At 69.2% G+C, this 43,454-nt stretch carries 33 protein-coding genes and 1 pseudogene; 14 read left to right on the forward strand and 20 right to left on the reverse strand.

Annotation, left to right across the window (positions count from 1 at the left end; all coding sequences use genetic code 11):
- Nucleotides 1-419 (forward strand): SDR family oxidoreductase (locus FREUN1FDRAFT_RS21140; RefSeq protein ID WP_006542213.1); only part of this gene is annotated, 419 nt, incomplete at its 5' end.
- Between the two features lie 48 nt (nt 420-467).
- Here FREUN1FDRAFT_RS21140 and FREUN1FDRAFT_RS21145 read toward each other — a convergent pair.
- Entirely contained in the window at nt 468-1,550 is a 1,083-nt protein-coding gene (locus FREUN1FDRAFT_RS21145) for a hypothetical protein (protein ID WP_006542214.1), read from the reverse strand.
- A 65-nt stretch (nt 1,551-1,615) separates the two neighbouring features.
- Here FREUN1FDRAFT_RS21145 and FREUN1FDRAFT_RS21150 point away from each other — a divergent pair, with 65 nt between their 5' ends.
- Nucleotides 1,616-2,209 carry a TetR/AcrR family transcriptional regulator gene (locus FREUN1FDRAFT_RS21150; protein WP_006542215.1) on the forward strand — a complete coding sequence of 198 codons (594 nt, stop codon included), beginning with the start codon at nt 1,616-1,618 and terminating at the stop codon, nt 2,207-2,209.
- A 19-nt stretch (nt 2,210-2,228) separates the two neighbouring features.
- Here the strand turns inward: FREUN1FDRAFT_RS21150 and FREUN1FDRAFT_RS21155 are convergent, their stop codons facing one another.
- Nucleotides 2,229-3,953 (reverse strand): DUF2207 domain-containing protein, encoded by a 1,725-nt coding sequence (locus tag FREUN1FDRAFT_RS21155; RefSeq protein WP_232295321.1) that lies wholly within the window; start codon nt 3,951-3,953, stop codon nt 2,229-2,231.
- A 287-nt stretch (nt 3,954-4,240) separates the two neighbouring features.
- Here FREUN1FDRAFT_RS21155 and FREUN1FDRAFT_RS21160 point away from each other — a divergent pair, with 287 nt between their 5' ends.
- Entirely contained in the window at nt 4,241-5,215 is a 975-nt protein-coding gene (locus FREUN1FDRAFT_RS21160; RefSeq protein WP_006542217.1) for an NAD(P)H-binding protein, read from the forward strand.
- A gap of 231 nt (nt 5,216-5,446) precedes the next feature.
- Here FREUN1FDRAFT_RS21160 and FREUN1FDRAFT_RS21165 read toward each other — a convergent pair whose 3' ends face one another.
- On the reverse strand, nt 5,447-5,872 hold the full coding sequence (locus tag FREUN1FDRAFT_RS21165; protein ID WP_006542218.1) for a hypothetical protein: 426 nt from the start codon (nt 5,870-5,872) through the stop codon (nt 5,447-5,449).
- A gap of 202 nt (nt 5,873-6,074) precedes the next feature.
- Between FREUN1FDRAFT_RS21165 and FREUN1FDRAFT_RS21170 the strand changes: the two genes are divergently transcribed.
- Nucleotides 6,075-6,686, forward strand: a complete 612-nt coding sequence (locus tag FREUN1FDRAFT_RS21170; RefSeq protein WP_006542219.1) for a class I SAM-dependent methyltransferase — start codon at nt 6,075-6,077, stop codon at nt 6,684-6,686.
- A 20-nt stretch (nt 6,687-6,706) separates the two neighbouring features.
- On the opposite strand, the gene FREUN1FDRAFT_RS21175 is transcribed toward FREUN1FDRAFT_RS21170, so the two are convergent.
- Both FREUN1FDRAFT_RS21175 and FREUN1FDRAFT_RS21180 read right to left on the reverse strand, forming a co-directional pair.
- Nucleotides 6,707-8,104 carry a winged helix-turn-helix domain-containing protein gene (locus FREUN1FDRAFT_RS21175; protein WP_006542220.1) on the reverse strand — a complete coding sequence of 466 codons (1,398 nt, stop codon included), beginning with the start codon at nt 8,102-8,104 and terminating at the stop codon, nt 6,707-6,709.
- 325 nt (nt 8,105-8,429) lie between these two features.
- Nucleotides 8,430-9,914, reverse strand: a complete 1,485-nt coding sequence (locus tag FREUN1FDRAFT_RS21180; protein WP_006542221.1) for an ATP-binding protein — start codon at nt 9,912-9,914, stop codon at nt 8,430-8,432.
- A 173-nt stretch (nt 9,915-10,087) separates the two neighbouring features.
- Between FREUN1FDRAFT_RS21180 and FREUN1FDRAFT_RS47460 the strand changes: the two genes are divergently transcribed.
- Nucleotides 10,088-10,222, forward strand: coding sequence for a hypothetical protein (locus FREUN1FDRAFT_RS47460; protein WP_255348226.1), 135 nt, complete (start codon nt 10,088-10,090; stop codon nt 10,220-10,222).
- A gap of 105 nt (nt 10,223-10,327) precedes the next feature.
- Here the strand turns inward: FREUN1FDRAFT_RS47460 and FREUN1FDRAFT_RS21185 are convergent, their stop codons facing one another.
- The 4 genes from FREUN1FDRAFT_RS21185 to FREUN1FDRAFT_RS21200 all read right to left on the reverse strand — a co-directional run bounded on the left by FREUN1FDRAFT_RS21185 (nt 10,328) and on the right by FREUN1FDRAFT_RS21200 (nt 12,410).
- Entirely contained in the window at nt 10,328-10,783 is a 456-nt protein-coding gene (locus tag FREUN1FDRAFT_RS21185; protein ID WP_006542222.1) for a nitroreductase family deazaflavin-dependent oxidoreductase, read from the reverse strand.
- A 155-nt stretch (nt 10,784-10,938) separates the two neighbouring features.
- Nucleotides 10,939-11,559, reverse strand: coding sequence for a dihydrofolate reductase family protein (locus tag FREUN1FDRAFT_RS21190; RefSeq protein WP_006542223.1), 621 nt, complete (start codon nt 11,557-11,559; stop codon nt 10,939-10,941).
- Nucleotides 11,559-12,065 (reverse strand): SRPBCC family protein, encoded by a 507-nt coding sequence (locus FREUN1FDRAFT_RS21195; protein ID WP_006542224.1) that lies wholly within the window; start codon nt 12,063-12,065, stop codon nt 11,559-11,561. The genes FREUN1FDRAFT_RS21190 and FREUN1FDRAFT_RS21195 overlap by 1 nt, the downstream gene beginning before the upstream one ends.
- Nucleotides 12,066-12,068: 3 nt before the next feature.
- On the reverse strand, nt 12,069-12,410 hold the full coding sequence (locus FREUN1FDRAFT_RS21200) for a metalloregulator ArsR/SmtB family transcription factor (RefSeq protein ID WP_035952786.1): 342 nt from the start codon (nt 12,408-12,410) through the stop codon (nt 12,069-12,071).
- Between the two features lie 275 nt (nt 12,411-12,685).
- Between FREUN1FDRAFT_RS21200 and FREUN1FDRAFT_RS21205 the strand changes: the two genes are divergently transcribed.
- Nucleotides 12,686-13,114, forward strand: coding sequence for a hypothetical protein (locus tag FREUN1FDRAFT_RS21205; protein ID WP_006542226.1), 429 nt, complete (start codon nt 12,686-12,688; stop codon nt 13,112-13,114).
- A gap of 173 nt (nt 13,115-13,287) precedes the next feature.
- Here FREUN1FDRAFT_RS21205 and FREUN1FDRAFT_RS21210 read toward each other — a convergent pair whose 3' ends face one another.
- Complete coding sequence (locus tag FREUN1FDRAFT_RS21210; RefSeq protein ID WP_006542227.1) at nt 13,288-14,742, reverse strand: lamin tail domain-containing protein; 1,455 nt, start codon at nt 14,740-14,742, stop codon at nt 13,288-13,290.
- Nucleotides 14,743-15,159: 417 nt separating this feature from the next.
- Here FREUN1FDRAFT_RS21210 and FREUN1FDRAFT_RS21215 point away from each other — a divergent pair, with 417 nt between their 5' ends.
- Nucleotides 15,160-16,233 (forward strand): sulfite oxidase, encoded by a 1,074-nt coding sequence (locus FREUN1FDRAFT_RS21215; RefSeq protein WP_035952788.1) that lies wholly within the window; start codon nt 15,160-15,162, stop codon nt 16,231-16,233.
- Between the two features lie 55 nt (nt 16,234-16,288).
- On the opposite strand, the gene FREUN1FDRAFT_RS21220 is transcribed toward FREUN1FDRAFT_RS21215, so the two are convergent.
- Entirely contained in the window at nt 16,289-16,855 is a 567-nt protein-coding gene (locus tag FREUN1FDRAFT_RS21220; protein ID WP_083828764.1) for a Uma2 family endonuclease, read from the reverse strand.
- 398 nt (nt 16,856-17,253) lie between these two features.
- On the opposite strand from FREUN1FDRAFT_RS21220, the gene FREUN1FDRAFT_RS21225 reads away from it, so the two are divergent.
- From FREUN1FDRAFT_RS21225 to FREUN1FDRAFT_RS21245, 5 genes and pseudogenes are all read left to right on the forward strand, one after another.
- A complete protein-coding gene (locus tag FREUN1FDRAFT_RS21225; RefSeq protein WP_006542230.1) occupies nt 17,254-17,511 on the forward strand; it encodes a type II toxin-antitoxin system Phd/YefM family antitoxin in 258 nt (85 codons plus the stop codon).
- Nucleotides 17,496-17,897: a type II toxin-antitoxin system VapC family toxin gene (locus FREUN1FDRAFT_RS21230; protein ID WP_006542231.1), complete on the forward strand. Its 402-nt coding sequence runs from the start codon at nt 17,496-17,498 to the stop codon at nt 17,895-17,897. Before FREUN1FDRAFT_RS21225 ends, FREUN1FDRAFT_RS21230 begins: the two co-directional genes overlap by 16 nt.
- A gap of 273 nt (nt 17,898-18,170) precedes the next feature.
- Nucleotides 18,171-19,751 carry an ATP-binding protein gene (locus tag FREUN1FDRAFT_RS21235; RefSeq protein WP_006542232.1) on the forward strand — a complete coding sequence of 527 codons (1,581 nt, stop codon included), beginning with the start codon at nt 18,171-18,173 and terminating at the stop codon, nt 19,749-19,751.
- A 113-nt stretch (nt 19,752-19,864) separates the two neighbouring features.
- Nucleotides 19,865-20,125, forward strand: a pseudogene (locus tag FREUN1FDRAFT_RS46600) (IS5/IS1182 family transposase); the annotation flags it as partial.
- Between the two features lie 369 nt (nt 20,126-20,494).
- Nucleotides 20,495-21,019 carry a hypothetical protein gene (locus tag FREUN1FDRAFT_RS21245; protein WP_006542234.1) on the forward strand — a complete coding sequence of 175 codons (525 nt, stop codon included), beginning with the start codon at nt 20,495-20,497 and terminating at the stop codon, nt 21,017-21,019.
- A 109-nt stretch (nt 21,020-21,128) separates the two neighbouring features.
- Here the strand turns inward: FREUN1FDRAFT_RS21245 and FREUN1FDRAFT_RS21250 are convergent, their stop codons facing one another.
- The 6 genes from FREUN1FDRAFT_RS21250 to FREUN1FDRAFT_RS21275 all read right to left on the reverse strand — a co-directional run bounded on the left by FREUN1FDRAFT_RS21250 (nt 21,129) and on the right by FREUN1FDRAFT_RS21275 (nt 35,957).
- The gene (locus FREUN1FDRAFT_RS21250) at nt 21,129-21,509 is read right to left on the reverse strand and encodes a hypothetical protein (RefSeq protein WP_035952792.1); all 381 of its coding nucleotides are present in this window, start codon (nt 21,507-21,509) and stop codon (nt 21,129-21,131) included.
- Nucleotides 21,509-23,143 (reverse strand): RHS repeat domain-containing protein, encoded by a 1,635-nt coding sequence (locus tag FREUN1FDRAFT_RS45250; protein WP_006542235.1) that lies wholly within the window; start codon nt 23,141-23,143, stop codon nt 21,509-21,511. The genes FREUN1FDRAFT_RS21250 and FREUN1FDRAFT_RS45250 overlap by 1 nt, the downstream gene beginning before the upstream one ends.
- Before the next feature lie 256 nt (nt 23,144-23,399).
- Nucleotides 23,400-23,690 (reverse strand): hypothetical protein, encoded by a 291-nt coding sequence (locus FREUN1FDRAFT_RS21260; protein ID WP_035952795.1) that lies wholly within the window; start codon nt 23,688-23,690, stop codon nt 23,400-23,402.
- Nucleotides 23,691-24,370: 680 nt separating this feature from the next.
- On the reverse strand, nt 24,371-25,783 hold the full coding sequence (locus FREUN1FDRAFT_RS48115; RefSeq protein ID WP_035952798.1) for a Hint domain-containing protein: 1,413 nt from the start codon (nt 25,781-25,783) through the stop codon (nt 24,371-24,373).
- A complete protein-coding gene (locus FREUN1FDRAFT_RS21270) occupies nt 25,690-34,206 on the reverse strand; it encodes a DNRLRE domain-containing protein (protein WP_006542237.1) in 8,517 nt (2,838 codons plus the stop codon). The genes FREUN1FDRAFT_RS48115 and FREUN1FDRAFT_RS21270 overlap by 94 nt, the downstream gene beginning before the upstream one ends.
- Before the next feature lie 1,502 nt (nt 34,207-35,708).
- A complete protein-coding gene (locus FREUN1FDRAFT_RS21275; protein WP_006542239.1) occupies nt 35,709-35,957 on the reverse strand; it encodes a hypothetical protein in 249 nt (82 codons plus the stop codon).
- 1,212 nt (nt 35,958-37,169) lie between these two features.
- Here FREUN1FDRAFT_RS21275 and FREUN1FDRAFT_RS21280 point away from each other — a divergent pair.
- Together FREUN1FDRAFT_RS21280 and FREUN1FDRAFT_RS21285 are read left to right on the forward strand one after the other, a co-directional pair.
- Nucleotides 37,170-38,711: an alpha/beta hydrolase domain-containing protein gene (locus FREUN1FDRAFT_RS21280; RefSeq protein ID WP_006542241.1), complete on the forward strand. Its 1,542-nt coding sequence runs from the start codon at nt 37,170-37,172 to the stop codon at nt 38,709-38,711.
- 257 nt (nt 38,712-38,968) lie between these two features.
- A complete protein-coding gene (locus tag FREUN1FDRAFT_RS21285; protein WP_006542242.1) occupies nt 38,969-39,709 on the forward strand; it encodes a Mut7-C RNAse domain-containing protein in 741 nt (246 codons plus the stop codon).
- A gap of 235 nt (nt 39,710-39,944) precedes the next feature.
- On the opposite strand, the gene FREUN1FDRAFT_RS48120 is transcribed toward FREUN1FDRAFT_RS21285, so the two are convergent.
- The 3 genes from FREUN1FDRAFT_RS48120 to FREUN1FDRAFT_RS21300 form a co-directional block, all read right to left on the reverse strand.
- Nucleotides 39,945-40,526, reverse strand: coding sequence for a GIY-YIG nuclease family protein (locus tag FREUN1FDRAFT_RS48120; protein ID WP_035952802.1), 582 nt, complete (start codon nt 40,524-40,526; stop codon nt 39,945-39,947).
- A 297-nt stretch (nt 40,527-40,823) separates the two neighbouring features.
- Nucleotides 40,824-42,077 (reverse strand): phosphatidylserine decarboxylase family protein, encoded by a 1,254-nt coding sequence (locus FREUN1FDRAFT_RS21295; RefSeq protein WP_006542244.1) that lies wholly within the window; start codon nt 42,075-42,077, stop codon nt 40,824-40,826.
- Nucleotides 42,078-42,485: 408 nt separating this feature from the next.
- Nucleotides 42,486-43,454, reverse strand: a 969-nt coding sequence (locus tag FREUN1FDRAFT_RS21300) for a helicase-related protein (RefSeq protein ID WP_006542245.1), incomplete at its 5' end; no start/stop codon positions are given.

The following is a 43,454-nucleotide window of genomic DNA, read 5'->3' on the forward strand; positions in this document are numbered from 1 at the left end:
CCTACAAGCTGGCCGATGTGGACGTCGAGAGGTTCACAAGGAAGATCGTCGCGGCCGCGAGCCGAGGCCCGAAGGCGTCCCGCCCCGGCTCGGCCTACTCGCTCAGCAAGAACTTCGTCATCTGGTACTCCCAGCGGCAGGCTGCGGCGTTCGGCGCGAAGGGCGCCCGCATCCTGTCCGTCTCCCCCGGCTCGTTCGACACCGCCATGGGCCGGCTCGAGGAGGCCAGCGGCGCCGGGAAGCTCCTCGACCACGCCGCCCTCAAGCGCTTCGGTCGGGCCGACGAGATCGCCGAGCTACTCGCCTTCTGCGCCAGCGACCGACCCGGCTACCTCACCGGCACCGACATCCTCTGCGACGGCGGAACCAGGGCCGACCTCACCCTCAAGGGCATGATCGCGATGGCCCGAGGCGCCTGAACGGCCCTGGCATCGGAGCAGCCGTCCCCCGGAGTACGTCGACACTGCTCATGCGACGGCGGGGGTTTCACCGATGGCTTCCTCGATCTCGGACTCGAGGTGCTCGGACTCAAGCTGGTCGCGGTTGCGGCGCACGCCGAGCCAGAAGCACAGGCAGCCGCCCACGAGCCAGCCGAGCAGGACCAGGAATGGCTGGGTGCTGCCGTGGCCGTCGAAGAGGGCGAGGTCGCGGAGCAGCGTGCCGACTGCGCCCGGCGGAAGGAACTGGCCGACGGCACCCCAGGGCCTCGGCAGCATCTCGGGCGCGCTCGCCAGGCCCGAGAGCGGGTTGCCGAGCACGACGAGAGCGATGGCGGCGATCCCGAGACCGAGTCCGTTGAGCAGGTTGCGCAGCCCGAGGACGGTCATGGCCGTGGCGGCCAGGCCGAGCACTGCGCCCGCCGAGGTGATCAGATAGTTGGTGTCGAAGGTCCCGATTACGAACCGGATGACCGCGGTGAGCGCGAAACCGCCCGCGACCGCGAGGCTGAGAGCAGCGGCGACGCGGCGGCCCGGCGCCTGGATGAGGAGCATGATGACGACCGCGCCGATCCAGCCACCCAGCGCCATCGGCAGGGCGCCAGCCGAGAGGCCGGCTCCATGCGTGTCGCCAGCCGGGAAGGGCCGGACATCCTCGACCGTCGTGGTCGCCCCCCGCGACGAGGCTATGGCGCCGGCCGCCTGCTCAACCAACTGGGCGGCGGAGTAGCTCGATGCCGAGGCGACCTGCACCCGCACCGTGCCACCCGAGCTGAGGTCGAGGGCGCCGTAGATGTCACGGTGGAGGATCGCGGTCCGGGCCGCGGCGGCGGTGTCGTACCGGGTCACGGTGAAGCCGTGGAGCTGCTCTGCGGCCTGCTCGGCCCCGGCGGCCCCGGCGCCGTCGGCGACGACGCCGATCGGGACGCCGTGCGCCCCGGTGTTGGACGCCGGGAGCCCGAACGCGAGCAGCAGCACGGCCAGGAGGGCGGTCAACCCAAGGACAACCGTGACGATCTTGCGTACTGATACCGAGGCTGAGGCGCTCATGGCGGGGGCGGTCTCCGACCCGGGCTGGCGGTCAACGGTCGCGGCAGGTGGAGTGCTGGCCATGGGACGCCTCCCCATAAGAAACGGATCGTATCTTAATTTAGAAACGTAGCGTATCCTATAGGGCTGTGACGAAGACAACCCGACGACGTGGCGAGGCCCTGGAGCAGGCGATCCTCGAAGCGGTCACCGCCGAGCTCGCCGAGCACGGCTACGCGGGACTCACCTTCGAGGGCGTCGCGGTACGCGCCGAGACCAGCAAGCCCGTGCTCTACCGCCGCTGGCCGACCAAGGCCGAGATGGTCGCCGCGGCCACCGTGCGAGCGAACTCGACGACAATCGTGTCGCCCGACACCGGGAGTCTCGCCGGCGACCTGCTGGCGCTGCTGGATCAGGTCCGAACGGTCGTCGACGCCAGCGACCGCTCCGTGCTGCTCACTCTGATGGCCGAGCTGCCGCCCTCAGCCGCCGAGTCGTTGCGGGAGCTGCTGGTGGCCCGTGGCACCCAGCTGGTCCAGCCGATCGTCGACCACGCGCGGCAACGCGGCGAGCTCGGCGACGCGCCCCTGCCCAGCCGTCTGCTGGCACTCCCGATCGACCTCGTCCGCCACGAGATACTCGTGACGGGGACACCGTCCGACGCCGCCCTGCGGTCCATCGTCGACGTCATCCTCATGCCACTTCTCCGAGCAGCCGCCGGTCACGGCCAGCGGCCCGGCTGACCAGCGCCGGGTGAAATGGCTACGAAGGCGATGCTGCCGATGGCCGATCCTCCTCGGCGCCGGCGGGGCCGGTGAGGGCCGGCGGAGGATCGCCGACGGGAGCGCCGAGCCGGGCGGCGATGAGCCAGACCAGGGCGGCGATCGTGTCCTGTCGATCCGTCCTGTGCCGATCGATGGCCAGCACGAGAGCGGTGACGTCCCCGACGCGGACGACGGCATGGTGGCGGCCCGCGACGTCCGCCGTGCCGGGTGTGGGCTGGTGCCGGGCAGGCTCCTTCTGGCGCCGGCCGCCCAGCGCCAGAAGGAGCCTGCCCGGCGGGCGCCGACTCGCCCACAGGCTGACCCTGATCAGCACGGTCGGCGACTGAGGGTGACGGACCACCCATCGCCCCCAGCCGTTGCTCTTGGCCTTGCCCCCGGGTAGCAGGCGCTCCAGTTCGGCGATGGACAGGACGTCGCGGAGTGCCACCCAGGCCACCGGTGGTCCGGGGGCGTGTTCGAGGGTGCTCACCGCCCAGGTGGTCTGGCCGCCGTGGCGCGTCAGGCGTACCCGGGCGTGGCGTCTCGGCAGGGGGCCGACGAGGTCGCCGATCGGGCGGGCGGGTGTCCGGTCGCCGCGGCCGTCGTCAAGGGCAACCCACATTCCGGACGAGTCGGTCCACGAACGCAGCACGTGGCCGACCACGGTCTCGGAGCCAGCGATGTCGACGTCGGGGGATGTCGATGTCGCTGGCTGGTCGATGGTGACGAACCGGGGTGTGCCGCCGCGGGAGGTCCAGGATCCTGTGCTGGACGCGGCGGCGCGGGTGAAGGGAGCGACCGCGGCGGGAGCGCGGCCGAGCGCGGCGGCGTACACGAGTGCGATCCCGAATCGCTCGATCTCGTCCGCGGTGGCTGTCGCCAGCGCGGGTTCGGCGTCGATCGCTCTCGTCGTCCGCTTCAGCTGTGCGTGGTGGAGCGAGCGGCGCCACCCGCTCGTCCAGGCGTAGAAAACGCCGGTCACCACCGCGGTCAGCAGCGCACCCGAGAAGAACCCGATGAACCACGCCTGATAGGGCGAGTTCACTGTCTCCTCGGTGCGGACCTCGGGGGCGTCCCAGAAGTCCGCCTCGATCAGACCGTTGATCATCGCGTAGGTCAGCCCGAACAGCGCGGATGCCACCCAGAGCTTCGTGACCAGCCGCTGGTACTGCCGTGGCCGGCGCAGTGCGTCGGCCGTCACCCAGTCGTGCCATTTCTCCCCGTCGGGCTGAGCCTCGGTGAGCAGGACGTCGGCGGGAAGCGGGCCGGTCGCCGTCTCCGCGCTGATGAGGTCGAGCACGGTGGTCTCGTGCCTGACCAGCGGTTCTTCGACGGGCTTGGCTGTCCGCTGGACGAGCAGACCATGTCGGGCGTCCCGCGAGATGTGGAGGTAGCCCCGGTGGGCCAGGTCCAGGATGGTCGCCGCGACCGCCGGTCCCCAGAACCTGGCCCTCCATTCGGCTCTTTGCCGGGCGAGTTCCGCCTCCAGCCGCTCCTCCCGTTCGCGCGCGTCCGGGCCCTCGCCGCCATCGGTGTTCATGGAAGGCTCCGGCGGCGCGATCTGCGACGGGGGCGGCCCCCAGCGGAGGCGGAACCACAACGCGACCCGCAACCGCAGGACCATCAGTTTCAGCCCCAGGAAGAACAATGCGAGTGCGGGGCCGGCCAGCACGACATGGCTGACCACCCCGAAGGGGCTCCACGAGGAGAAAGCCTCCGACATGGCGATAACCATGACCGGCAGAAGCGAGGTGCGCAATGTCGGGAATACGTCACCGACCCGCATCCCACACCATTGATTCCGCGACTCCGAGCCGACGACAAAAAGGGATACCTGCATTGCTCCCACTGGCCCGCGCACGGTCAGGGATGGTGCCGATCCGGTCGCGGAAGGCCACACTCCAGGCGGGAGGTCGCCCCGTCCTCCTACAGCACGCGGCACGCGCCTGCCCCGGATCCTCGGTGGCCCCACGCGGACGACGGGGGCGACGAACAGGACGGGAGACGGTCGTGTCGGAGTTTCCTCGGATCCTGGTGACCGGTGCCGGCGGCGGAGTCGGCGGGGTCGGCCGGAGGGTGGTCGAGCTGCTGTCCGCCCGGCGGATGCCGGTACGCGCCCTGGTGCATCACGACGACCATCGGGCCCAGGCGCTGCGCGGGCTGCCCGGCGTGACGGTCGTCGTCGGTGATCTCACCCGCGCCCCCGACGTCGCGGCCGCCATCGACGGTTGCCGGCGGATGTACTTCGGGATGGGTGTGTCAGCCGACTACGTGGAGGCGGCGGCCACGGTGGCGGCGGTCGCACGCGAGGCGGGCCCACTCGAACTTCTGGTCAACATGTCGCAGATGACCGTCTCGCAGATGGGTCTCACCAGCACCGCCGAGTCCCGGCAGCAGCGGCTGCACTGGCTCGCCGAGCACGTCCTGGACTGGTCGGGGCTGCCGGTCACCCATGTCCGGCCGACGGTGTTCATGGAGAACCCGCTGTTCAGCATGCTCGCCGCGGCGTCGATCCGACGGGACGCAATGATCAGGCTCCCGTTCGGCGACGGGCGCACCTCTCCGGTTGCCGCGGGCGACGTGGCCGAGGTGGTCACCGAGGTGTTGATCGACCCACCGCGGCACATCGGCCGGGTCTACGAACTGACCGGCGCCGCGTCGCGGGACATGAACGCCATCGCCGCCGAGTTGTCCCACCTGCTCGGGCGCGTCGTGACCTACGTCGACGTGCCCTACGAGCAGTGGCTGACGGTGGATCTCGACCCCCTCGGCCTCTCCCCCCACCTGCGCGACCACATCGCCACCATGGCCCGGCTGCACCGGCAGAACAGGTACGACAGAGCCACCGACGACGTCGCCACCCTGCTCGGCCGCCCGCCCGCCGGCTTCGACGTCCTCGTCGACCAGGCCTCGGCCCTCCGGGCCCGAACGGGCGGCTCCCCCGGGCTCGTCGACGGACCGCCCGACCTGATTCGGTGGTCCTGAGTCTTTTTCGGGGCGCTGGCGCGGCAGTCAGGTCATGACGGACGTCGGGAGCGATGCGGCCACTGCTGGCCAGGGTCGGCGACGGCGATCTCAACGCGCTCCGGGAGTTGTACGAACGGCACGCGCCGTGCCGGAACCGGTCATCTGACAGACGCGAGCACCGGCCCGATCTCCGTGTCACCTGCCCGCCGGACATCTGTCCCGTTGGTCCGGGTATCGAATCGACCGCGACTACCCGACCCGAGCGGCTTCGGCGTCGGCACGGGCGAGGGTCGCGTCGAGCACGGCGAACTCGGCTTCCTCCACCGCCGCCATCGCGAAGTCGATCGCATAGAGAGCGTCGTCCTCGCAGATTTCCGCTCGCCGCTCGGCGCGGTCGGCGCCGATCTCAGCCTTCTTCTCCTGGGCCTCGGCGCGCATGCCGCTCACGTGGTCCTTCCAACGGCCCTGGATCTCGCTCCAACGGCCCGAGGCCTCCCGGCCAGCCTCGTCGACCTTCTCGCGAAGCCCGCTCGCGTGTCGCTCGGCATTAACACGAGCCTGATCGACTCTGGTCGCCAGCTCCGCGCGGGCCTGCTTCTCAGCCGCGTCCGCGGCATCCTCGGCTCTCTTGGCACGCATGGCCAGGTCGGCCAGCTGCTCGGACAATCGAGCCATAACACTCCCTCCTTCGCCTGGTTCTTCACAACCTAATTCGGACAGGAACAACCGTAACTCCAGGCGCGTAGGCCGCGCGCGTCGACCGCGCGCAAAGCGAGCCGTGAGGCTTTGTCCGCATATACATCCGCATATTGCCCGCCGCATGCTGTTACCACATGAACACTGATCCCGCCGACGGCGATCCGGGTAAGGAGCGGGTGTGGGACTCTACGACGATCAGGTGCTGCCGCGAATCATCGACGTGGTGCTCGGACGGATGGTCGACCCGGCACGGGCCCGGGCGGCCGCCGGGCTGAGCGGGGAGGTACTGGAGATCGGCTTCGGCTCGGGGCGCAACCTGCCACACCTGCCGGCGCAGGTCACCCGGCTGCTGGCGGTCGAGCCGGCGGCGACCGGCCGGCGGCTCGCGCAGCGGCGAATCGCCACGACGCCTGTACCGGTCGAGTTCGTCGGCCGGGATGGGCAGCGGCTGGAACTCGCCGACGCCTCGGTCGACCACGTGCTGGTCACCTGGACGCTGTGCACGATCCCCGACGTCGACCGGGCGCTGCGGGAGGTCCGTCGCGTCCTGCGGCCCCAGGGGACACTGCACTTCACCGAGCACGGCCGGTCCCCACGGGCGCGGGTCGCCCGCTGGCAGGAACGGCTCACCCCGGCCTGGGGCCGGCTGTTCGGCGGCTGCCACCTAGACCGCCCCATCGACGAGCTCGTCACGAAGGCCGGACTGACGTTGGAGAGCCTCGACAACTACCGGATCGGCCCGGAGATCATCGGCTTCGGCTACGAGGGCGTCGCGGTCCGACGCGACTGAACCAAGCCGGTCATCTCCGGTCAGACCGCCGCAGACGCAGCCAGGGCGCGGCGCAGCGGGCCGGCGAGGGTGCCCCGCGGGGCCACCTCGACCGGGCCGAGTTCCAGCCAGGCCGACATGCCGAGCAGTTCGATGGCGAGCGCCTCGGCCACCACCACCGCCGCCGGCGGCTGGCCGCCGGCCGTCGACGGCCGGGCGCTCGCCATCGCAGGGACCGACGCCGGCGCCGCCACGCCGCCGACGAGTTCGGCCGGGTCGGCCGGCTCGGTGAGTTCGCCGGGTCCGGCGGGTTCGGCGGGTTCGGCGGGGTCGGTGGGTTCGGTGGGGTCGTGCGCCCAGGCGGCGAGAACCCGCAGGACACCGGCGGCCCGGTCGGCTTTCAGGTCGACCCGTGCGACGAGCCGGTCACCCAGCAGGAACGGCAGCACGTAGTAGCCGTAGCGACGGCGCGGTGCCGGCGTGTAGACCTCGAGCTTCACGTCCATGCCGAACAGCCGCCTGGTCCGCGAACGCTCCCAGATCAGCGAGTCGAACGGTGACAGCAGTGCGGCGGCGTCGACTCGGCGCGGTATGACGAGCCCAGGGCGCAGGTAGGCCGGTGACGACCAGCCCTCCACCCGCACCGGCAGCAGGTCACCCGCCTCGACAAGCTCGGCCAGTCGAGGCCGGGCCAACCTGGCCGGGAGCCGGAAGTAGTCGGCGAGGTCACCGGCGGTGGCCACGCCCAGCCGGTCCGCCGCGTGCAGCAGCAGAGCGCGGTGTGCCTGGGCCGGCTCCGGTGTGGGCACGGCGAGGACGTCGGCGGGCAGCACCCGCTCGGGCAGGTCGTAGACACGCTCGAAGGTCGCCCGGCGCCCGGCCGCGCACACCTGCCCGGTCCAGAACAGGTATTCCAGCGCGCGTTTGCCGTCCGTCCACCCCCACCAGGAGCCGCCGCCACGGCCCGGGCCGGGCAACTCGGCCGCGCTGATCGGCCCACGTCGGGTCACCTCGGCGAGTGCCGCCGCGACGTAGTCGGCGCGTTCCCGCCCGAAGGCCGCGACGCCTCGCCACATCCCTTCGCCTGCCAGGGCCGCCTCGGCTCGCCACCGCAGCAGCGGCTGCCAGGCGACCGGCACCACGGACGCCTCGTGCGCCCAGTACTCGAAGGCGCGGCGCTCCCGGTGGACGTAGTCGTCGAGAGCGGCCCGCGAGTACGGCCCGAGGCGCGACCAGCCCGGCAGGTAGTGCGACCTGGCCAGCACGTTCACCGAATCGATCTGGAGGAGGCCGACGCGGTCCAGCAGCCCGCGCAGGTGGCGGCGCCCGGGCAGCGCGACGGGCCGGGGCCGCCCGAAGCCCTGGACGGCGAGCGCGAGCCGGCGGGCCTGCGCGGCGCTGAGCTGTTCGGGCCTCACCCGGCGCGCCCGCGGGCCCATCGCGACCACCGGACCCGGCACCTGGGCTGGCAGCGGCTTTCGCGCCCCGGGCGGTGCCGCGGCCGGACCCTGGCCCGATGCCGCTGGCGGCGGACCAGCGGGAACGGCGGGAACGGCGGAATCGCCAGCCGAGTCGCCAGCCATCGTGTAATCACCCTGACGGTCACAGCCGCACCGTACGACCAGGTACCGACAGCTTCACCCCTCCGGAGTCCGCCTGATCCCGCTGAGCTGTCGCTGAATCATGAGGTGCACGGATGCCAGTGACCTACACCGCGTTGTTACTCCCGGCAGCGCTGATAAGCACCAAGGAGACGCACATGCGTCACGCTCCGTGAGACGGCGAAGGCACCTCGTAGAGCTGGTCGAGAGTGATGGCCGCGGTGCGGTCGGCCGTGGAAGCTGTGACGGACGGGTCGAAGCCAGCGCCGCTGTAGCAGGTCAGGGTCGTGTCGCGGGTGTCGTAGCCGCGGGCGGCGAGCAGGTCGCGGGCACGGCGGAGTCGGTCGACGTGGCGGGAACCCATGACATCGCCCCATTTCGCCTCGCCGAGGGACAGGACGCGGCGCGGCTCGCCAGGCACCTGTGGGGCCAGCACGGCCACGTCGATCTGGATCTGGGTCCTGCGCTCGGGGTCGGCGACGACGCCGGCACCGACCTCGCCGGGAAGCTCACCGAACAGCTCGGGCGGGGCGAAGGCCGCGTGGTCGCGACAGAGCTGCTCGAAATGGGGGCCGAGGACCTGCGCGGAGAAGCGAGGACGGGCGTCACGCCAGACCGCGGCGGCCCGCCCACTCTCCAGGAATCCCCAGCGGGGCCTCATGACGACCTGGTAGAAGACGATCAGCGGCTCGGCGATCCGATACACCGCACGGCCCTGGCGGAACAGGTCCTCCTCCCTGCGCAGCAGCCCACAGTCCTCCAGGACACCCAGATGGTGGGAGATGTCGGTGGCCTTCCGGCCGACGTAGCTCGCGATGCCGCCGCGGGTGTTGGAACCACCGGCGACAGCCGCGAGCACCGAGTGGTACATCGCCGTATCCCGGACGCCGGCCTCCTCGTCGAGGAGGTAGCGGGCCTCTCGGAACAGCGGGCTGCCCGGGTTGAGAACCGTGCGCAACACCCAGTCGTCGAAGTCGCCCGGACCGGCGGGGACGTCGTCGTTGACGAACCTGCGATACGCCGGGGTGCCGCCGACGACGGCGTGCTGTGCGACCGCCAGCCGCGGATCCGTGATGCCCCAGAACCGGGCCGCCAGCGGGTACTCGAACGGGTGGACCACGATTTCCAGGTTCGCCCGGCCGCGCAGCGGCGCGCTGCCGGCCAGCAGGCGTCCCATCACCGACAGCGCCGAGCCGCACAGCAACAGGGACAGTCCCGGCTCGCCCCGCTGTGCTGCCGATGCGGCGCGGTCGAGCTCCCGCTGCAGGATCGACGGCAGCGCCGGCGACGCCGCGCTCAGGTAGGGGAACTCGTCGATCACCACTGGACCCGGCAGGGTCGCACCGACCGAGAACAGGTACCGAACGGCCTCGTCCCAGGTTGCGAACCGCAGCGGCGCCGGCAGCCGGGTCGCCTCCGCGAGCGCCTCGGCGAACAGCGCCCTCGACTCGGTCTCGGTCGCCTCGGTCGCACCGAAGTAGAGCCCACCGGTCTGCCGCGCCAGTGCCTCCAGCAGGAACGTCTTGCCCTGCCGCCGCCGCCCGCTGACCACCCCCAGCTGCGCGGGCCCGCCCGCACGGGCCGCGAAGCGCGCCAGGTGGCCCCACTCGAAGTCGCGATCGAACACGTGCGCAGGCTTCTCGATCACATCCGCCACCACCGCTCACCGGCAAGCTAGAACTGTACTTCTAAGAAGCGTACTTCCAGATCTCTGGGAAGCTGCCGCGCCCCAGCGGCTCGCCTCCCGCGAGCGCCCGCGTGAGCAAGATCTTCGGGTTTACCCAGTGCGCCCCGGTCCGGGCCGGAAGGACCTGGTAGGACGTGGTCACGAACTGGTCGGCCCACTACCGCGACAGCCCGGCACATCGCGCCCCCACCAGACTGTCGCGAGAACTGGCCGCCGATCGGATGCCGCGGACGTCGATCGCGTCGCCGGACTGCCTGGTCTGCGACTGACTGCGACAGACCAATCGACTGTCTCGGTCCTCTGACGGGCCCGGAGGTCGCGGTATCCGGACGGCTGATGTCGAGGCGTCCCCCGGACCCCGCCCCCGGCTCAGCTCAGCTCCGTTCGAGTAGCACGATCGGGATGTCGCGATCCGTACGGCTCTGGTACGCGTCGTACTCCGGCCAGAGCGCCGTCATCACAAGCCACAGGCGGGCTTTCTCGGCGGGCTCCGCCACGCGTGCATTCGCTGGGAACCGTTCCGCCTCGACCTGCAGCTCGGCCTCCGGATGGGCGAGCAGGTTCAGATACCACAGCGGATGCTCGGGAAAGCCGGCCTTCGAAGCGACGATGACGTAGTCGTTCCCGTCCCGGCCGTAGATCAGGGGTGTGCGGCGCGGCTTCCCGCTGCGACGGCCCCGCGTCGTCAACAGCAGCGTCGGGGCTCCCTGGGTGAACGAGCCGTCGATGCCGTACCAGAGGTGCCCATCGGCACCGTCGCTGTCGAGATAGCGGCGGGTGTGATCAGCAATGAAGTCCATCGGGCTGTCGCCGGGGGTCGTCTCGGTCATGCGATCTCCAGACGAGTTGGCGTCTCCGCCCCACCGCGGCGGCGGCTCCGGTACCGCTGATCTTCGCATCTGGTGTCCGGGCGCGGTGTGGCGTTGCGGCGATGTTCCGGGCTCGCGCGTCGACGTATCCCCGGTCGTTCACGGTACGCAGCAGGTCACCGCTCCCGGACTGCGTACGTCAGGTGCGTCACCCGCGGGGAAGGCTCCGCGCGAACCGGCTCCAGGGCGACGCGGCCCGCGTCCACGCCCTCGAACAGGCGGATTCCGGAGCCGAACAGCACGGGTGAGAGCGCGATCGTGAACTCGTCGACCAGGCCGGCGTTCACATACTCCAGGATCGTTGCGCCGCCGCCCGCGATGCGGACATCCCGGTCGCCGGCGGCCTCGCGGGCCTGGTCTAGCGCGGGCTTGATGCCGTCGTTGACGAAGTGGAAGGTGGTCCCGCCCGGCCGTTCCCAGGGGTCACGCCTCTCGTGCGTCAGGACGAAGACCGGCGTGTGGAACGGCGCCTCCGCCGGCCACGCGTGCTCGCCGGCATCGAACATGCGCTTGCCCATGACACTCGCGCCGGTGCGCTCGAACGTCTCCCGCGCGATGTCGTTGTCACGGCCCTCCTCACCGCCCTCACCGAGCTTCAGGTTCTCCCGGAAGAAACGCAGCGGGAAGGCCCACTGCTGCAGTTCCATCCACTGCTGCCCCATCAGCTCCTCGGCGGACCCGGGCGCGATGAACCCGTCCAGCGACATCGAAACGCTGAAGAACACCTTCCCGGCCATCAGCGCCGCGCTCCCTTCCGAACGATCTCGGTGACGTACGCAGCCAGGTTGCCCAGGGTCTGCTGGCCGCCCTCGATCGCGTGGTACTTCTCGACCGCCTCGTCGCGCAGCTCCTTGGTGGGGAACAGCGTGCGCATCTCGATCCGGGTCGCCACACCGGCGGGCTCGAACGTCAGAACCGACTCGAAGGCGTTCGGGTCGCCGCGCCGCTCACCGTGCAGCAGCGCGATCCGCTCCGGCGGGGCGATCTCGGTCCAGGAGATCCACTCCTGGTAGTCCGTCCCGTCCGGGCCGTGCATCACGAACTCCCACTCCCCGCCGACGCGGAACTCGAACGCCCGCGTGGTGGTGGTGAAACCTTCCGGCCCCCACCACCGCGACAGGTGCCGGACCGCGGTGAACGCCTCGAACACCAGCTCCCGTGGGGCGTCGATGACCCGGGAGATGACGATCTCGCGGTCGGCCGCCGCGGACTGCGCCGGCGCTCCTCGTCCCGTCACGCTCATCAGCTACTCCTCCTGCCTTGCCTGCTTGAGGTCCTGCACGTATGCATCCAGCCGGTCGAAGCTCCCGTTCCAGAACCGCTCGAACCCGCCGATCCACTCGTGGACCGGCCGCAGCCCGCGGGCGTCCAGGCCGTACATGCGCTGCTTGCCCACCCTGCGGTCCCGCACCAGCCCGACCTCCCGGAGCACCCGCAGGTGCTTGGACGCCCCCGGCTGGGTCATCCCCAGCTCCTGGGCCACCTCGGTCACCGGCCGCTCCCCCGCCCGCAGCAGCACCAGGATCTGCCTGCGCTGCGGCTCGGCGATCGCGTTGAAGACGTCCGACGTCGTCGCTGCTCGCGCCACGCCAGCATCATATGCCGATATCGGCATGCGTCAAGGATGTCGCGTCGGGGCGCGGGCTGTTATCGGCGCTGGTCGTGGCGCTTTGTGTGCACTGGGCGCCCGTACCGTTCATGCTTGATGCGGATCGTGATGATCCGATGCCATACGCGCGACCTCGACCCCACGAGGCAGGAGGCGGTTCCGGGGCCGCCTCGGGCGAGGTCGGACGGACGTGTGGCCTGTTTCCGCAGCTCCCGGTCCCTGCACAGACAGGATCTCCGCTGGAGGGAAAAGTCATGCGTCCACGTGCTGCCGTCGTCGTCGCAGCCCTGTTCTTCACGCTGTTGTCCGTCGTGCTGACGTCTCCCGCGCACGCGTCCGGAACCTGTTCGGGGGCTGCCAGCCTCCCCGGCTGGTCGGTCACCGTCTCCAAGAACCCGAGGTCGTGGTCCGGGAACCCCGTCCTGGACGCCGGCATCCAGGTACAGGTGCTGCAGAACACGAGTACCGGGACGAAGATGATCCGTTTCCGGAACATCTCCGCTGTTCCCCGGTCACCGGTGAACGGTTCCGCCTACGCCACACCGGGCGGAAACGAGTACGGGCAGACGAGCACGATCGTGGCGGGCCCCGACGGGGGATGGTGTTCCGACGAGGCTCCCGCGAACACCACGATCTACGGGTTCCTCGGGTACGGGAACCTGTTCGCCGGCGTCAGCGGCTGACCCGCGGGGTCGGTGGATGACGCCGTCCGCTCCCCGCGCTCGACGGGCTGACGGCATCAGGCCCCCCGTCAGGTCTGGAAGACCCTGACCGAGGACAGGGCCGATCGAGCGGAACGATCGCAGGGGCCTCAACAACGTTGTTGAGGCCCCTCGCGGTGCCGGTGGATCAGGGCTCAGTACACCGTTCCGTCGGCGCGCTGGCCGGGCGAGCTGGACAGCGAGCTGATGGTGTTGTGCTTGACCCAGACACCGGTCCCCGAGCCGTCGGGGCTCCGGTTGAGGGACACACCGTCGGAGTTCACCTGGCTCGAGGTGTAGGTCAGCGACTGGACCGTCGTTCCGGCCGAATCCCGCAGGATCACCTGGTCACCGCTGTTGGCCAGGTTGAGGTCGCCGGTGCTGGCCGCCACCGCCACGATGCCGCCGGGGATCGCGGAGGCCGCGCCGAACACGGTGATCGCCTTGCCGGGCTGCAGCGTCGTACCGGCGGCGAACGTGTGCCGCAGTGCCGAGCTGTCCCGAACGGTCCAGCCGGCGATGCTGATCGCCGTGCCACCGGTGTTCACGATCTCGACGGCCTCGCCGGCGGTACTGCTGCCCGGTTCGTTGGCCAGCACCTCGTTGATGATGACGTTGGCGGGTGTGCCGCCACCGCCGCCACCGCTGTCACCGCCGATGACGTAGTCGTAGCGAGCCAGCACCGGGTAGTGGTCGCTGGTCGTCGTCGCGTAGTTCGAGACGTAGGCCTGGGGCTGGAAGGCTTTCGCCGAGCCGGTGACGTACTTCGCCTGCACCTCGTTGGTGGTGAGCTGGTGGTCGATGAAGTCCGAGTAGCTCGCCGTCGACGCCACGCCCGCCAGCGACAGGGCCCGCGTCGGGAACGTGTAGCGCGCCGTGTCGTTCACGAAGTTGGCGTAGGGCGAAGCGTTCCCGGATGTGATGGACGTGTCGACGTCGTCGTTCCAGTCACCGATGACGAAGACGTTCTGCGTGGGGTAGGTCGTGTCGAGGTAGGCCTTGAGGGCCTGCGACGCCGGGTTGCGCAGGTTCCACGCGTCCTGGGTGGACCCGGCCTTAGCGTGCAGGACGATGAAGACGAGGTCACGGGTGACGCCGTCGAACGTGCCGCGCAACGTGAACTCCACCGGCGGGCGGCCGGCGAAGTTGCTGTTCTGGCTGGTCAGGATTACCTTCGCGCTCACCAGGGTGGCAATGCTGGAACGCCAGACGAGGGCGACCTTCTGCTCGGTGTTGCTGAAGTCCGAGTAGTACTGCGCGCCGTTCGTCACGATCGGGTCGTTGGCCACGACCCCGGTGTACCCGGGCATGCCGGCCACGAGTGTGTTGAACGCCGAGGTGCTGACGACCTCGGAGAGGCCCCACACGTCCATATCGGCGCCCGCCATGACGTCGCGGACGTTCTGCTGTTGAAGCGCCTCGTTGGTCGGGCCGTAGCCCGTCGCACCGAACCATTCGACGTTCCAGTTGCCGACGTCAAGCAGTGTCGACGATCCCTGCGAAGGAATCGTGGCAGCGTTCGCCGCGGGGGCGGTGGTGAGCATGGTGAGCGTTGCCATCGTCGCGGCGGCGGCCAGGGTCCCCACGAGCGCGCGGAGCCGGAGTTTCATCGAAAAGAAACCCTTCCGAGTTGGCGTGCGGGACTGGCCCGCGACCCTGCTGTTGGCGGGTTGGGGGAAGTGTCCCGACCCGTCCTCGGGGGCATCTCGCGCATTCTGCAACGTTCAGCCAGGTGTGGGTGAACATTCGCCTGCCGGACCGATCGACGGGGACGACCGACGGCTGGCCGCACCACGCGACGCGGCGGGTGGATTCCAGGGCCTCGGTCTGACCGAATGACCACCATCGGCGACGCTGACCGCCCTGTTCCTCCCGGCCTCGGCCTCCTGATCTCGACAACACGTCGCGGCGCCGCAGCCGTGTGGTCTGCTCGGCGGATGCCCGCAGGTCAGGACGGGGAATGCACGCTGGGGAGCGAGCGACGGCCGGATGGGGTGGCGACATTGAGATGGGGCAAGCGGGACGACATGGTCGTACATGAATGGGAGCCGTTCAACGCCGAGCCGCCACCCGGAGTGTTGGCGGAGGCCCCGATCACGCCGGTCGAGGCGTTCTACAGCCGGAACCACGGACCCGTCCCGGACACGGATCGGGACAGCTGGCGGCTTGCCGTGGCCGGGCTGGTGGACCGCCCGCTGAGTCTCTCGTTGTCCGATCTGCGCCGTGACTTCGAGCCGTGCACGCTGGCGGTGACCCTGCAGTGCGCCGGCAACCGGCGGGCCGGGATGGCGGCCGTGCGGGAGATTCCCGGGGAGGACCCGTGGGGGGACGGTGCCACGTCGACGGCCGAGTGGACCGGGGCCCGGCTCGCCGATGTCCTTGTCGCCGCCCACCCGTCCGGCCGGGCCGCGCACGTGGCCTTCGAGGCTGTCGACGTCTCCCCCCTCGCCAGGCCCGCACAGCCCTACGGCGCCTCGATCCCGTTCTCCAAGGCGAGCGCGCCGGAGGTGCTGCTGGCCTGGGCGATGAACGGCCGGCCGCTGCCGGCCGCGCACGGCGCACCGCTGCGCGTCGTCGTGCCGGGTTACATCGGGGCGCGCAGCGTCAAATGGGTCCGGCGGGTCGTCGCGCGGGCCGAGCCGTCGGACAACTACTTCCAGGCGGTCGCCTACCGGCTCCTGCCCCCGGACGCCGATCCCGACCGGGCGGGGCCGGGAGACGGCCTGTCGCTGGGACCGATCGCGCTGAACAGCGCGATCCTGCGCCCCGCCGACGGGACGTCGGTACCTCCCGGCCGGACGACCGTGCGCGGCTACGCGCTGGCCGGCGAGCACCGCCGGGTGGCCCGGGTCGACCTGTCCGCCGACGGCGGCGCGAGCTGGCGCCAGGCGGAACTCGACCCTGCGGCCGGTGCGTACACCTGGCAGCTCTGGCACGCCGACGTCACGCTTCCTCCCAGCTCGGACGTCGAGCTGGTCGCGCGGGCCTGGGACGACACCGGGGCGCTGCAACCCGAGTCGCCGCGGGCGCTGTGGAACCCGAAGGGCTACGCCAACAACTCCTGGCCCCGTGCCGCGATCCACATCTCGCCCAGCCCCTGAGCCGACGATCCGCGATCCGGTGACAGGCCACGACCAACGCTCCGAGCGCGTGCCGCTACAGGTGGGTGAGGTCGATCTTCACCGCGAAAGGGGTTGTGGCTTCGACGGTCCCGACGTGGACGCCTGCCTCGTTGTACGTCGCGGCCGCCGGATCCAGTATGTAGGCGTAGACGACCGGCACGCCGGTGGAAGGTTGCTCGACCCTCCAGTAGTGGGCGACCCCCGCCCGCGCGTACTGCTGGGGCTTGAAAATCCGATCTGTGCTCTCCGAGCCCGGCGAGACGATCTCAGCGACGAGGAGCACGTCTTCTGGACGCGCCGGCATTGTCCTGATCGCTTCCGCGCGGTACACGACGACGTCCGGCCGACGGTTGGTGAGCGGTACATCCTGTAGCCGGACGTCGAAGTCGTAGTCGGCGTTCCAGGCGGACCCACCTGCCGCGTCCAGCGCGTTCGTGATAATCCTGGACAGCCGGTTGTGCAGTATGGAGGCGCTGGGGACCACGACGACCATCCCGTCCACGATCTCGATGCCCGCGCACTGCTCCTCGGACCAGGAGTCGTACTGCTCCGCGGTGATCTGCTGGTGCATCCAGTCGGGAGCGATCATCTCCATAGTCACGACACCCCCTCAGGTGACCGGACGCCCCTGATCCCTTCGCCCAAGCGTACCGTGGCCGCTCTGATCTTCGGCAGTGCACGAACGCGCCTCCCATCGACGAACGCACCACGATCACCACCGCGACCAGGTCACCGTCGGGATCTCAGGAGAGCGACGACGCGTAGTCGGAGGCGGGTCGCCCGGAGGCCGAGCGGGCCGAGCGTCGACGTCGGGAAGTCGACGAGGCTCGCGGTGACGATGGCGTGCGCGCCGCCACGGACGGCGGTCGCGACGACGTGGCGGTCGTCGGAGGCGTGCAGCGTGATCCCGGCCTCGAGATCTTCCTAGCCTTCGACGAGGGCGTCGTCGACTCGAGTGGACACCAGAGGTGCAGAATCTGATCATCAGAAAGGATGGACATGCGGACGATGACCGCCACCGAGGCATCCCGGAGCTTCTCCGACCTGCTCGACGCCATCGAGCGTGGCGAGACCGTGACCATCACCCGGGGCAACCATCCCGTCGCCGAGATCGGACCCGCCCGCAGGCGAACCGGCGCGGACCTCCGGGCGGCCCTCGCCGACATCCCAGCACCCGACAACCGATTCGAAAGCGACATCGCGACGGCGGTGGGCCTGCTGGACGCCGAGCGTGGTGACCCGTGGGCCGACGCCTGATCCTCGACATCAACGTCCTGATCGCCTACGAGCGCGGCACGATCGACCGGTCAGCCCTTGGCGACGGCGAACTCGCCGTCGCCGCGATCACCATCGCCGATTTACCGAGTCGGGATCGAACTGGCCGACACCGTCGAACGCACCGCCTCGCGGGCACGTGCTCGGGCCGCGATCGAAAGCGTTGCGACGCCCTCGCCTACACCCCCACGACAGCGGCCCACCGCGCCCGCCTCATCGCCCACCTGCGCAGAACCGACACCCGGCGCGGCGCACACGATCTCCTCATCGCCGCTCACACCGCCGAAACCGGACGCACTGTCGTGACCAGTGACCTCAAGGCCAGCTTCACGGACCTTCCCGGCGTCCTCGCCGTCGACATCCCCTGAAACCCGCAACCACTCCAGCGAGGCCAGCCAGGAGGCGTGATGTTGTGTACACATCGGTGCACAAGGAGGGTTGCATGGCCACGACCAAGGTGGGGATCCGCAGGAGATCGATGAACTCGTCGAGGACTACAAAGAAGCCCGACGCGGAGAGAACCGGTAATAGGAATCCACCGGCGGCTGGTTCCACATGGAGGAATCACTCGTCACAAAGGTAGATCGTCGATCACAGGTAGGCTGCAAGTGAGGTAGCGAGCCAGGCGGGGAGGAGGACCGGTGCGTCGTCGGTTCAACACGGCTGGGCCGTGCATCCCCACGGAGCACTACATGATCCCGGCGCTGTCCCGCCTCCCGGAGGCGCCCAGGCTGGTGGATCTCAGAGCCTACTTCGTCGTCCACGCTCCCCGCCAGACAGGGAAGACGACGGCACTGCGCGCACTCGCGGCCGACCTGACCGCGCAAGGCCAGTACGCCGCGGTGCACGTCTCCTGCGAGACCGGGCGGGCCTGGGGAGACGACATCCGCGCCGCGTCCCGGGCGATTCTCGACCGGCTCCGCTCCAGCGCCGAGGACACCCTGCCCGCGCAGATGCGACCGGCGCCGTGGCCGGAGACCTCCGACGGCACCCTGATCGTCGAGGCGCTCGGAGCCTGGGCCCGGATCTGCCCACGCCCACTCGTCCTGTTCCTCGACGAGATCGACGCCCTCCAGGGCCAGTCACTGATCAGCGTGCTCAGCCAGGTGCGGGACGGCTTCAGCTCCCGCTCCACCGCACCCTTCCCTGCGTCGGTCGTGCTATGTGGTCTCCGTGATGTCCGCGATTACAAAGCCGCGGCCGGTGGTGACCCGTCGCGGCTTGGCACGTCGAGCCCGTTCAACATCAAACTCAAGTCGCTCAGGCTCGGCGACTTCACCCCGGACGAGGTGGCGGAGCTCTACGGGCAGCACACCGCCACCACCGGCCAGCCGTTCACGCCGGGCGCGATCGAGCACGCCTACGAGCTCACAGGCGGCCAGCCGTGGCTGGTCAACGCGCTGGCCCGCGAGGTCGTCGAAGAGATGGCCGTGCCCGCCGCAGAAACGATCACACCTGAGCATCTCGAAACCGCGAAGGAGCGGCTCGTCCTCGCACGCGCCACCCACCTGGACTCACTGGCCTCCAAGCTGGCCGAACCCCGTGTCCGTGGGATCATCGCCCCGTTGATCGCCGGGGACCCGCTCGTCCTCGACCCGTACGACGACGACGTCAGCTATGTCCGCGATCTCGGCCTCATCGCGCCCGACCCACCAGTACGGGCCGCGAACCCGATCTACCGCGAGGTCATCGTCCGCGTCCTGTCCTCCTCCGTGCAGGAGAGCATCACCACCGATCCCCGCACCTTCATCCGCCCGGACGGCAGTTTCGATCTTCCGCGGGTCCTCGCCGACTTCGCGGACTGGTGGATCGAGAACGGCGAGTTCCTCACCAGCCGCGGGTACTACGACGAGGCCGCGCCCCAGCTCATTCTCATGGGCTACCTCCAGCGCGCCGTCAACGGCACCGGCCACGTCGAACGCGAATACGCACTCGGATCCGGCCGCATCGACCTTCACCTCCGCTGGCCCTACGCACCCCTCGGAGGACCGCACCACGTCCAGCGCGAGGGTCTCGAGATCAAGGCCTGGCGCACCGGCAGACCCAACCCGCTCAAGGCCGGGCTCCTCCAGCTGGACCGCTACCTCGACCGCCTCCAGTTGCCGACCGGCACCCTTGCGATCTTCGACCAGCGCACGAACGCGCCCCCCATCGACGAACGCACCACGATCACCACCGTGACCAGCCCAGCCGGGCGCCGCATCACCCTCCTCAACGGATGACCGAAGCGTCACACCCGAGGTGCCAGGACGAGGTGCGACGCCATCGAGCGCACCGAGCGGGTGTCTCAGCCGGGACTGCACAGAGGGGCACGGCCTCCGTCGATTCACGGCTACGCCGTATGCGCAAGCTGCGCGCGGACAAGGCCTACGACAGCGACGACCTGCGCCGGTTCCTGCGCGACCGCGGGGTCGTTCCCCGGATCGCCCGCAAAGGCATCGAGTCCAGCGAGAAGCTCGGCCGCCACCGCTGGACGATCGCCTGGCTCGGCGGCTACCGCCGTCTCACCATCCGCTACGAACGCAACGGCCATAACTTCCTCGGATTCCTCACCCTGGCAGCGACGCTGGCCTGCTGGAAGAAACTGGCCACGTGAGACACGCTCTTAGGATATCAACCGATTGCGAGCGATGTTGTAGCTCTGAGAGTTCCCCGGAAGAAGATTTGACATTTTTTCGAAGAAGTTTTCTCCGGCGGACCTGAGGGTGCCGATGAATTCACTCTCGCCGACACTAACCCGCCTCAAGTCGCCGCCGACCCGGCACGATACAAGGAGCCTGGCTGAATCGTTCCGGCGAAACTCAAGCATGATCGGTTGATCTGGAAAATATGTCGATACCTCCCCTTGCTTTGAGAGCTGGTGGACCATCTCGGAAATATACGACCACAACTGGTCGACATAGTCCCATTCGGTGATGGAAAGAAGTGTGACGGCGTGTGGGTCCTCGACTAGGGCACCGGTTCCGTGATCCGCGTCATCGAAGTCTACCGCGACGTCGACCCGGATGCGGTCGGGTCGGTCATCGAGGACGCCGGCAGGCTGCCGCCCCGCCTTCACCTACACCACAGCCAGTGGAAACCCGGACGGGTAGGCCATCCGCATGCCCGGTGTGACGCACCCGCTCAGGAACTGGCTGACACTGCCGTCGCCACGCTGAGCTACGTCCCAGCGGTCGTCGCGCTCGCCGCCCACCACGGTACGGACGGCGCGACGGGCCTCGGCGGAACGGGCGGTGCGGGCGGGGTCGGCCCGCAGGCCGCGGTGGAGCGTATGGTCCTCAACACCGCGACGACCGCCTACGACACCGCCCACCTGAACGAGGAGGCCCGGGACTCGACCACAACCGACCCCCTCACCGGCCTGCCCAACCGGCGGCACTTCATCGAGCAGGCAACCGTGAAAGCGGACTCCGCGCTGCCCACCGACCGGCCGGTCTCCGCCGCCGTGCTCGACGTCGATCTAGAGACAATCATGAAGTTTTCTTGCTAACCGATAGCCTTACCGGCGCCCTGCGCAACGTCGCCAGGGGGCTCGAACTTCCCAGCTTCAAGACCTACTCCCCTTGCTTCAACTCGCAATTCTCGCACTCTGAAGAGACTCATATCTCGGTCGGATAGAATTCCAGATCGTCTGCAACGAGAATAACCGGGTCGCCAACCGATTCTCCGGGTGATTCGTCGATCATCTCCAGCAGGATGATAGATGCCCCAACCTGAAGCGCCACCGTTCGATCCTCAAAGACCTCGACGATACACCCGCGAACAACACTTGCCACACCTTCGGATATACTCTGCTGCCCCTCCGCTGCGATTAGATCCGACCAGTGGCGGGGGCGTCGGATTTCGAGTTCGACGTCGAACGTCTGCCCTGCGTGGATCGGAGACTTCCCACGCCACACCCCCCGAAGCGGCCCGGAGCCCGATGAGACCGTCAGAATTTTGCCGGTCTCGCTCGCGTCATGCAACGCAGTAACTCTCACTACCAGGACCCCTTCGGGAAGGGAACTCGGACAACCACATTGTCGATGTTCCAGATTTGCGCGGTCGGATCGAAGCTCCAGGTCTCCTCATGGTAGTGGAATTTTGTCGGTGAACTTCCCATCTCGTGGGCTCCGAATCGGATCGAGCGAGCACCGTCGGCCGAGACGATACGATTGGCGTCCGGCAGTCCCGTCCGCGGGTGAGCGTTCGTATGTGGCCCGGGTCCGAGGAAGTCCTCCCAGCGGTCGACAGCTTGCCCAGGCTTCACCGGCTTCGATGCGATGCGCTCGACCTCGTTGACCGAGCGGCCGGCTTTGGCGGCGGCGCTGCTGGTGGCTTCGGCGGCGCGGCTGGCTCTGGCGACGCCGCCGGTGACTTCGGCGGCGCGGCCCGCTTTGGCGGCGATGCTGCCGGCGCGGACGGCGCGGACGGCGACGACGGCGCCGCGGACGACGGCGACCTCGGGTACGAAGACCGAGCCAATGGTGAGGACGGTCTCGACCGGGTGGGCCTTGGCATAGGAGATGGTGGATTTGACGGCGCCGCCGACGACTTTGTTGGCTTTGTTGACGGCGCTGCTGATTGTGCAGCCGTACCAGGGGCAGTCCTTCTTTGCCGGGGCCGGGGCCGGGGCGGGTTTCGGTGTGGCTTTCGGCTTCGCGGGGGCGGGCGGCCTCACCCCGGCCTGGTAGGCCCTGACACCGGCCCAGAACTTGTCCGCTCCCATCGAGGCGATCTGGCGCTGCGCCTCCGGGCTCAGCGCCGGGGGCCGCGGAGGGGCGGGGGCGGGTGGTTTCACCCCGGCGAGAGAGGCCCTGACACCGGCCCAGAACTTGTCCGCTCCCATCGAGGCGATCTGCCGCTGCGCCTCCGCGCTCAACGGCGCGGGCTGCGCGGGCACTGGTTTGATCCCAGCCCGCCGGAAGGCGAGAGCGGCGTTGACACCGGCCCAGAACTTGTCCTCTGCCGACTGGACCCACTGACGCTGCGCCGCCGGCTTCAGGACCATGGGTGGCCGGAACACCGGCGGGGCCGGCGCCACCACCCTTCTGACGGCGGCGGCGGCCGCTTTGGCCATGTTGGAGAAAGCGAAGAAGCCGGTGGGGTCGTTGTAGGTCAGCGGGTTCGCGGCGGCGTAGGTGTACCGGTTCGCCGCGGCGGTCCCGCTGATCGGCAGGCTTGCCGTGTCACGGCTCGCGAACGTCCCCGTACCCGGGGTGTACCAGCGGGCCTGGGCGGAGACCCGGTCGGTGTCCGGATCGGTCCAGCTGCCCTGGAAACCGACATGCACCGCCGGGTTACCGCCGACGACAGGATCACCGAACGGGTCGTAGCTACGACTGTCGGTGAGCGCCCCCGCGGTGGTGAACGCGGCCACGAGATCACCATGGGTGTCGGTGACGGTCGCCCAGTTCCCCGCCGAGGTGCCAACCGCGACCAGATCGCCGTCGGGATCACGGGAGAACGACGACGAGTAGTCGGTCGCCGGTTCCTTCTCCAACCCGGCGTAGGTGAACGGGGCGCTGTTACGGGTGGCGAGGCGGTCGAGACCGTCGTAGGTGTAGTTCTGGACGGTGCCGCCCTGGTTGTCGGCGACCAGCCTGCCGAAGGCGTCGAACACGGTGGTCGTCACCGTCGACCCCTGGGTCTTGGTGTCCAGGGTGCCGCGGGGGGTGTACGTGTAGGTCGCCGTGCCGTCCGAGGTGAGCCGGTTACGGGCGTCGAAGGTGGAGGTGACACCGTTCTTCGCGGTGCGGTTACCCGCGGCGTCCCAGCCGTACGTCGGACGCCCTGCACAAGGGGCCGGACGCGACCCGACCGGTACGCCGCATCACGGCGTGTGGGTCCTCAACCAAGGGCAGCGGTTCCGCGATCCGCGTCATCGAGGTCTACGGCGACGTCGACCTGGACGCGGTCGGATCGGTCATCGAGGACGCCGGCAGGCTGCTGCGCCCCACCTTCGCCGGCACCACAGCCAGTGGAAACCCGGACGGGCAGGCCATCCGCCTGCCCGGTGTGACGTGCCCGCTCAGGAATCGGCTGACGCTGCCGTCGCCACGCTGAGCCACGTCGCAGCGGTCGTCGTGCTCGCTGCCCACCACGGCACGGACGGCGCGACAGGCCTCGGCGGACCGGACGGTGCGGGCAGGGTCGGCCCGTAGGCCGCGGTGCTTAGCCACGCCGACCGGTCGCTGTACGCCGCCAAGAGCGCCAGCCGCGACAGACGGTCACCGCACGCCCCTGAACCGCTGTGAGCCGGTGCGAAGCCGCCAGATCAGGTCGATCGACTCGCCCCCGTCCAGCGCCTGCCAGCTCGCCCGCGGAGCAGCCAGCCTCGCCGAAGCTCGCGCCGGCAGGCCCCGGGGGAAGGATGGGACGTCCGCGCGTGGTAATCGCCCCGGCCTACATCGAGACCGGGGCGGTTCAGACCTGACCGTGACCGGTTACACCACGACGCACGTAGATTAACTTTTCAGCCGACCATCTACGGTTTTGCGAATTTCATCCCAGGGGTCAGATCGAAGAGATTCCAATGTCTCCATCGAAGTATTCTTATGTCGCGCAACACTCAATCTAATCGACTCGTTCGAATCTTTGGCCAATCGCCCAAGAAGGCTCGGGGATAACTTTTTCTTCATAGCTACCATAGATCGTACACGAGCATCGGGGTCGTCGATAAGCGATTCCAGCACCACGAGCGGAATGGTCTTATTTAGAACAACCGCCACCCGCTCTTCCGGGTATCGATCAATGATTTCCATCCACACTTGCTCGGATGCTTCATCTACCCTAGCCCTGCGATACTCCCCCAGGTCCGAACTCCTGCACAGTCGAACAAACTCCTCGGCGGACTCGATCACTATTTCACACCCCTTAGACTGCTGTTAGGGATGAATTTCCCCGTGCCACCCTTCCACTTTCCAACGATATAGGTGCCAAATTCGTCGGCATCCGCGATCCAATTAAGCCCCGTGCCAGTCTCTTCATAGACCTTGAACGCCGATCCGGCGTGACCCGTCACATCTGAAGTCCACCACGTACCATCCGAGGAACTCTTGTAGAAGGTTGTCCGGAATGGCCCTCCATTCATGATTTTCGAAGAGCCCTCCTTGGTCAGTTGCCAAAGTCCTCTGCCGGCATCCTCACACGTACCTCCAGAATTATGAACCAGGACCGGGGTGGTGCCGGCGAGGACATAGTACGTGTGGAGGTCGTCGACGGTGAGGTTGTAGACGGTGTGGGTTTCCTGGTAGGTGCGGGTGGTGGTGACGGGGATGGCGCCGGTGGGGGTTTGGAGCCGGTCGGTGGGGTTGAGGTCCTCGGCGTCGGTCCAGGTGTGGTCGGTGGTGTCCCAGAAGGGGTGGTGGTCGGTGGCGGTGAGGGTGGCGGGGCCGGTGGGGGTGGCGACGGTGATGTCGACGAGGTGCTTGTCGCCGGTACCGGTGATGAGGGCGGTGACGGTGCGGGGTCCGGTATGGGCGGTTTCGGGGTTGGTGGCCCAGACCTTGTCACCGACCTTGATGTCGGAGATTTTCCGGGTGGTTCCGTCGGCCATGAGGACGTGGGTGTTGCCGTCGAAGCTGTGGGGTTTGAGGCAGCTGCGGGCGGCCTGGCCGAGCTTGCTGGCGCCGCCGGTGGCTTCGACGGCCCGGTCGGCTTTGGCGACGCCGCCGGCGACTTCGGCGGCGCGGGTCGCTTTGGAGGCAGCGGAGATGCCCCGGGCACCGAGGGCGACGACGCGGAGACCGACGCCGACGGTTGCGGTGGGAGGTATGACCGAGAGAACGGTGAGGCCGGCCTCGACCGGGTGGGCCTTGACATAGGAGACGGTGGATTTTACGGCACCGCCGACGACTTTGTTTACTTTGTTGACGGCGCCGCCAAGCATGCAGCCCAAGCCGCATTTCTTTGCCTGGGCCTGGACGGGTTTCGCTTTGGCCGAGGCGGTCGCGGTGGGTGGTTTCACCCCGGCCTTCTTGTACGCGAGGGCGGCGTTCACGCCTGCCCAGAACTTGTCCGCTCCCATCCGGGCGATCTCACGCTGCGCCGCAGCGTTCTCCGCGTCCCGCATGAAGGCTGGCTTCATCTGCGCGCTCGCCTTGAAGGCGAGAGCGGCGTTGACACCGGCCCAGAACTTGTCCGCTCCCATCCGGGCGATCTCACGCTGCGCCGCGGCGCTCAACGGCGCGGGCTGCACGGCCACTGGTTTGATCGCAGTCTTCCGGAAGGCGAGGGCGGCCCTGACGCCGGCCCAGAACTTGTCCGCTCCCATCCGGGCGATCTGGCGCTGTGCCGCCACGTCCAGGACCAGGGGCGGCCGGGGGCCGGGGGGGTATTCGTGCGGCGGGCCGCCAATCTGTCGATGGAGGCGTACAGCGCGGCCTTGGTGGAGAAGAAGCCGGTGGGGTCGTTGTAGGTCAGCGGGTTCGCCGCGGCGTAGGTGTAACGGTTCGCCGCGGCCGTGCCGCTGATCGGCAGGCTTGCGGTGTCACGGCTCGCGAACGTCCCCGTGCCCGGGGTGTACCAGCGGGCCTGCGCGGAGACCCGGTCGGTGTCCGGATCCGTCCAGCTGCCCTGGAAACCGACGTGCACCGCCGGGTTCCCCGCCACGACGGGGTCACCGAACGGGTCGTAGCTACGGCTGTCGGTGAGCGCCCCGGCGGTGGTGAACGCGGCCACGAGATCACCATGGGTGTCGGTGACGGTCGCCCAGTTCCCCGCCGAGGTGCCAACCGCGACCAGATCGCCGTCGGGGTCGCGGGAGAACGACGACGAGTAGTCCGTCGCCGGTTCCTTCTCCAACCCGGCGTAGGTGAACGGGGCGCTGTTACGGGTGGCGAGCCGGTCCAGACCGTCGTAGGTGTAGTTCTGCGCGGTGCCGCCCTGGTTGTCGGCGACCAGCCTGCCGAACGCGTCGAACACCGTCGTCGTCACCGTCGACCCCTGGGTCTTGGTGTCCAGCGTCCCGCGCGGGGTGTACGTGTAGGTCGCCGTGCCGTCCGAGGTCAGCCGGTTACGGGCGTCGAAGGTGGAGACGACACCGTTCTTCGCGGTGCGGTTACCCGCGGCGTCCCAGCCGTAGGTCGTCGTCACCGACGACTGGTTCGTCCACGACGTCAGCTGGTCGGCCCAGTCGTAGCCATAGCTCTGCGTACCGGCGCCGACGACACCGGCCGGGCCGATGACGGTCGTCAACCGGTTGTCGTTGTTGTCGTAGGTGTAGGTCTGGGTCCGCCGGACGGTGGAACCGGCGGTGAGTGTGTCACTCGTCGTGCGGCCCAGGTTGTCGTAACCGAAGGTGCGGGTCGCCCCGGAATAGGTGACCGACGTGATCTGCCCGGCGTCGTCGTAGCCCAGGGTCCGGCTGCCACCGGTGACCGTGCCACTCACCGTGGCGAGCTCACCGCGGGCCGTGTAGGTGAAGTTCGACGTACCGGCCGGGTCGGTGCGCTGCGACATCCGCCCGGTCGAGTCGTAGGCGAAACTGCTCGCCCCACCCGGACCGGCCGCGCCGGTGATCAGACCACGGTCGTTGTAGGTGAACGTCTCGGTGCCACCGGGATGGTTGACCGCGACGAGTTGCCCGAGCAGGTCGTAGGACAGCGCCCGCGACGCCGACGCGGTGCCCACCCCGGAACCGGCCTCGGCGGTCAGACGGCCGAGCTCGTCATAGGTCGACGTCCGGGTGACCCCACCCGGAGCGACGACCGTCACGGGCTCACCGGCAGCGTCGTAACTGCTGGTCCAGGTCCGATCGGCCAGGTTCGGATGCGCGGTCGTCGACGGCTCGATCACCTTCTCGGCCAGGCCCAGCGAGTTGTACGTCGTGATCGTGGGGTTACCACGGCCGTCGGTGACCCGGGTGGTGTTACCGGCCAGGTCGTAGCCGATCGACGTCGTGATGTTGGTGGAGCCGTTCACGGGGACGGTGATGGTGCGCCGCTGGTTGCGGGCGTCGACGGTGGCGGTGGTCGGGTGGCCGTTCGCGTCGGTCTCGGAGGTGACGTTGCCTGCCGCGTCGTAGCCGGTGGACGTGGAGCGGAGCAGGACGTCGGTGGGTGAGTACTCGCCGACGGTGGTGGGCCGGCCAGCGCGGTCGTAGGTGGTGCGGGTCTCCCGGCCGAGCGGGTCGGTGGTCGAGGTGCGCCGGCCGGCGAAGTCGTAGGTGTAGGTGGTCGTCTTCCCGAGCTCGTCATGGGTGGCGGTCAGGTCGCCGGCGCCGTTGTAGTCCGAGGTGGCGGACGCGCCGGTGGCGGCGTTGCCGGGGGTGAGGACGCGGACGAGGTCGCCGGCGTCGTTGTAGACGGTGTAGGTGGTGAACGTCTGGGTCAGCCACTGCTCGGTGGCGGTGGTCGCCCAGCGCCGGTCGAGGTCGTCGTAGGCGTAGAACGTCCACCCGTCTTCCTGGTTGACCTCGGTGAGCAGGTTGTCGGCGTCGTCGTAGATCCTGCGGGTGACGCCGGCCGCGGCCTGGCCGGTGACCTGGGGGTCGGTGATGGCGACGGGCCGGTCGCGCCGGTCGTAGACGGTGGTGGTGGTCTTGCCGCGGGTGTCGATGTGGGTGGTCGGGTTGCCGTTGTTGTCGTACTGCCACTGCTCGGTCGGTGTGATCGCGGTGCCGCCGGCGGGTGGGGTGTAGGACGGGTAGGTCTTCTGGGTGACCTGGCCGAGGTGGTTGTAGCTGGTGACCGTCACCTGGTTGCGGGCGTCGCGGGCGTGGGTCGGCTCGCCGAAGGTGTTGTAGCCGACCTCGGCGGAGGGCCGGTCGGTGGTTGCGGCGGCGCCGTTCTCCTCGACCTGCACCGGCGGGGAGATCGTCTGGACGAGGTTGCCGGCCGCGTCGGTGACCTGGTCGGTCACGTAGGCCGGGTTCGGCGCGCCGCCCGGCACGTAGCCGCGGGGGTCGACGGTGCTGGTGACCTCGCCGCGCTGGTCGTAGGCGACCGCGCTGGTGAACCGCTGCACTCCGTCGCCGAAGATCGTCCGTGATGTCGGCCGGGAGTTGTCGTCGAAGGTGTCCTCGACGCGTCCGGTCGCCGTCGTGCCCGCCGCGGAGAAGTCCTGGGCGGTGACGTTGTCGCCGGCGTCGTAGGTGAGGTCGGTCCGGCGGGCCACGCCCTGCGGGTCGTCGATGGTGGCGGTGGTCCGGCCGGCCGCGTCGTACTCGGTCGAGGTCGTGCGCAGCCCGCCGCCGGTGATGGTGGTGACCTCGTTGCCGGCGCCGTCGTAGGCGTGCTCGGCCAGGATGACGTCGTAGGCGCCGGGGCCGGACAGGACCCCGTTGACCAGGTCCGGGGGCCGGTAGCCGTCGAGGATCTCCCGGAACGGCAGGTCGTCGAGCCAGTACAGGTAGCGGACGGTGCGGCCCTCGGCGTCGGTGACGGAGGCGAGGCGGCCGGCCGGGTCGTAGGCCAGCGACTCCAGCACCACGTCGCGCGGCGAGGAGCCGGCGACCGGGTCGTCGACGAAGTCCTCCAGCGTGGTCGTCGCCAGCTGGTCGTGGGCGGTGTAGGTGTACGAGGTGATCGTGCCGTTCGGGTCCGTCGACGTCGCGACGTTGCCGTTCGGGTCGTAGGTCGTCGCGTAGGTCGACCAGGGGAAGCTGCCCGCGCCGACGGTGCGGTAGATCTCCCGGTCGTCGTCGTCGTAGCCGTAGCTGGTGGTGCGGGCGGTGTCACCGCCGGTGGCGTCGGAGACCGTGGTCTGGGTGAGGTTGCCGTTGGCGTCGTAGGTGTTGGTCGCGACCGGGGTGTGCACCACCGAGGTGATCAGGTTGGTGACGCCGGGTTCGGTGATCTGCGCGGGCAGGCCGAGCTTGGTGTAAGCGGTGGTGGTGGTCAGGCCGGCGGGGAAGGTGTCGGAGATCTCGGTCGACGTCAGCCGGCGGCCGAGCTCGTCGTAGGTGTAGGTGCGGACCAGGCCGGCCGGGTCCTGGTCACGGCGCAGGTCGCCCTTGACGTCGTAGCCCGAGGTGGTCGTCTTGCCGCCGGTGTCGGTGTGGGAGACCTCCAGGCCGCGTGGGATCGTCCCGCCGCCAGCCACCGCCGCCTCACCGCCGGTGGAGTAGACCCAGGCCTCGGTGCGGCCGTACGGATAGCCCGGTGTCGGCGGCGTCGTCTCGAAGACCTGGTCGCCGAAGCTGTTGTAGCTGTAGTAGGTCGCGTAGGTGTTGTCCGTCGGCGAGGCCGACCGGCCGTCCCGGTAGACGCTGATCAGGTCGTTGCGCGGGTCACCGGGCGGGCCGAGATAGTAGCTGTAGTACTCGGTGTTGACGAACAGAACATTGGCGTAGTAAGCGCGGGCGACCGAACGGGCGAGGACGTTGCCGCGGGCGTCGGTCTCGGTCTGGACGATGTTGCCGTTCTCGTCGATGACCTGGTGCAGGAATCCGAGGTCGTTGTAGACGAACGACCGGTTCCCGATGTCGTCGCGCTCGGAGATCAGCTTGCCGTCGTGGTACTCGAACTCGGTCTGGTGGGCCCGCGGGTCGGTCACCCGGACGACCGTGTTCGGGCTGGTCGACAGCACCGCGTAGGTGGTGCGGTTACCCAGCCCGTTCTCCCGCCACGCCACGGTGTTGTCGGTGTTGTATCCGATGGTCGTGTCGATGTTGCCCTCGGGCAGGGTGATCTGCCCGAGTTTGTCGTTGTACGCGTAGCTGTAGGTCGTCGGGTTGGCCGAGTGAGGGGCGGTGACCGAGGTCAGCTTGTCGCCGGAATAGGCGTAGCTCCAGGTCAGCGCGCCACCGTGGGCGGCGACGTTCTGGGTGGACACGGCGGTGACGTGGGTGCCGGTCCAGGTCAGCGACAGCGTCCGCTGGGTGGTCAGGTTGGCCACCGAGGTCAGCCGGGCGTTGCTGTTGTAGGTCAGCTCCAGCTGCCGGCCGGCCGCGTCGGTGACCACTGCCAGCCGGCCGTCGGAGCGGAACGTGTACGCGCTCCCGGACTTCTCGGTCAGTGTGGTCGCCGCGGTCGCGGAGACGTCGTCGATCCGCCCGGACCCGGTCGCCTCCGCGAACGGGCCGGCGCGGCTGCCGTAGACGACCGCCGGGTCGTTCACCGCCAGGATCTGGGTCCCGTTGCGCTGGACCCGGATGTCCGGTCCGTCCGTGATGACCGTCAGCGCGTCCGACGCGGTGCAGCACTGCCCCGCGCTCGACGTCGCGACCACCGTCTCGGCCCCGCCGACGCGTTTGACCAGCTGCCACGTCCCCGCCGACGGCTGGGCCACCACCCGCCAGTAGTTGTTCGGGTCCGCGTAGCGGAACGCCAGTCCCAGCCCGGTCTGCGCCACCGGCATCTTGAAGGAGAACAGGCCGTCCGCGGCCGCGGACACGGTCGCGACGTTGCGGTTCCCCGACGCGGCGGCCAGGTAGGCCGCGTTCCCGGAAATGCCCCAGGTGCCGTTACCCAGCCCCGGCAGCGACTGCGTCTGCCACTCCTCACCGGTGTCGCCCGTCCCCAGTTCGGTCGACGAGTTCGCCCGGGTGAAGCTGTCGCGGTGCTGGTCGTCGACGATCGTGACCGACCCGATCCGCCCGGTACCGGTGGCCTGCGCGAACAGGCCCGCCTTCGTCGCGGTCGAGAACTGCGAGTCGGTGGCCGACCCGACGACCTGGTCGTTGCGGTAGACCGTCAGCGCCGAGCCCGCCATCCGCACCGCGTACGTGTCACCCGCGGCGCAGCAGGCGCCGGTGAACGTCGCGACCGTCGTCTTCGTCCCGCCTACCCGCTTCGCCAGGATCAGCGCGTTGCTCGAGGGCTGCGTCTGCAGGATCCACAGGTTGTTGGCGTCCTGAACCCGGAACGCGACCCCGAGATTGTCCTGCGCGACCGGGGCGGTGAACCGGACCAGCCCCTCGGACGGGGCGGGCATCACCGCCGTGCCATACGTCCCCGACACCAGGTAGGCGTTGTTCCCGTTGATCCCCCACGTTCCGGACAGGACCTGCCAGGTCTCACCCGTGTCCGCATCACCCAGCGTGATGGTCGAGTTGGCTGCGGTGAACGACGCCACCTGCGGGCTCGGCGCCTGCATCAGCGAGTAGTAGCCGTCCTGCGGCGTGAACATGCCCAGCCCGTTCCGGCCGAACCTGGTGTCCCGCCCGTCCGGGTAACGCACGACCAGGTTGCCCTCACCGGAGTCGTCGGCCCGGACGCTCATGTCCCACTGCGACGACCAGCCCGCCCCGAAAAGGCCCACCGACGGGTTACCGCTGTTGTACGTCCGGGTCAGCCCCAGCTCGGGCCCCGCTCCGTCCACCGAGATGTCCGTCGCCGACGACGCGTAGCTCCGGATCAGCGGCGACACCGAATCCACCGACGGCGCGTAGGGGTCCCCGCCGAAGTGCGCGCTCGTCACCGGCTCCGGGATCTGGGTGTAGATCGTCATCGGCGCGGTCCACGCGCTGGTGACCCCGCCCGACTTGACCCGCCCTCGCCAGTAGTACGGATACCCCCAGCTCAACGCGTTCGCGGTCACCCGCCACGACGAGCTCGTGATGAAACCCCCCGACGTCCAGCAGAAGCCGCTGGCCGCGTCCGGGTTCGAGCAGATCTGGAACTCATACGTCGGGCTCGACTGGTTGCTGGAAAGCGTGAGCTCCGGGCGCAGCGTGTTAACCCGCTCCGCGTCCAACGGCGTCGACCCGGTCACCTGCACCCCGGTCGCCGGCGGCGCGACCAGCGCCACCGGCAGCATCGAAACACCGTGTGTGGAGAAGAACGCCCCGCCCGACCCGGTGTCCTGCATGTCGAACTTGACGATGTAACTGCCCGCCGGCGGCGGGCTGACGATCGCCTGCACGTCGACCGACTGCCCACGGGCGACCGCCACCGGCAGATTCGTCTGATATCCCTGCGCCACGATTTCGGTGGTCCCAGTGATGTCATAGACGTGGTACGACAGCTTGTACTGGCCGCCCGCCGGCCAGGTGTTCTTTCCGCGGTTCGTCACCCGAACCTTGATCTTGCCCGGCTGGGTCGCGGTCAACGCCTGGTCCCACACCGGCGACCCCGACGGCCACGCGTACGCCGCGTCATACGGCGACCAGGTGATGTTCATCTTCGGCCGGTGGTCCCCCGACGTCCCCGCCGCCGTGCAGGCACAGTCCTGCGAGTCGAACTCCTTGTACTCGGCGACATTCCACGACGACGCCCGCACCGACAGGCCCTGGTTTGCCGTGGTGCCGTCGTTCCAGTCCTCGACCAGCTCCGTCAGCCGCGAGTCGGAGAACGTCTCCCAGCCGGCGTCACACCCCGTGTTCCCGCTCTGGTGCGAGAAAGTGCCCTGCGCGACCTCACCGCCGGTCGTCGCACCCGGCCACACCATCGTGGTGCCGTTCCACGCCTGCGTCACCTGGTACAACGACACCGGATGCGCCGTGCACGCGTCGTGCGAGTCCGTGTTGAACAGCGACACCTGCGCCGACAGGACGTTCGCGTTCGCCAGCGCCGAATTGTTCGGGAAATGCAGGTAGCCGTGGTTCAGGTCGCCGCTGGCCCGCAGCCCGACCCGCAGCTTCCCGTCCGACGGCTGCGGCGTGTTCGGCGTCGCCGACGACACCCAGGTGTCGTCGGCACTCGCCGCCAGCTGGGTGACCGTCGGGTCGACCCGCACCGGGAACACCCGCTCCGGCGCCGCCAGCCAGTCGGCGTCCAGGTCGACCCGCAGTGCCGGCGCACCGCCGTCCGCCCCCTCGACCAGGCTGTAGGTAACGCCTTCCGACGTCGCCGGCTCCGGCGACGAGTCCTCCATCCACCCCCGCGGGATCAGCGCGACCGGCGAGCCCGACCCGTCGGAGAGAACCACCTGGCCCTGCTCGTCCAGGCTCGCGGTCAGCCCTTCCAGCGCCAGCGGGAACGTCCAGCTCGTCGGCGCGTCGGGTGAGCGCAGGACGATGACCTCCTTGAGCCCCGACCCCGTCGCCGACAGCTCCAGATCCGCTTGCTCCCGAACCTCGGCGAACGTCACCGACTGCGCGTCGGCCTCCCCCGGCGACGCCGCCGCTCCCTCCAGCGCGAACCCCGCCGACACGTCCTCACCCAGCTCGACCCGGGCCAGCTGCGGGTCGTCCGCCTCCTCGGCGAACGTCACCGGCGCCGCCACCGCCCGCGCCTCGAACCCGCCGCCGCTCTGCTCCACCAGCGCGGTGTCCACCTCCGCCCACTCGCCCTGGGCATCCCTGAACCGCACCGGCTCCGCCGACAGCTCCGTCGAATACGTCCCGTCCGGGTTACGGAACACCGTCGCGTTCTCCGACCGGGCCGACTCGACCTCCACCCGGCCCGACTGCACCGTGCCCGGATCCCGCGCCCCCGGCGCCAGCTCCTCCTCCGACGGCAGCTCCGCGCCCGCCGGCACCTCCGGCAGCTCCACCTCCCCCTGCGGCGCGTCCGGGCCGGTCGGGTGCACCACCCGCCGCGGCGCCACCTCCGGCGTCACCGGCACCGCACCCTCGACCGGCTTCACCCGCGACGCCAGCTCCGCCTCCCCCGGCGTAGCGTCCCGCGACGTCTCCTCCGCCGCTACCAGATGCTCCCGGCCCTCAGCAGTGCCATTCGACGACTCAGGCAGCTTCACATCCCGAAACGGGTTCCGCTCCGAGATCGGCACCAGCTTCGGATCCTTCACCCGGTCCAGCGCCACCAACGCGATCCCGGTCATGACCAGCGCCGGCACCAGCAGCAGCGCCACCCGGCGCAGCCTCCGGTGCCGCCGCAACATTCGACGGCCAAACGACAAAGAAGTACGCGGGGAAGGGTGCCGGGCGGTCATCACAGCTCCGAAACGCGCGGGGAACAGGCACGAGCCACGCAGAACACACAGAACACGGCCCCCAGGCGGACAGCCCGACGGCCGCACACACCCCGGACCCGGCCGCCGCTTTCCCCGCCGACGAGAACGAGGAGGGCACGGCAGACTCACCGGCGTGCGCACACCACAAAGAAACGAGCCCAGGGAACGGCCAGGCCGCCCCGGCCACGCGGACGCAGGGAATGCGGCAGAACCCGCCGGCGAGAGCAGGCGGTGAAACACCGGCGCCAGTGCCGGTGACCTGCCCAGCCACACCAGCCAACGGACAGCTGGCGACACGCGGGCAGCACAGATCGATAGTCATGGAACGGGAAAGAACAAAGACACGCCGGCACAGCGCCGTACACGGCGAAAACCCACCGGCAGCCAGGATGAACCCGGGGCGACCGGCAGGACAACGAGCAGGGAACCCAGGCCACCGCAGCAGCCTTGAAGCAAGCGCCGCAAAGCATGGCACGCCCAACAACCAGGTGCAAGAAATTACTCAAAGTTCCCACGGAAGATCAAAGATGACGCTCCGCAAGCGTCGGGCAACCAGTAAGGAAGACGCGCGCGGATACCACCAGTCCGGCAGAAGCGCGAAGTCGTCAGAGGACCGCGGGCTGACGGCTGACGACGTCACGCCGCGCGGGCAGGGACCACCCTCGGACGTCAGGTCGGCAGCGCACGGACGTCAGGTCGGCAGCCCACGGACTAGGCGCCCGACTCACAGGCAACACACAGAATTTTCAGCAAACCGTCAGCGAGGGCCGGCCGCGGTCTGCCATAGTGACTCACCGCCCCCGCGCCACCACCACACCAAGTCCTCCACACACAACCCGGCCCACCTACCCCCAGCACCCCGCCAGACACGGCCCGGGCAACCGGCCGTGCCCGAATCTGGCCCGCCACACGCAAACCCACGGCTCACCGGCCCGAAGTCGAGCCGAATCCCACCCATACCCAATACCCCATGCCCCGTGCCTTCCGCCGGCATCGCGCCGCGCGGTCGGCCTCACGGCGGCCGGGGTGAGGAACAACCAAACCGCCACGTTCGCGGCCGGTGTTCTCACCTGCGAGAACAGCGCCACGGCGCGGGTGTCGTCGGCCCTTTCCAGAAAGGAAAACGCGCGGGTGAGCCAGCGTGACCGCCTCCTCCGCGGACCAGGCAGGCCGGCCACCTCGCGGCGGCCTGTTCCCGAGTACGCGGCACGCTCCACGCACCTCCAACCGCCGCCACGCGGCCTTTCCCCCGAGCCGCCGCCAGCGCCGAACGGTGCCAGCGCCGACCAGCCGTCCCGTCTACTACAGGTGGAAGACATCCCGCGTGCCGCCCCCACCGTCTTATCCGGGCAAAGAGAAACCCCGGCCTGGACCCAGACCGGGGCGCTCGTGGTCGCCGGTCAGCCGGCCGTCGGCACCGCCGCGGTCTCCTCGACGACGGTGAACAGGCCACCATCAACCGCGCTCCAGTCGCTGACGGAGCGGAAACCGAGGGTCGCGAGCAGCTTGTCGGCGGCCTCGCTGAGGGCGGGGACGTCGGCGGCGTCGAGGCGGCCGACGATGGTGCCTTCCGTGTCAGCCGCACCACGGACGATCCGGACGTCGAGGGTGTCAGCGTCGACGAACGCGTAGGTGTTCGTGTCAGTCAAGGAAGCCTCCTTGGGACATGGGAGAGATCGGTCCGATCCGTACGAGGGCCAGCCTCTCGCAGCGACGCGGACCCGAACCACGCGCCTCCCGAGGTGTCAGGCCGCACGGAGTTATGGCGTGTCGTGGTCGTCCCACGAGGCCAATCCCAAACCGATGGCGGCCAAGTCCGGTCCAACCGCAGCTGTGCAGGCGCTAAATGGTAGATGTCGTGGGGCGCCAGTCCGCGACCGGATGATGTGCGGCCCAGCGCGGTTGGGAACTGCCGGTCCGTGCCTCTGAAGTCCCGTCGGCGGGGTCGATGCCAAGCCGGTCGACGAAGAACTCTCCGCAGTTGGCGACGGCCAGATCCGGGGTGACTCGGCACGCTCGGCCAGGCGCGACGGGGGCACCTTGTCCGCAGCCGGGTACCCAGGTCTCACGCGAACCGCTACTCGACCGCACCGTCATGTTGAACGTCGTGAAGGCGTTCACCTCCATCATTTGGACGAACGCGGGGTTTCACTGAGGCAAGAGGGAGACCATCCACTACAAATCGGCGTGCGGGGGAGCGAGCGGGTTTCTCAACCGAGAGCGACACGGAGAGGAACGACTTCGGGTGGGAATCCGCGGGGACCGGTCGGTGCCGCGCGAGCCAGGCGGGCTGCCGTTCGTGATCGGCATTGGCAGATCCACGATTTCAACCATACCTGTCTCCCCGGCCCATCTGCCCTGAGCGCGATTTTCCTGGCCTCATCCGGGATGCCTCGTTCATGCCAGCAATAGTCCACATCCAGGCCACGTTATTCGACCGCTCCTGCGGCCCGGCACATGGAGACATCGCCGAGGAGCGGCGAACAATCCCTCGGCGCACCGGGAAATCTGTCGTCGCAGGTGGCGGGGAGTCCGACGTCTCCCGACCCGCCTGGAAGGCGGTGATCGAAGCCATAACCGAAAATCCGGTGGTGGTCAAACAGAACCGGACGGCGCAATGGCCCGTGGGTGGCGTCCGTCGCTGATTTGGTCGAGGCGCTCCACATTCGGGCACGGGAATTCGTGGTCCGTGGCCGACGACCGCCACCTCACATGCCGGCATATTGGGCACCGCTGATGTTACCGGTCGGCCACCTGTCCACCCGGCCGCCAGTGTCGGCACCGGCGCGCGACGCGGTCGCGGCCAGGTGCGGAATGCTGCGCGGTCCGGGTCGGCCCGCCTCCGACGAAAGCGGTTGCCCATGAAACCTCACCCATCCACCAAAAGCGTCTTACCTGGCGAGGCCGGTACCGGACCCCGCCGAGTTCCCCGCTGGCTCCGGCGGACGACGGTCACCGTCGCCTCCGTCGCGGTGCTGTCACTGACAGCCTGTCTGCCACCCGGCGGTGGCGGCGGACCGGGCCCTGTCCCGCCCGGTCCGGCCGCGGACCTGTCGCAGGAGCTGACGGGCGGGAACGGCCCGTTCATCGGCACCGCGATCCCGGTGGACCTGCAGCAGGCGGGCTACGTCCAGCATGAGTACGCCGCGGCGGGTACCGCGACGTCGTACAAGGCCGCCGGCACCCTCAGCGGGGACGGCAGGTGGACCTTCCAGCCCGACGGGACGGCGCCCTACCGAACCCGGGTACTGGTACGCCAGCCGGCGGACACAGCACGGTTCAGCGGCAACGTCGTCGTGGAGTGGCTCAACGTCAGCGGTGGCGTCGACGCCGACCCTGAGTGGGCGACCCTCCATGAGGAGATCATCCGATCCGGCGACATCTGGGTCGGGGTATCGGCCCAGCGGCTTGGCATCCTCGGCGGGCAGATACTCGTGCAGGTTCCCGCACCGGGCGCGGAGAATGCCGGCAAGGGCCTGAAGACGATCGACCCGGCCCGCTACGGGACCCTGGACCATCCCGGTGACGGCTTCGCCTACGACATCTTCACCCAGGTGGCCCGCGGTATCCGTGCCGGAGCCGGGATCGGTGGGCTGCAGCCGCAGCACCTGATCGCCTCCGGCCAGTCGCAGTCGGCGTTCGCCATGACCACCTATTACAACGGCGTACAGCCACTGACCACCGCGTTCGACGGCTTCTACGTACTCAGTCGGGGCGCGGCCGGACTGCCCCTGGTCGGGCCCGGCCAGAACGCGGACCTGTCCAGCGCGATCATCGGCGGCACGACGACCACATTCCGCACCGACGTGGCCGCGCCGATCATCGACGTGCAGGCCGAGTCCGACCTGACCAGCGTTCTCGGCTCCGCCAAGGCCCGTCAGCCTGACAGCGACCGCTTCCGGCTGTGGGAGATCGCCGGCACCGCGCACGCCGACGCGCACCTGCTCGGCTCGTCCGGCGCGACCATCGACTGCGGCGCGCCGATCAACGACGGTCCGCTGCACCTGGTCGCGAAGGCCGCGCTGCGCGGGCTCACCACCTGGCTCGACACCGGCCAGGCACCGGCGGTCGCCGCCCGTATCGACGTCGCGGACGGGCTGTTCCCGTCGGTCCGCCGCAACGCCGACGCCATCGCCCTCGGCGGGGTCCGCACACCGCCCGTGGACGTTCCCGCCGTCGTGCTGTCCGGCGAACCGGGGCCGACGCTCTCCCCGATCTGCCTGCTGATCGGTTCGAGCAAGCCGCTGTCGGCGGCCCGGCTCGCGGCGCTGTATCCCTCCCGGGCGGACTACGTACAGCGCTACAGCAGCAGCGCGGACGCCGCCGTCGGAGCGGGATTCGTCCTCGCCGAGGACCGCCCCGCGCTGATCGCCTACTCCAGACCACAACTCGTCGCCGGCTGATCCGTAGGACTGCCGCCGGCGCCGGCACCACTCCCGGTGCCGGCGCCGGCGGCAGCCGCACCGACACGTGCGGACGCGTCCCATCACCGAGGTGGCACTCACCGTAGGCGGCACTCACCGTAGGCGGCACGCACCGTAGGCGGCACCCGCGGCCCGCGCAGCAGCAGCGACGTAATGCGCGACGAGGGGTCCCATGGCCGGCGCCGCGAGTCGGGACGCTGACGCTGGGGGCGCTGTCGGGTGGGTAGACCACGGGTGTGGTGGTACTGGACGTCGCCGAGGACCTGCGGCCGTTGCTGTACGGGTCCTGGCGTCGGGCGCGCAGAGGCGGGCTGGTCGGCGGACCGCCGCCGGATCCGGACGCCACGCTGGGCCACGTCGTGCAGTCTGTCGGGGTGCCGCTGACCGAGGTCGGAGCGCTGCGGCGGGCAGACGGCACGGTCCTCGGCCCGTCCTGCCGGCCCGGGCTGGACGACATCGTGCGGGTCGAGCCGGCGGCACGTCCCCAGCCGTTGGCCGAGCCGCGGTTCGTCCTCGACGTGCACCTGGGCGCGTTGTCCCGTCGGCTACGACTGCTCGGCCTGGACGTGGCCTACCGCAACGACTCCGCCGATGACGAACTCCTCGCCCAGGCGATCCGAGAGCGCCGGGTCCTGCTGACGCGAGACCGGGGCCTGCTGTTCCGGCGCAGCCTGCCGCGCGGCGCATACGTCCGCGGCGATCGGCCGGACGACCAGGCACACGATGTCCTTGACCGGTTCGCGCCGCCGCTGGCACCGCTCACCCGTTGTGTCTCCTGCGGCGCCGAACTGCGGCCGGTGCCACGGGAAGAGGTCCTCGCCGAGGTCGAGCCCGGCACCCGCCGCACCGCGACCCATTTCACCCGCTGCATCGCCTGCAGCCAGATCTACTGGCGCGGCGCGCACGCCCGCCGCCTCGACGCCTTCATCGCCACGACCAGCGCGGATCATCCCGCTCCTGGAGTCGCTCACCCCTGACAGCCTGCGTCGGCGAGTCAGGACGGTGTCAACCTGGCAACGTGGGTATCCCGCTCTGCCGCGCGGGTCCCGACCAGGATGGTCGCGCTGACCGTCCTGCGGGCGAGAACATTGAGGCGCACGAACCTGATGCGCGGCTCGCCAAGCCGGTCGGCGGCGTGAGCGTCCAAGTGCCACGTTGCTGTTGGCAGTTGCCGTCTCTCGGCATACCTGAGATCGCCTGTGGCGCTGGAGACTATTGGCCTGGAGCAGGACCGTCTTCCGCATTGAGCCGAAAGGCGGCGCGAAGCCCGCGGAGCTGCTCCCTGTACGGATGGTGCTTGTTGTCAGTCCCGTTGAGGGGCGGCTCCATGGCAGCGATCACTGCGGCTTCAACCTCGGCGGGATCGTGCCTGGCTACCCAGGAGACGTGCAGATGGGAGACCTGCCACCGGAGCAGCCAGTCAAGCTGGTCACGCGGGAGCAAGGTCTTCTTCCCCTTCCTGTACGGAGTCAGGCCCCCCTCGATCAGAAGATGGGACGCGAGCGTGAAGCGGAGGGTCGAGGAGCCCGTGTTCGCGGCGAGATGCCGACTCACGATCCGCTGCCGAAGGCTCGTGCTGGCGATGCCCACGTACAGCAGGCCGAGCGGCAGAGATGAGTGAGCCGCCGTCGGAACCTCTGGGAGCACCCCTGGAGCCACCCACCATGCGTACAAGCCTGGATCATCTGGCACCGATCTCGGATCGGGGCCGAGAAGGCTGCTCGCTGGCACGGGCACTGCGCGTAGCGCCTGACAGACTTCGGCGGTCAGAGCTCCACCATCCGGATTGTCCACCTTGCATAGTTTGACGCCCGGCCGCAGAAGATCAGCACCCTATCCGTCAATGTCGAAACAGTCCCGAGATGGCGGCGGCCGCGGAACCGTGCCCCGCGGCGGTGAGGCTCATGGTGCTGGTGGCGGCGGTCTCGAGGGCGGTGCGGGCGGCGGTGAGGTCGGCGCGGAGGGTGTCGGGCAGCGCGGGCCACAGGCGGGGCCAGCAGATGACGGTGTTGATGCAACGACGTCGGCTGGCCCCGGTCGCGGCAGCGGGGCCGGTGCCCCCGCTGCCGCTCCGCTGGGCGAGGTCTGTTCTTAGCGGTTCGCGGTGGCGATCTGCTTGTTGAGCTGGATCGGTGGCGTGTTGAAGTCGAACGGCGGCTTGGGTACCCAGCTTCGGATGACGCCTGGCTCGAAGATCAGGCAGTGGGTGGAGCCGCCGTACTGGAAGTAGCCGATCTCGTCGCCCTTGGTGACACGCTGTCCGGCGCTGACCCCGATCTTGCAGGAGGAGATCTCGGCCATGCCGACGAAGACGCAGGCGACGGTGCCGATGTTCTTGTCGTCGCAGGCGATCACGATCACGGCGCGGGTCGCGACCTGGCTGATGTAGCCCTGGGAGTCGTTGGGGCCGCCGGGGTCGAGTCCTTCGGCTTCGAGGTCGGAGTAGTAGGTGCCGTCCAGGTTGTAGGTGGTGACGATGGTGCCGGTGACGGGTGCGTGCCAGCGGTGGTAGTTGTAGGCGCTGAGGAATGCCTGGTAGATGTCGCCGCCGACGAACTGTTCGGCGAGTGTCCGGTGTTCGCTGGTGAAGATGTCCAGAAGGGAGTAGGGCTGGGCCTTCATCCAGAAGCGGTCGGTGAGCTGCACGTTGTTCTGGATGTTGTAGGGGGTTGCCTCGCAGGCACTGACGATGACCGTGTCGTCGCCCGGTCCATCTACCGGCCGGACGCCTTTTTTGAACACTCGGGTGAAGAACGCGTTCCACGACGCGAAGCCGTAGTACGGCTGGGTCTCGTCGTGGACGTAATCTGCTATGTGGATGTAGGCGTCGGCCTTCTGAGAGAACCATCCGCCTTTGTCGTCTTTGGTGAGGTACGTCCGCGAGCCGGCTCCACTGAGGAACTCACACCAGTACTCCAGCACGACCTTGAGCTGGGCGTTCAGTTGCGGGAAGCGGAACAGCGGGAAGCCGGCGGGCATGCACATGGGCCAGTCGAGCAGCGCGTTGAGGGGACAGCCGACCAGCTCGGTCGTGTCGAACGGCGGGGCGTAGGTCATGAGCTCGTCGATCAGGACCATGAGCTCGTCGATGGTGTGGTAGCCGAGGTCATAGCCGGCCGCGATCGCCTGCTCGATCGCCTGGGTGAGGTACATCCGCAGAACAGGGTCGGTGTTCACGAGAGTCGCGAGGTCCTGCACGGGCGGCGTGAGCCGTGCGCCGGGTGCGCGTCTTTTGGCTTTCTCGGCCAGATTGTGGCGGAAGGCGACGAGTGCTTCCTCGCGGACGGGTAGCCACCGCCCGCGCCGGCTGGCCTGGACCGCGATTGTCTGGGCGTCGTTGTTCATGCGATGAGTCCCTCACTTCCCGATGGAAAGGGGAATGACTGATACCGTCGGCGACCGGCCGCGTCTTCTGGTCGACATGTCACGATGTCGACGGCCACGGTTTTCTCGATCGTCTGCGACCTCGCCGCGCGGCGCCTGACCCTAACACGGGAACGCGTGGCGCCGATTCCGGGAAGCCGTCACCCGAATAGGCAGGATTTCGGGTGACGGTCCCGCCGGCTTCATGGCCGTTTCAGGTCTCTCGCCTCGCGCCGATCTGCTGGGCGCCGGCCGGGTAGGGCAGAAGGGCGGCGAATGAACGACTCGGGACATTCGCCGAGTTGGAGTCGCTCGGTTGCGTCGGGGTGGCGCGCGGCGGCCCGATCGTGCGGAACGCCCTGATGTTCTGACGGCGTCTACGGCGTGACGTCAGGCTGGGCGGCGCGTCCTGCGGGCGGAGGGGGCGGGTTTTCCTCGGCGGCCGGTGCCGGGCCGCGCGCCGGATTCCCGGCTCGGCCGTTCGGCGCGCAGGTTGAGGGGCTGGCCGGCGATGCGGGTGCGGGTCAACGCCCGCTGGGTGGCCTTGGTCAGGTCGGCGGGAAGTTCGACGAGACTGTAGTCGGCCCGGATGTCGATCCGGCCGAAGTCCGCCCGGGCCAGGCCACCCTCGTTGGCGAGCGCCCCGACGATCTGGCCCGGGGTGACCCGCTGGCGATGCCCGACCCCGATCCGGTAGACGGCATAGACCCGCCGCGGCCCGCCCACCCCGCGGGCGGGCCTCTCCCGGACAGGCGGGGCGGAGTCCGGCGGGAGGAGGAACTCCCCCGGTTCCTGGCGGGTCATCACAGCAAGCGCCGCGGCGATGTCGGCGAGCGGCACGTCATGCTCACGGGTGTAGCCAAGGACCAGGTCCCTGAACACGGCGTGGGCCGGCGCGTCGAGCGCGGCGGTGATCGCGTCGTGGAACTTCGCGACCCGCCGGGCGTTCACATCCTCCGCGGTCGGCAGTTCCATCTCGGCGAGCGGCTGGCGAGTCGCCTTCTCGATCGCGGCGAGCAGGCCCTTCTCCCTCGGGGTGACGAGCAGCAGCGCCTCACCGCTGCGCCCGGCGCGGCCGGTACGGCCGATGCGGTGGACGTAGGACTCCGGGTCGGTGGGGATGTCGTAGTTGACGACGTGGGTGACCCGTTCGACGTCGAGGCCGCGGGCGGCGACGTCCGTGGCGACGAGAAGGTCGAGAGCGCCGTCACGGAGCTGGGCGATGAGCTTCTCCCGCTGCGGCTGGCCGAGGTCGCCGTTGATCGCCTCGGTGGCGAACCCGCGGCTGCGCAGCCGCTCGGCGACGTCCTCGGTCGCCGACTTCGTCCGCACAAAAATGATCATCGCTTCGAACGGTTC

The organism is Parafrankia sp. EUN1f (assembly GCF_000177675.1).
In the GTDB taxonomy this organism is placed as follows: Bacteria; Actinomycetota; Actinomycetes; order Frankiales; family Frankiaceae; genus Parafrankia.

Excerpts from the sequence above, each read along its gene's own strand:
- FREUN1FDRAFT_RS21205 (WP_006542226.1), top strand. The coding sequence starts at position 12,686 with ATGCGTCCACGTGCTGCCGTCGTCGTCGCAGCCCTGTTCTTCACGCTG.
- FREUN1FDRAFT_RS48115 (WP_035952798.1), bottom strand. The coding sequence starts at position 25,783 with ATGGGAGCGGACAAGTTCTGGGCCGGCGTCAGGGCCGCCCTCGCCTTC.
- FREUN1FDRAFT_RS21145 (WP_006542214.1), bottom strand. The coding sequence starts at position 1,550 with ATGGCCAGCACTCCACCTGCCGCGACCGTTGACCGCCAGCCCGGGTCG.
- FREUN1FDRAFT_RS21175 (WP_006542220.1), bottom strand. The coding sequence starts at position 8,104 with ATGGGCCCGCGGGCGCGCCGGGTGAGGCCCGAACAGCTCAGCGCCGCG.
- FREUN1FDRAFT_RS21185 (WP_006542222.1), bottom strand. The coding sequence starts at position 10,783 with ATGACCGAGACGACCCCCGGCGACAGCCCGATGGACTTCATTGCTGAT.
- FREUN1FDRAFT_RS21190 (WP_006542223.1), bottom strand. The coding sequence starts at position 11,559 with ATGGCCGGGAAGGTGTTCTTCAGCGTTTCGATGTCGCTGGACGGGTTC.
- FREUN1FDRAFT_RS21195 (WP_006542224.1), bottom strand. The coding sequence starts at position 12,065 with ATGAGCGTGACGGGACGAGGAGCGCCGGCGCAGTCCGCGGCGGCCGAC.
- FREUN1FDRAFT_RS21225 (WP_006542230.1), top strand. The coding sequence starts at position 17,254 with ATGCGGACGATGACCGCCACCGAGGCATCCCGGAGCTTCTCCGACCTG.
- FREUN1FDRAFT_RS21165 (WP_006542218.1), bottom strand. The coding sequence starts at position 5,872 with ATGGCTCGATTGTCCGAGCAGCTGGCCGACCTGGCCATGCGTGCCAAG.
- FREUN1FDRAFT_RS21210 (WP_006542227.1), bottom strand. The coding sequence starts at position 14,742 with ATGAAACTCCGGCTCCGCGCGCTCGTGGGGACCCTGGCCGCCGCCGCG.
- FREUN1FDRAFT_RS21155 (WP_232295321.1), bottom strand. The coding sequence starts at position 3,953 with ATGTCGGAGGCTTTCTCCTCGTGGAGCCCCTTCGGGGTGGTCAGCCAT.
- FREUN1FDRAFT_RS21280 (WP_006542241.1), top strand. The coding sequence starts at position 37,170 with ATGAAACCTCACCCATCCACCAAAAGCGTCTTACCTGGCGAGGCCGGT.
- FREUN1FDRAFT_RS21295 (WP_006542244.1), bottom strand. The coding sequence starts at position 42,077 with ATGAACAACGACGCCCAGACAATCGCGGTCCAGGCCAGCCGGCGCGGG.
- FREUN1FDRAFT_RS21215 (WP_035952788.1), top strand. The coding sequence starts at position 15,160 with ATGGTCGTACATGAATGGGAGCCGTTCAACGCCGAGCCGCCACCCGGA.